The organism is Roseospira marina (assembly GCF_014197855.1).
GTDB classification, from domain to species: domain Bacteria; phylum Pseudomonadota; class Alphaproteobacteria; order Rhodospirillales; family Rhodospirillaceae; genus Rhodospira; species Rhodospira marina.
In genome coordinates this window covers 1-56583 of the sequence record NZ_JACIGJ010000012.1, presented here as the reverse complement: position 1 = coordinate 56583, position 56583 = coordinate 1, and the positions used below count along the sequence as shown (strand labels likewise).

The following is a 56583-nucleotide window of genomic DNA, read 5'->3' as shown; positions in this document are numbered from 1 at the left end:
TTTCCAGGCCGTTGGTCTCGCCGCGCTGAAGGGCACCGCCATGGGGGGCGGCGCAGGCCTGCTCGTATTGCGCCTGGGCGCGGGCGTGCAGGGCGTCCAGTGTCGGCGGCGCGGCGGTCTTCAGAACCTGGACCGTGACCATGTCCTGCCAGTCGGTGCGCGACTGCCCGGCCGGGACCAGATGGACCACGCGGCGGTCGGGGTGGGCGTCGCGGTAGACCTCGGTCCAGCCGGGCGGCGGTGTGAAGCGCAGGGTCTCGGCGCCGCCGAAGGGCAGGCTGGCGGTGTCCTGGGCCGCCGCGCCGGACGCGGCCAGCAGGGGCAGCGCCACCAGCAAAAGGGCGGCCCAGGGGGCCGCGCGGAGGCTCTGGCGACGCGGTCGGCGCATGACGGGGGGTTCCCTCGCGGAGACAGATGGCGGCGGTTGGGCCCATAGTCAGTGTGCCCCGATCCTGGTAACCAAACGCTTAGCCTTCCGCCCTCTCTCTTCGTTTCTCTCCGTTGGACCCCGCCGCCATGCCCGATTTTGCCCTGGAATCCGACCACGATGGCCTGGTGTGTGGCGTGGACGAAGCCGGACGCGGCCCGCTCGCCGGGCCGCTGGTGGTGGCCGCCGCCATCCTGGACCCGGCGCGCCTGCCGGTCGCGCTGCGCGACGGGCTCGATGACTCCAAGGCTCTGGCGGCGGCGCGACGCGAGGCCCTGTTCGCCGCGCTTCAAGACAGCCCGGCCGCGCGCTTGTCCATCGTGGTTGTCGATGTGGCAGAGATTGAGCGCCTCAACATTCTCGGGGCGACCCTGGCCGGCATGGCCCGCGCCGTGGCGGGCCTGGGCGCTCCCCCGCCGACGCTGGCGCTGGTGGACGGCAACCGGCCGCCGACCCTGGCGCCGGAGCCGCCTTGCGCGGTCCGTTGCGTGGTGAGGGGCGATGCGAAAAGCCTGACCATCGCCGCCGCGTCCATCGCGGCGAAGGTGACGCGCGACCGGTTGATGGTGGCCCTGGACGCCCGCTATCCAGGGTACGGCTGGGCGCGCAACATGGGGTATGGCACGGCGGAGCACCGGGCGGCCCTGCTCACGCAGGGCGTGACGCCGGAACACCGGCGGGGGTATGCGCCCGTGCGGGCCGCTCTGGCGGCACGGGAGACCGACGCCGCCCCTTTGCAAAGCCCCACGTCTGGTATGTGAGGCGGGGGGCGGACTCTATCCCTCGCGGATCCAAGGGCTATAGTACCGCTTTGGAAACGGTTCCTAGTGCCCTGATTCAGAACGTATATTGCTATTGCGACTCGGGGGGCGTACAACGAGACAACGACACGACGAGACCCGCGGGGAGCCCGCGCCGGTCCGCGTTCCGACGTCCGCTCCCCGAAATCTGCCCCGAGACTGGCCCCGAGACCGACCATGACCACGCTGAAGACCGATTGTATCCTCCAGGGCGAGTGCGCCGCGATCCTGGACGGCCTCCCGGACAAGTCCGTGGACGTGGTGTTCGCCGATCCGCCGTACAACCTTCAGCTTGGGGGCGACCTGCTGCGGCCGAACAACAGCCGCGTGGACGGGGTGGACGACGCCTGGGACCGCTTCGCCGATTTCGCGGAGTACGATGCCTTCACGACGGCGTGGCTGCGCGCCTGCCACCGGGTGTTGAAGGACACGGGCACGCTGTGGGTCATCGGCAGCTACCACAACATCTTCCGGGTGGGGGCGCAGCTCCAGGATCTGGGGTTCTGGGTGCTCAACGACGTCATCTGGCGCAAGACCAACCCGATGCCGAACTTCCGGGGCACGCGCTTCACCAACGCACACGAAACGCTGGTGTGGTGCTCCAAGGGGCCGGACGCGCGCTACACCTTCAATTACGAGGCCATGAAGGCCTTGAACGACGGCTTGCAGATGCGCTCCGACTGGAGCCTGCCGCTGTGCACCGGGCCGGAGCGCCTGAAGAACGGCCAGGGCGAAAAGGTCCACCCGACCCAGAAGCCGGAGGCGCTGCTGCATCGCGTGATCCTGGCCAGCTCCAACCCCGGCGATGTGATCCTGGATCCGTTCCTGGGCAGCGGCACTACGGCGGCGGTCGCCAAGCGTCTCGGCCGGCGCTGGATCGGCATCGAGCGCGACCCGGACTACATCGCGGCGGCGCGAGAGCGGATCGCGGCGGTGGTGCCCGTGGATGACCCGACGCTGGTCACCACGCCGCGCAAGCGGTCGGAGCCGCGTATTCCGTTCGGCTCGGTGGTGGAGCGTGGGCTGCTGCCCCCCGGCACGGTGCTGTCGGACTCGGCCGGGCGTTGGTCCGCCCGCGTGCGGGCGGACGGTACGCTCATCAGCGCGGATCACCGGGGGTCGATCCATCAGGTGGGGGCGGCGGTGCAGGGCGCGCCGGCCTGCAACGGCTGGACCTTCTGGCATATGCGGGCCGGCGAGGACTCCGGGCGTCTGGTCCCCATCGACCTGCTGCGCCAGCGCCTGCGAGCGGAACTGGCGGCGGAGGGCACCGGCACCACCGGGCAGAGCGGCGGCGCGTTGCAATAGGGCCGACGGCCCGATCGGGCCCGCCTGCGCCCGCGCGCCAGCGGATGGTCCGCCGGAACACAGGCCTCGCAGCGTGCGCTCAGATAGGAAAACAGGCGCTCCGTCCGAGCGTCCGTGCCGCGCATGCCCGCCCTCTCTCTTCAAAACCGGAGGGAAGAGCGAATAGTCTCAAACCGAGATTGACGGCACCCGAGAAAAGAACTACCCGTTCGCCCATGGCGAGGCAGAAGGAATGGTTGATCGCGCCTAAAACACAGATTTGCATTAAATTTACATGGGGGCGTTCTGTGAGCGACAGTGAAAACGTCACAGGCCTAAAGGGGGCGTGGAAGACGAAATTTGAAATACTAGAAAAAGCAGGTGCGGACGATGGTTTAGATGCTTACTTTAAGAGAAAGAGCAAGCTCAGGTTCCGGGAGCAATTTAAAATATCGTTTAATATATGGGCTCTTGTATTTGGCCCATTTTATTATTTTTACAAGAAAATGTGTCTTAAGGGCGCATTTTTAACGGGAGTTGTCTTTTCTATAGATGCGGTTCTCGTACTTATTGAGAGAATAAGCGAAATAAATTTCCCGGCAACAACGCACGCAATTCCTGCGGCTGTTCTATTTTATTCAATGGCAAACTATGATTATTATAGATTTTGCGTAAAACAGGAGCGTTTCTGGAATGGGCTTCCGAAAATATTTTCGACGAAAGTGGGCGCTATCGGCTTTCCCTGCGTAGCCTTCTCTGCCTTAATGTTGGTATCAGTACTGTCATTTGGCTATGACGTCCCGAAATGCGACGCCTCTGAGACAGTGAGTCTTCTCACAGATATTCTCGACATTCAAGAAAGTGATCAGGGCGGAGCAGACCACGAAGGCACGTCATCTTACGCTTTTCGTGATATAACAACCATAAGCACGGATGATCAGACCGGATTTCACACGTGCGGAGCGCATTTTTATAATACAGATGCCGGCGGCAGCAATAAAGATGAGCTTTTCGCTTCCTATACTGTTCGAATAACAGGTGACGGCACCAGGTTTTACATTAATGTATTTGATATACGCTAACGCATACGGGCCGCAATCGAGCCGGGTGTCCCCCGGTTCCACCCCGGAACCGTGAGCGTCCGGTTGAGGTGCGTCGCCGGCACCCGTAGCCCACGGCCCTACGCCAATCCGTAGAAAGCCCGGGCCTGCCCAAGGGCCGGTTGCGATGGGCCTTGTGGTCGATACCGCTCTTCAGGCCTCGCTCCGCCGGCGTTTCCTCCGTCTCCGCGGAACGTTAGGCGCTGTCCACCCAGACCTCCGAGGCGGTGTTGGTGTCGTCGAGCACCGCTCCCATCCCTGGCTGTCGTGCGCGGCCGCGTCCGCGATGTCGCCGCGCCGGCTCAGTTGGGCCCGTAGCGGATGTAATCCGTCCAGGTGCGCTCCAGATGCTCCAGTGTGCCGAACGCGGTGCGCAGGCTGTCATCGGTGACGTTGTGCCGCTTCAGGTTCTGCACCAGCACCTGCTGGAGTTCCCCCACCACGCGCGAAATGGCAAAGCCCTTATCCGTCAGGCTGAGCCGGGTCGCGCGGCGGTCGTGCGGGCTACGCTCTTGCGTGAGGTAGCCCAGCTCCGTCAACTTTTTGATGTTGTACGAGACGTTCGAGCCATGGTAGTACCCTCTGTCTCGCAGATCCCGGATGACGACATCTTCCTGACCGATGTTGAACAAAAGGAGAGCCTGAACGGCGTTGATTTCCTCGTTGCCGACGCGACGCAGCTCCGTTCGCAGCACATCCAGGAAATGGCGGTGCAGCCGCTCAACGAGCTGCACAATCGCCGAATAGGACTCGTACACGCCGTCCCCCGTTCTTTGGTGGCCGAAGCCATCAGCGCTCTATGGATCCCGTCTAAGCGAGATACGAACCGAATTTTCGCCAGTTTTGCCGCGATCTTCAAGGAAAACCTCAGGCCGTTGTGTAGGTCCGCTACAGCAGCCCCTGGGCCTTGAACGAGACGTGCCCGCCGCGCCCCACGATGACATGATCGTGCAGGGTGACCCCCACCGCGTGCGCCGCGTTGCGGACTTGCAGGGTCATCTGAATGTCCGCCTTGCTGGGGGAGGGATCTCCGGACGGGTGGTTGTGCACCAGAATCAGGCTGCTGGCGTGCAACTCCAGGGCGCGTCGCACAACCTCGCGCGGGTAGACCGGGGTGTGGTTGACGGTCCCTTTTTGTTGCAGCTCATCGGCGATCAGGCGATTGCGCGTGTCCAGAAACAGGATGCGGAACTGCTCCACCGCGCGGTAGGCCATGGCGGCGCGGCAGTAGTCCAGCAGCCGGTCCCAGGAGGACAGAACGGGTGTGTCCCGCACCGGATCGCGCAGCAGGCGGACCGCCGCCGCCTCGACTGTCTTCAGGGCGGCGAGGCCGGTGTCGCCCAGGCCCTTGATGTCGCGCAGGCGCGCCGGCTCGGCCGCGATGACCTCGGCAAAGCTTCCGAAACGCTGGAGCAGGGCCTTTGCGAGTGGTTTTACATCACCGCGCGGCTGCGCGAGGCAGAGCACCAACTCCAGGAGTTCGTAGTCGGGCAGGCCTTCGGGGTTGGCCAGGAACCGCTCCCGCAGGCGCGCGCGATGGCCGGCGTAGTGCGGCACACCGACCCCGGGCGTGCCTTCGGACCCGGCCGGGTGCGGCGCGGCGACATCCGCGTCGCCCAGCGGTAACGCCGGATCGGCGGGAGCCGGATCAGCGGTGGAGGAGCGGCGGCGGGAACGCGACATGGGCAAGTTTCGGGGGGCGGATTCGTGGCGGGAATCAGAGGGAGCCGCCGCCACTGTCGCACATCCGGGTTCGCCCGTACAGCGGGTGCCGCTACCCGCCCGCGCCCGACGCGGGCGGGGCATCCTCCACCTTGTGGCGCATCAGCAGCGGCACCTGGGCCAGGCTGAACACCAGCGTCAGGGGCAGGATCCCGAACACCTTGAAGGTTACCCAGGTGTCGCTGGAAAAGCCGCGCCAGACCACCTCGTTGAGGGCGGCCAGAACCAGAAAGAACCCGATCCACCGCACCGTCAGCAGGGTCCAGCCCCGATCCGTCAGGTGAAACGCTCCGTCGAAGACCAGCTTGAGGAAGTGCCGCCCCGTCATCAGACCGGCGGTCAGCAGACCGGCGAACAGCAGGTTGACGATGGTCGGCTTGATCTTGATGAACAGGTCGTCTTCCAGCAGCACGGTCAGGCCGCCGAAGACGAAGACGAACACCGCGCCGACCAGCGGCATGATGGGGACCCGCCCCATCAGCACGCGCGAGGCCACCAACGAGATCGCCGTGGCGACGATGAAGGCCGCCGTGCCGGGGATGAGCCCGAACCATGCGTTGCTCAAGAAGAACACCAGGAGCGGCCCGGCCTCCAGCACCAGTTTGAGCCACTGCCCGTCACCCGCGCCGGTTTCGGGGGGCGGGGATGACGGGGACGGCGGCGGCGAGGCGGGGGCAGCGGACATGGCGGGGCGTGTCTCCTGTTCGTGGGGCGGGGATCCGTCGGCTGGATGCGGGAAACCCTTTGCACCGGGATGGCCGTCCATGTATGGCGGAACAGCGCGCGCGTCCACCCCGGGTGGGATGTGGCGTCCGCGCCGGCCCCCCCCCTCGCACCTCCGGAGAGGAGATCGACCGATGAGCGAGACGCTCCCCGACGACGCCGCCGGCTCCGGAGCTGGGGAGACCACCGTCCGCGTCCGCATCACCGGGCGGGTCCAGGGGGTCTGGTTCCGGGGGTGGACCGTCGAGACAGCCCAGGATCTCGGCCTCGACGGCTGGGTCCGCAACCGCGCCGACGGGTCGGTGGAGGCCGTGTTCCAGGGGGCGGAAGAGACCGTCGCGCGCATGATCGCCGCCTGCCATGATGGCCCCCCGGCCGCGCGGGTGACCCAGGTGACCCGCGCCGCGGAGCCACCGCTGACCGAACCCGGCTTCCGGCAGATCGCCACCCTCTGACCCGGTGGGCCGCCGCACTTTCACAAGGATCGAGGCGTGCCATGGATGTTGTCGCCGTTGACTGGAGCGCCATAGATTGGGGCGCTTGGGCCATGGTCGCCGGAATTAATCTGGTGGCCATCCTGAGCCCGGGGCCGGATTTCGCCATCACCCTGCGCAACACCCTGGCGCGCGGCGTGCGCGCCGGTGTGCTGACCGCTTTGGGCATCGCCGCCGGCCTGTCGGTGCATGTGGCCTACACCCTGGCCGGACTGTCGGTGGTCATCGCGCAGTCGGTGGTTCTGTTCTCGATCATCAAGATTCTGGGCGCGGCCTACCTGATCTGGATCGGCATCCAGGCCCTGCGCGCCCGGCCACACGAGGCGAACGCGGCCGACGCGCCCGAGACCGCGATGCGGGCGCATGCCGCGCTTCTGTCGGGCTTCCTGACCAACATTCTCAACCCCAAGGTCGCGTTCTATTTCCTGGCACTGTTTACCCAGGTGATCGATCCCGACACCGCGACGGCGGAAAAGGGCCTTTACGGGGTCACCATGATGCTGGAGGCCGCGCTGCTGTTCTCCACCGTGGCCCTGCTCTTCGGCCAGCCGATGCTGCGCCGCGCCTATCGGCGGGCCGCGCACTGGATCGATCGCGTCGTGGGGGTCGTGTTCATCGGGCTTGGCGTGCGGCTCGCCTTCGCCAAAGCGCTCGGCTGAGACCCTTCGGCGGACGATCCCGCGTGACGGAGTCCGATCGGGGGCGGCCGGTTGCATCCACCCGGGGCCGGACCCATACTCTCGGCACGGATCCGCGCCGCCCGATGCCGCGCGGACCGCTCCCGTCTTTTCAATCAGGACCACGACCGTCCCATGCAGGTGACCATCAACGGCGAACCCCGCCCGCTCGACACGCCCATGTCCATCGACGGCCTGCTGGCCACGCTCGGGCTTGACGCCCGTAAGGTGGCGGTGGAGCGCAACCGCGAGATCGTGCCGCGCGGCCAGTATGCGCAGACCGCGCTCGGCGACGGCGACGCGCTGGAGATCGTGCACTTCATCGGCGGCGGTGCGCCCGACACGGCGGCGCCAGTGGTGGAGGACGCGGACGCGGACGCGGGCTTCACCGTGGCGGGCCGCACCTTCACCTCGCGGCTGTTGGTCGGCACCGGCAAGTACAAGGACTTCGAGGAAACCGCCCGCGCCATCGAGGCCTCGGGCGCCGAGATCGTCACCGTGGCCGTGCGCCGCGTGAACGTCTCCGACCCAACCCAGCCCATGCTGATGGATTACGTGGATCCCAAGGTCTACACCTATCTGCCCAACACGGCCGGCTGCTTCACGGCCGATGACGCCGTGCGCACGCTGCGGCTGGCGCGGGAGGCCGGCGGCTGGGATCTGGTCAAGCTGGAGGTCCTGGGCGATCAGAAGACGCTCTATCCCGACATGCCGGAGACCTTCAAGGCGGCCGAGGCCCTCATCAAGGACGGCTTCAAGGTCATGGTCTACTGCAGCGACGACCCCATCGCCGCCAAGCGGCTGGAGGATCTGGGCTGCGTCGCCATCATGCCGCTCGGCTCCATGATCGGGTCCGGCCTGGGCATCATCAACCCGGTCAACATCCGCCTCATCAAGGAGACCGTGTCCGTGCCCGTGCTGGTCGATGCCGGCGTGGGCTGCGCCTCGGACGTGGCGGTGGCGATGGAGTTGGGCGTGGACGGCGTGCTGCTGAACACCGCCATTGCCGGCGCCAAGGACCCGATCCGCATGGCGCGCGCGATGCGGTTGGCGGTGGAGGCCGGGCGCCTGTCCTATCTGGCCGGCCGCATGCCCAAGAAGCTCTACGCCGATCCCAGCTCGCCGCTGGCGGGGCTGATCTAACCCGGCAAACCGCGCCGTCCGGTGGGCATATTCTGCCCGCCGGTGCGGCCTGGCGGCGCGGGCCAAGCCGGGCGGCGGCCTGTGTCTCCACGATCTTTTTCCTGGCACGGCATATGCTTCGACGCGGGTGGACCTCTGTGTCCGCGTCCCGTCACCGTGCCATGGAGCCCGGCCATGAGTGTGTTCGCCGCCCTTTTCACGTCCTCGCAGGCCATGCAGACCCAGTCCCATGTGCTGACGCGGATCAGCGACAACGTCGCGAACATGAACACGACGGGCTACAAGACGTTCGATGCCCACTTGCGGGAGTCCGTCAATCACATCACGCCCCGGGGGACCTACGTCGGCGTGAACTCGGTGGACGTCCGGCACGCGGACGCGCAGGGCATCATCCAATCGACGGGCCGGCCCCTGGATGTCGCGATCAACGGCGACGGCTATTTCGTTACCAACCCGGCGTTCGACGGCTCGGGCACGCAGCATTTCACGCGCGACGGCGCCACCCAGACCGCGCTGGGCCCCGACGGCAACGCCTATCTCGTCAATTCATCCGGCCAATTCTATCAGGGCTGGGAGGCGGCGCCCGATGGAACCGTCGACACCACGGGGCCGCTGGTGCCGGTCCAGGTTGAAGCCGCTGGGGGGCTGGCGGGCGAGCCGACGACCGAGGTCACCTTCTCGGCCAATATCAACGCCGACGCCACCAAGTCGCATACCTTCCAGACCGCCGTATGGTCCCCCCCGGACGCGACCGGGGCCAACGACTCCTATGCGCTTCTCATGACGTGGACGCCCGGGGATCCGGGCTCCAACGCCTGGTCCGTCTCCTACACGGTGCGAGCCCCGGACGGGTCGGACACCCTGCTGGACACCACCACCGAGGTGACGTTCGACGGCGGGGGGCAGTATGTCGGGCCGGCCGACCCGACCGTGGTGACGGTGCCGTTCGCCGACGGCTCAAGCTCCGCCGTCACTGTGGACCTGAGCGAGACCACGCAGTTCGGGGCCTCCGGCTTCCAAGAGAATTACCAGGAGACGAACGGCTTTCCCGCCGGGCGGGTTTCGCAGGTCGCGTTCGACAACTTCGGCCGTTTGCAGGCCCAGTACAGCAACGGCCAGTCCCGCGTTCTGTACCAGCTTGCCGTCGCGGATTTCCCGGCCCCGCAGAACCTGGAGGACGCCGGGCACACGATGTTCACCTACCGCGAGGAAGCCGGCGCGCCCGACATCTACGGCGTCGACACCCTGTCCACCCGGACGGCGATGGTCGCGGGCTCGGTGGAGGGCTCGACGGTCGATCTGACCCGGGAGTTTTCCAACATGATTACGACCCAGAAGGCCTACTCCACCTCGGCCACGGTCTACCGGACCAGCGACGAGATGGTCCGCACAGCGACCGCGCTGAAACAGTAACGGTGACGGCGGTGCTTGCGCACCGCCGGGCGACGGCTTAGGTGTTGCGGGCATCCCCCGGATCACTTTGATCGCCCCGACACCGTGCAGGACCGACATGAGCACGCCGCCCCGGACCGGCGCCAACCACGCCGCCGACGCCGCCAACGAGACCTTCAAGCGCGCCACCACATCCTGCCTGCGGGCGCTGTCGGCCACTAAGGACGTCACCGTCACCTACGCGCCCGGCACGGCCCAGGCCAGCGGGACGCAGGCGCGTTTGCCGCAGCCGCCGCGCCGCATGGACGCGGAGCAGGTGACCCGCCTGCGCGCCACGGCCGATGGCCTGGCCATGCGGTTGCGCCATCACAACAGCCGGGTGCACGGCGCGCTGATGCCGACCGCGACCGAGGCGGCGGAGATCTACAACACCCTGGAACAGGCCCGCGTCGAGTGCCTGGGTGCCCGCGCCCTGCCCGGCGTGGCGCAAAATGTGTCGCGGGCGTTGGAGGACCGGCTGGTCTCGGACGGCTTCGATCGCGTCAGCCATCCGGATCAGCTTCCGCCGGGGGAGGCTGCGCGCCTGCTCGCGTTCGACCGGTTCGGCGACATTCCGCTGGGGTCCGTGGGCCAGCGCCTGCTGGAGATGTCGCGGCGCCGGTTGGAGTCCGACGGCCATTTCCTCGACGAGATGGAGGGGCGGCTGGCGTCCCAGGGCGAGTATGCCCGCACGGTGCGGCGCTGGCTCGATGACCTCGGGCTGGAAACCTACACCGAGAGCGAGCCCGACCCCGACGAAGAGGCGACCGAGAGCGCCGACGAGAACGCCGGCGGCGGCGACGAGACCGAGACCGGCGACGACACCAAGCCCGAGAGCGTTTCGGCCGCCGGGCCGGACGGTGGATCCGACATGGAGACGGGCGAGTCCGAGGCCGAGTCCGGGGAGGGTGAGACCGACGATGCCACCGCCGAGGCCATGCGCCTGGGCCAGGGGTCGGAGGAACCCGGCGGCGATCCCGGCAGTCGGCGCGACAACGCCGATGCCGGCGATCCGCGTCAGGCGCTGTACCGAGCCTATACGACCGAGTTCGACCAGGTCGTGGAGGCGCCGGACCTGGCGGATCCCGAGGAGCTGAACCGCCTGCGCAGCCAGCTCGACGGCCAACTTGTGAACCTGCAGGGCATGGTCGCGCGGCTCGCCAACCGCTTGCAGCGGCGCCTGATGGCCCAGCAGCAGCGGGCGTGGGAGTTCGACCTGGACGAGGGCATCCTGGACGCGGCGCGGCTGGCCCGCATCGTCGCCAACCCGATGAACTCCCCGTCCTACAAGCAGGAGAAGGAAACCAAGTTCCGCGACACCGTGGTCACCCTGCTGATCGACAACTCCGGCTCGATGCGCGGACGGCCGATCTCGGTGGCGGCGCTGTGCGCGGACATCCTCGCCCGCACGCTGGAACGCTGCGCGGTGAAGGTGGAGATCCTGGGCTTCACCACCAGCGCCTGGAAGGGCGGCAAGTCGCGCGAACGCTGGCTCGCCGACGGCAAGCGCCCGCACCCCGGGCGCCTGAACGACCTGCGCCACATCGTCTACAAGAACGCCGATGCGCCGTGGCGGCGGGCGCGCCTGAACCTGGGCCTGATGCTGCGCGAGGGCATCCTCAAGGAGAACATCGACGGCGAGGCCCTGCTGTGGGCACACCACCGCCTGATGGGGCGGTCGGAGGCGCGCCGCGTCCTGATGGTGATCTCGGACGGCGCGCCGGTGGACGACTCCACGCTGTCGGTGAATTCCGGCAATTATCTGGAGCAGCACCTGCGCGACGTGATCGAGATGATCGAGACCCGGTCGGCGATCGAACTGGTGGCGATCGGCATCGGCCACGACGTCACGCGCTACTACCGCCGGGCCGTGACGATCATGGACGCCGAGGATCTGGGCGGCGTGATGATGCGCCAGCTTCTCGACCTGTTCCAGGACGAGACGGAGGCCGGCCGCCGCAGCGCCGGCCCCGGCATGGCGCCGCCGCCGTCCCGCCCGGCACCGCCGCCGAGCGGGCTGACCGGCGTGATCTGAGGCGGAGGCCGTCGTGGGGGGTGTCGTGGGGGCGATGACGTTTCGCATCCGGCCCGCGATCCCCGCCGATGCGTCCCATTTGCCCGGAATCGAACGGCGATCCGGTGTGCTGTTTCGGCAGTGGCCCGGACTGGAGTGGATTGCCGATGATACCGTCCAATCGGAAGAGCGGCACCGGTCCCTGATCGCCGACGGCGTTGCGTTCGTCGCCGCCGATGATGACGGTGGCTTGGTGGGGTTCCTGAACGGCGCGGAGGCGGCCGATGCCCTGCACCTTTGGCAGATTGCGGTGGATCCCGACCATCAACGGCGCGGCCTCGGGCGGGCGCTGATCGGCGCGGCGGAGCAGGCGGCCGCCGCCCGTCGGATTCGCGCCCTGACCCTGACCACCTTTCGCGACGTGCCCTGGAACGAGCCCTACTACCGGACGCTCGGGTTCGTCACCCTGGACCGGGCGAGCCTGTGTCCCTGGCTGACGGCTGTTCTGGAGGCCGAGGGCCGGGCCGGACTCCCCGCGGCGCTGCGCTGCGCCATGCGGAAACGGATCGGGGACCCAGGCACGGTGTGACGCCGCGCCGGAGGTCACCCCGTCAGGGCGAGAAAGTCCGGCTCCGACAGCGTCGTCACACCCAGGTCGCGGGCCTTGGCGGCCTTGGAGCCCGCGTCCGCGCCCACCACCACGAAATCGGTCTTGGCGGAGACGCTGCCGGTGACCTTGGCGCCCATGGCCTGGGCGCGGGCCTTGGCCTCGGCGCGCGACAGGGTTTCGAGCGTGCCGGTGAACACGATGGTCTTGCCCGACAGCGGCGTCTCGCCGCCCGTCGCCACGCGCTCGAACGGCCGGATATCCAGCAGCCCCGCCAAATCGTCCAGCACCTGCCGGTTATGGTCCTCGTGGAAGAAGGCCAGCAGGTCCCGGGCGACGCTGGATCCCACGTCGTTGATGTTGACCAGCGTGGCATAGGCGTCCGACTCGGGGTCCTGGGCCGCGTCCATCGCCGCGCGCAGGGCGTCGATCGTGCCGTAATGCGCCGCCAACAGCCGCGCCGTCGCCTGCCCGACCTGCCGGATGCCCAGCGCGTAGATGAACCGCTCCAGGCTGATGGTGCGGCGGTCGCGAATGGCGCGGAACAGGTTGTCCGCCGACTTGGCGCCCCAGCCGTCCCGGTTCTTCACCTTGGTCAGGGACTCGCGGTCGCGCTCTTCCAGGCGGAAGATGTCCGCCGGGCTGCGGATCGAGCCGTCGGCGAAGAACGCCTCCACCGCCTTCGCCCCCAGCCCTTCGATATCGAAGGCGTTGCGGGAGACGAAGTGCTTCAGCCGCTCGACCGCCTGGGCTTCGCAGATCAGGCCGCCGGTGCAGCGGCGGATGGCCTCGCCCTCCGGCCGCTCCGCCTCGGAGCCGCAGACCGGGCAGTGCGTCGGGTAGACGAACGGCGCGCTGTCCTCCGGGCGGGCCTCCGGCACCACCGCCACCACCTGCGGGATGACGTCCCCGGCGCGCTGGATGACGACGGTATCCCCTGCGCGGATATCCTTGCGGCCGATTTCGTCCTCGTTGTGCAGGGTGGCGCGGGAGACCACGACGCCCCCGACCGTCACCGGCTCCAGCCGCGCCACCGGGGTCAGGGCGCCGGTGCGGCCGACCTGGATGTCGATCGCGGTCAGAACCGTGCGGGCCTGCTCGGCCGGGAACTTGTGCGCGGTGGCCCAGCGCGGCGCCCGGCTGACGAAGCCCAGGCGCTTCTGCCAGTCCACCCGGTCCACCTTGTAGACCACGCCGTCGATGTCATAGGGCAACTGGGCGCGCTTGGTCCCCAACGCCTCGTAGTGCGCCAGCGCTTCGGTCTCATCGCGGCACAGGGCGGTGTCCGGGTTGACCGGCAGACCCCAGGCGCGGAGCTGGTCGAGGAACGCGTGGTGGCTGTCGAACGCCGCGCCCTTCACCTCGCCCCAGGAGTAGGCGAATAGCCGCAGCGGGCGTTTGGCCGTGATCGCCGGGTCGAGCTGGCGCAGGGAGCCGGCGGCCGCGTTGCGCGGGTTGGCGAAGGCCTTCTCCCCCGCCTCGGCCTGGCGCGCGTTCAGGGCGAGGAAGGCGTCGCGCGCCATGTAGACCTCGCCCCGGATCTCCATCACCGGCGGGGGGGCGTTGGTCGCCAGACGTTCCGGGACCTCGTCCAGGGTGCGGATGTTGGCCGTGATGTTCTCGCCCTCGGTGCCGTCGCCGCGCGTGGCGGCCTGGACCAGGACCCCGTTCTCGTAGCGCAGGGAAACCGACAGGCCGTCGATCTTCGGTTCCGCCACCAGGGCCAGCGGCTCGTCTGCCTCCAGCCGCAGGAAGCGGCGGATGCCGACGGTGAACTCCGTCATCTCCTCGGCGGAGAACACGTTGGCCAGCGAGAGCATGGGCACGGCGTGCACGACCTTGCCGAAGCCGGCCGCCGGGGCCGCGCCCACGCGCCGCGAGGGGCTGTCGTCGCGGATCAGCTCCGGGAACACGGCCTCGATCGCGGCGTTGCGGCGCACCAGGGCGTCATAGTCCGCGTCGCTGATCTCCGGCGCGTCCTGCTGGTGATAGGCCGTGTCGTGGCGGGCGATCTCGGCGGCCAGGCGCTCCAGTTCGGCGGCGGCCTGCTCGGCGGTCAGCGTCGCGGGGTCAAACGACGGGGGGGCGGACGGGGTGTCTGTCATGGGTCGGTGTTGGGTCCGGCGGTCAGATCAAGGGTCATTTGGGACGCCGCGCCGGCCCGCAACAGGGTCTCGGCGGCGGCGCGGGCCTCGGCGGTGATGGAGGCGCCGGAGAGCATGCGAGCGATCTCCTCGCGCCGTTCGCCCTCGGCCAGCGGTACCACGCGGGTGACGGTGGCGTCGGCTTCGCTGCCCTTTTCCACGCGCCAATGATGGTGGCCGGTCGCGGCCACCTGCGGGGAGTGCGTGACGACCAGCACTTGGACGTCGCGGGCCAGCCGGGCGAGGCGCTCGCCCACGGCGGCGGCGGTGGCGCCGCCGATGCCGGTGTCGACCTCGTCGAACACCAGCGTGGGAATGGTGGAGGCGCGCGCCAGCACCACCTTCAGCGCCAGCATGAAGCGCGCCAGCTCACCGCCGGAGGCGATCTTGTGGATCGGCCCGGGGGTGGCGCCGGGGTTGGTCGCGACCTCGAAGGCGACGCGGTCCAGGCCGTCCGGCCCCCACTCGCGTTCCTCCAGTGGTTCCACGCGAGTGACGAAGCGGGCCTTGTCCAGTTTCAGGGGCGGCAGTTCGACCGCCACAGCGGCATCAAGCGCGCGGGCGGCCGCCGTCCGGCCCTCCGACAGCGTCCGGGCGGCGCTCTGGTAGCCCTCGCGCGCCGCCTGTTCGGCGCGGGCCAGCCGGGCGATATCGCCGCCGCCATCGGCCAGCGCGTCCAGCTTCGCGCGCACGTCGACGAGTAGGCCGGGCAGGGCGTCCACCTCCACGCCGTGCTTGCGGGCCAGCCCCCGCAGGGCGAACAGCCGTTCCTCGACCTGATCGAGATGCTTGGGGTCCAGGTCGAGGTCGGCGGCCGCATGCTCAAGGGCGTTGCGGGCCTCGGCGAGTTCGATCGCTGCGCGCTCCAGCCCCTCGAGAATGGGGCCGATCGCCGGGCCGCCCAGATCCTCCAGGCGGTCCAGCGCCCGTTGCGCCGCCTGCACCGCCCGCTCGACGTCGCCCGGCTCGCTGAGCGCCGCCAGCGCCGCGTTCAGCCCATCCGCCAGCTTCTCACCGTGCATCAGGCGGGTGCGCTTTTCGGCCAGGGCCGCCTCCTCGCCCGGTTTCGGGCTCAGGGCGTCCAGCTCGGCCAGGATGGTCCGCAGTTCGTCCTCATGGGCTTGCGCCTGATCGAGGTCCCGGCGGGCCGCGGCGTGGGCGCGCGCGGCCGTGCGCCACGTGTCCCAGGCGGCATGACAGGCGTCGCGCGCCGGCTCCAGGGCCCCATGCGCATCAAGCACGCCGCGGTGGGTGCCCGGGTCGAGCAGGCCGTGGGTGTCGAACTGGCCGTGGACCTCCACCAGCGTGTCCCCCAGCCGCCGCAACAGGCCGACGCTGGCCGGTTGGTCGTTGACCCAGGCCCGGCTTCGCCCATCGGCCCCGACCGAGCGGCGCAGCACGAGCCCCTCGCCGTCCGCCTCCGCGTCGGTCTCCATACCCTGGTCGGCCAAAACGCCGTACGCCGGGTGGTTCGGGGGAACCTCGAACCGGGCGGTGACGGACAGCCGGGCGGCGCCGGCGCGGACCAGACCGCTGTCGGCGCGCGCGCCCAGGGCGAGGCCCAGGCTGTCCAGCAGGATGGATTTGCCAGCGCCGGTTTCGCCGGTCAGCACGCCCAGCCCGACCCCGAAGGCGAGGTCCAGGCGCGCGATCAGCACCACGTCACGGATGGACAGGGAAACCAGCATGCGGGTGGGTCCGTAGGGTGGCGGAGCGCAGATGCGCCCACATCAGATCCAGTCGAACAGGTCCTCGTACCAACTCGTGTCTTCGACGGGGTCGCGAATCGTCTCCCCGGTGATGAGCTGGTAAGCGTCCACGTACCAGTCGCTGCCCGGGTAGTTGTACCCCAGAACGGCCGCGACCTTCTTCGCCTCCGAATCGAGGCCGAGGATCATGTTGATTTCGACGATTCGGTAGAGGGCTTCCGGCACATGGGTTGTCTGGTCGAAGTCCGCCACCACGCGCTTGAATCGGTTCAAGGCGGCCAGATAGTGCTTTTCGCGCAGATAGAACCGGCCGACGCTCATTTCCTTGCCGGCCATATGATCGCGTGCCAGATCCATCTTGAACCGGGCGTCGCGGGCGTACTTGGTGTTGGGGAAGCGGTTGGCGATCTCGCGCAGGGCGTCGGTGGCTTGCCGTGTGATCTCCTGGTCCCGGCGGACGTCGGCGATCTGTTCGTAGTAGCTGATGGCCTTCAGGTAGTAGGCGTAGGCAATATCGCGATTGCCCGGGTGGAGCTGAATGAAGCGATCGAGGGCCACGATCGCGTCGTCATATTTGTTGTCCTCATAGTGGCTGTAGGCCGCCATGAGCTGGGCCTTGGTGGCCCAGATGGAATACGGATGCTGGCGCTCGACCTCGTTGAACGCGTCGGCGGCGTCCTCGTACTCCTGGGCTTCCAGCAGGCTGACCGCCTCGTTGTAGAGCTGTTCGACCGGGCGCTCGACGTACTCCTGTTCCTTGGAGTCCGTGCCGCACGCGGCAAGCGCTCCCGCGACACCAACCATCAGCGCGAGCACGCGCAGGCGACGCCCGACGGATCGGACGGAGCGCGCAGGCGAAACAAATGACGAAACGAAAAGGCGGCGCATCGGGCGGGTGAAAATCCTGGTCAGCGTGTCGGTTTCGGCGACGCGGCGCCCACGGAGTCGGGGCGGACCCGGTCACAGGTGCCACTGGCGGCACTATAAGCACGCCGTGGCGGCCTGTCACCGGCTGGCGTGGGGAGCCCGGACTGCGGCGTCACGAGCCCGACCAAACCGACCCTGCTGGATGCGTCTCGAGGACCTCGTGGCGGCGCCGGAGTGCACCCGATGATGGGGCAAGGGAGGGGGTTGCTATTAAAACAACCGTACCCCCCGTTTGGTGGAGGCGCGGGGTGCGGCGGCCGCGATTTTCCGCGCTGCGGCACGGTTGGTTCCCCCGATGGGTGGGGGTGCCTTTCGGGGGATAGCCCGGCCGCCGGCCCGTAACGTATGTTCACCCTCGTTAATCGGGGACGTCCGAAAAACGGGGGGCTCTCCCCAGGGCAGGTTCGGAAGGCGCCGATCACGACGATGGACCAACGGCGCGGCCATGAGTGGCGTGGACCGCGTGCGAAGGGGTCGGGTGGTCTGCGGACGATCGGTCTGGTCTCGGACACCGCGCGTGCGAATCACGTTGCACGACGCGGATACCAAACCAATTTGCTCAACGATGGGAGATGGCACATGAAAGGGAGCATTCTGGCTCTGGCTGCGGGCGCGTTCGCGTTGAGCGCGGCGTCCGCGAATGCGGCGATTGTGGACCTGGACTTCGGCAGTTCGATGTTCGGCGTTGGCTATGGGCAGACGTCGAAGACCTACGCCCTGGGTGACGGCGTTGAGCTGACGGTGTCGGCCGGCAACACGTCCACCGGTTTGTTCGCTCCGGAGTCGTATCTGGGCCAAAACGGGTTCGGCTTCACCAACACGACGGGATGGGTCGACGATCCCCACGTCGATGGCTTCGGCCCGAACGAGTTCATCGACTTCACGTTCAACAAGATCGTGGACTTCGTCTCCGTTGGGTTCTCGCTGTTCAACAATTGGCCCGAGTGGGACGACGATGCCGCCCTCTATGTGGACGGCACGGAAGTCGGCGGCAGCCCGACCGATGACAATCCGTTCTTCTTCGCCAGCGAGACGAGCGGGACGACCCTGCGCGTCGCCGCGCTGGGCTGGAACGACGACTTCAAGATCAAGAGCCTGTCCTACGACATTCCGGCCGAAGTGCCGCTTCCCGCAGCCGCGTGGTTCATGCTGACCGCGCTCGGCGGTCTGGCTGGCGGCCGGTGGCTGCGCAAGGGCGACGCCCGCGCCGCGGCGTAAGGCGCCTCTCTCCTTCATTCCGCCTGAGCCTCTCGCTTGGGTCCGACAACGCCTCCGGTGGGTCTCCGCCGGGGGCGTTTCGGTGTGTAAGGACCGCGCGCGACGAAGGTGGCGCGAAGCGGGTGGCGGGCCCTTGCGGCGCGGCCGACGGTCGGTGCGGCGAGCTGCGTCCGCGTGGAGACGCCCGCGGCGCCCCCAAACCGGTGGACGCGATGAAAACTAGGGCAAATCCCGAGCGATCTGAAACAGATCGCGACGACGATGTGCTTCAATATCAATAATCTAGAGCATTTTTAGTGACCCAGATGTCACGCAAAATACTCTAACGCGGGCGGCCTATCCTGGGCACGACCCCGTCTCTATAACGGACGGTCAGGGTGCCTTTCGGTGGGTGTTCCCACCCGTGACAATCAGTTACTGTGCAAACAGATAAAAAACAACATAACGCCAGGGGATTATGTCCTTGGGATCGTTTCTGACGCGATCCGTTCGGGCGACGGAGCCACGGCGCGGTTGGCGTATGGCGGCCCCGGACCAGCCTGCGGAGTGTTTCATTTCAGTGCGGAAGAACCCGCTGTAGACGGATCCTGTGCCGCGTTGCTCTACGAAAGGAGTCAAATATGAAAGCGGGTCTTCTGTCCCTGGCTGCGGGCGCGTTCGCGCTGACGGCGGCTTCGGCAAACGCCGCGGTCCTGGACTTTGGAAGCTGGACCTTCGACAACACCTTTTGGGGAACGCCCGGCGCGAGTTCGCATGACTTCGCGCTCGCCGACGGCCTTACCTTGACCGCGACTGCCGGAAACTATTCGACCGGGCGTGTGACGTACGACTGGGAGGGGCGCCCAACGTACCATGACCCGCTGACCTCCAAACTCGGACGCTCCACTGACGGCTTCTCCAGTTGGACCGCCGGTTGGTGGCAATATGACCCCCAAGAGATCGACGGCACAGGCCCGAACGAATACATAGAGTTGTCGTTCAACAAGGTCGTGGACCTCAACTGGATCGACTTCTCGTACGTCGGGAGTAACGATGACGTCTCGATGTCCCTGAACGGGAGCGATGTCCCCAACAGCCCGACCGACACCGATCCGTTCTACTTTTTGAGCGGCACCAGCGGCTCCGTCCTTCGCCTGGACGCGTTCGGCAACAACAACGATTTCACGATCAAGAGCCTGTCCTACGACATTCCGGCCGAAGTGCCGCTTCCCGCGGCCGCATGGTTCATGCTGACCGCGCTCGGCGGTCTGGCCGGCGGTCGCTGGCTCCGCAAGGGCACCGCCCGCGCCGCGGCGTAAGGCGACCCTCTTCAGTCTGCCTGGGCCTCTCGCTTGGGTCCGACAACGCCTCCGGTGGGTCTCCGCCGGGGGTGTTTCGGTATGAGGACGACCGCGCGTTCATGGATCCGCTCGGCCGGCGTTTCCATCGCGGCGGCGTGCGTTTCGTGCGGGGTCCCCTGAAACGCGGCCAGGGTGGGACCGCGCCGGGTCCGGCGTTCCACCATGAACCGGGCCAGGTCGTAGATCCACATCCGGAAGCCGATGCCGGTGTACCACCGCATGGCGCGGCGTAGCCCGGGGTCGGGGTGGAACAGCACCCGTGCCAGGGCACGCGGGCGGCCTTGCAGCACGGCCTCCTTCAGCTTGACCCACAGCAGCACCCGCCACGGCGCCATGTGCCGGGTGTCCAGCACTTGGTGCTTGCCGTCCCAGCGCGTGCGATCGGTCTGGATCACCCGGCGGTCGGCGGCGTCGCGGGCGAAGGGTGTCCAGCGGTGCGGCGTGACATAGAGCATCTGGATCTGGTCCGGATCCAGCGCCAGCAGGCGCCGCAGGCCGCGCCAGTGGTCGCGATCCCGCTCCTCCGCACATCCGACCACCGAGGTCGCCATCGACAGAATGCCATGCTGGCGCAGCAGGCGGATCGCCGCCCGGTCGGTGCCGGACGATCCGCCCGTGCCGATTCGGGCTCGTGTATCCGGGCCGGTGTGCCCCACCGCCAGCAGAAACCGCGTCCATCCGGCCTGCTTGTACAGCGGCAGTAGATCGGCATCGCGCACGATATCGTCCGCGCGGGTGGACCCGACCAGGATCAGGTCCACGTTCTCGGCGATGAGGGCCTCCAGAAAGGTGCGCCAGACCGCGCGCGAGGCAGACGGGGTCTCGTCGGCGAACGTGATGACCCGCACCCCATGCTCCCGGTGCAGCCACGCCAGCTCCTGCGCGAATCGCACCGGATCCCGGTGGCGCCACTGGGTCCAGAACCCGTGCTGGCCGCAATGGGGACCGTCCTGCGGGCAGCCGCGCGAGAACTGCACCGCGACGGCACGCAGGCCGCCCCAGGAGCGGTAGCGCGCGGGGTCGATCAGCTCCCACCCGACCCGGTACGACTCCAGGTCCCGGATGAGGGGCGCCGGCCGAGTCGCGAACGGGCCTTCGGGGCCTCGGAAGGCGAGGCCGCGAATCGCCGCCAGCGCCGTGCGGTCCGGCGCGCGTTCCAGCGCTGCCATCAGCCGCACGATGGTCTCTTCGCCCTCGCCCCGCACGATCGCGGTGACATAGGGCTCGTCCGTCAGGATCTCGCGCCAATGATACGTCGGATAGACTCCGCCGTAGACGACCGGCACCCCCGGGCAGACGTCCGCGACGCCGCGCGCCACGGCGGCGATCACCGGATGCGCCGAGGCCGAGCCCGAATGGCCGAACAGAACGGCGTCGGGCGCGGCGCGTGCGATGGTTCGGATCAGGGCCGGCAGGGGGGTGTTGTCACGGTCCGCGTCGATCAGGCGGACGTCGTGGCCGGCATCGATCAGCGGACCGCCCACGGCCAGAAGACCGAGAGGCGGCAGGTGGTCCTTGGCACTCCGGCTGCCGATGGCCGGATGCGGCACGTTGGCCAGGACGATGCGCATCGGGTCCCCTCCCTGGCGCGCCGCCGGGGTATGCTGGCGCGGCGCGGCGCGGTGGCCTCGCGGTGCCGCCGGTGGGACCAGGAAAGCGTGACAACGGTTCCTTTTCGGGTCGGGACCATGAAAAAAATGAGGCAGGGACACATTGCGGCAGGTCGACAACCGTCGGACCGGCGGGGTCAGCCGACGACGGATTTCAGGCGTTCGATCATGTCGCCCAGGGTCACCCCGTCGGCGCGGGCCGTGAACGTGGGCGCCATGCGATGGATCAGCACGGGCCGCGCCAGCGCCAGCACATCGTCGATCGAGGGCGCCAACCGCCCATCAAGCAGCGCGCGCGCCCGGCAGGCCAGGGCCAGCGCCTGACTGGCGCGCGGCCCCGGTCCCCAGGCCACATGCGCGCGGATTTCAGGCAGCTCGGTGGTTTCCGGCCGCCCATTGCGGACCAGGGTCAGGATGGCATCGACCACGCTCTCCCCCATCGGCACGCGCCGGACGAGCTTTTGCGCCGTGCGGAGGTCGTCGTGCGACAGCACCGCTTCCGGCTCCACGGTGGTGTCCATGGTGGTCGTGGCGAGCATGGCCCGCTCCGCCTCGCGGTCTGGATAGCCGATGTCCACCTGCATCAGGAAGCGGTCGAGTTGGGCCTCGGGCAGGGGATAGGTGCCCTCCTGCTCGATTGGGTTTTGCGTCGCCAGCACATGAAACGGCGCCGGCAGGTCGTGATAGTGCCCGGCGACCGAGACCTTATGCTCCTGCATCGACTGCAGCAGGGCGGATTGCGTGCGCGGACTGGCACGGTTGATTTCGTCGGCCATCAGAAGCTGGCAGAACACCGGCCCGGGAATGAAGCGGAAGTTGCGCCGCCCGGTCTCGTCCTGCTCCAGGACCTCGGAACCCAGGATATCCGCCGGCATCAGGTCGGGCGTGAACTGCACTCTTTTGGCGTCAAGTCCAAGAACCACACCCAGGGTCTGCACAAGCCGGGTCTTCGCCAGCCCCGGCACACCGATCAGAAGGCAGTGCCCGCCCGACAGAAGCGTGATAAGGGTCCCGTCGACCACATCCGGCTGGCCGAAGATGACGCGGCCTATGGCGCCGCGGGCCGCCTTGATTTGGGTGCCCAGTCTTTCTACGTCTTCGAGCAGGGCACGGTCCGCCGCGGCGTCCGAGAGGGCGCCTGCGGGCTGAGTGGCTTCGGGGATGGTGGACACGGCACTTTCCTCCTTTCCGCGATAACGACCCACCAGGACAACGAGGACCGTTCATGGCACTGGACGCCAGAGACACCGGATGGGACGCCGGTGCCGACGTCGACACCCCCATCCTGCCGCGGCTCGCGGCCTTGGAGACGCCCGGCGCGGGGGGGCGCCCACGCCACTTCTGCGGCGACCTCGATCTCTTCATAGATCGGGAGGGCGTCTGGCATTACCAGGGCTCGCCGATCGGGCGGAAGGAAATGGTGTGTCTGTTCGCCTCCGTTTTGCATCGGGCCGAGGACGGCACCTATTGGATGGTCACCCCCGCCGAGGTCGGGCGGGTCGAGGTGGAGGATGTGCCCTTCGTGGCCGTCGAGATGTTCGCGCAGCCCTGCGGATGCGGTCCCAGTCAATGCGTGAGTTTCCGCACCAATTGTGACGACGTCGTGACCGTGGATGATGAGCATCCGCTGCGCATCGAGCACGATCCGGAGACGGGGGAACCGATCCCCTATGTGACGGTGCGCGACGGACTGGATGCGCGTCTGACCCGATCGGTCTACTATGACTTGGTGGCGCGCGGCGTCGAGGACACCAGTACGGGGGAACGACGATTCGGCGTATGGAGCAGGGAACGCTTCTTCAGTCTGGGAACCCTGGACGAGGACTAGACCGGGCCGATCTGATCCGGCGGCTGGCCGCCGGCGGCGGCCTTGGCCACGGGTCCGACATGGCGATCGCGCAGTTGCTGGGCGGGGAGGCATCGCGCCTGTTCCTCGCGGATCGGCCGGCCGCGCCGCACCGGCCGGCGGCGGTTCTGGTGCCGATTCTGGACCACCCCGAAGGGGGATCGGACGGTCCCGGCGTGCTGTTCACGCGCCGCGCCCGCCATCTTGCTAACCATCCCGGCCAGATTTCGTTTCCCGGTGGGCGCGTCGATCCCGGCGACAGCGGTCCCGAATCGGCCGCCCTGCGCGAGGCGGAGGAGGAGATCGCCCTGCCCCCGGACCGGGTTGAGCTGGTCGGGCGCCTGGACGACTACATCACCGTCACCGGCTTTCGCGTCACGCCGTTCGTCGGGGTCGTCACCCCGCCGGTCGCGCTGACCCCCGACCCGACCGAGGTCGACTCGATTTTCGAGGTCCCGCTGGCCTTCCTGATGGATCCCGCCAATCATCGGCATGGTGTGCGGGAGAAGGACGGCAAGCACCGGCCGTATTTCGCCATTCCCTACGGGGAGTACTTCATCTGGGGGGCGACGGCCGGCATTCTGATGAACCTGTACGCCATCCTGTCCGGTGGGGACGGGGCGCCGGTCGCGCCGGCCGACGCCGCGCCCTGAGTCCGATCCGCCGATTCCGCTGAGGTCGATCTGTCATGCGCGTCTTCCTGACCATCATCCTGCCCCTGATGGCGCCCAGCCTGTTGTACATGGGGTGGATCCTGCTGCGTTCCCAAGCCGGACAAAGCGCGGGACAGGGTGACGGTGGAGGGCTTGCGCGGGTGCTGGCCCGGGACGTTCCCTGGGCGACGCTGGTCATCGCGGGCGCGGTGCTGACGGGGGTGGTGACCACGGCCCTGTACGTGACGCAGGAGACGGGGGCTCCGGGTGAGGTTTACGTGCCGCCTCGGTTCGAGGATGGCCGCATCATTCCGGGGGAAGTGCGGCACCGTACCGATCCCGCAGCCCCGGAGTAACGCTGTGCGCCCTGGGCGTGGGGCGCCTGCGGAGGCCGGGCCAAGACGACGCGCCCGAGGGCCCGAAGGGACGCCCCCCGAGAGGACGCCCCCCAAGAGGACGCCCCCCGAGAGGACGCCCCCCAAGAGGACGCCCCAGGAGGGCGTGGACCGAACGCCGGGAACCGGACGGAGATGACACGCGACTGGAGCCATTTGAGCCAGCGGGGCCCGGTCGGGCAGCTCTCGGCGGACCCCTGGCTGACCGACCCGGCCCTGACCCGGCTGGTCGCGGCCCTGCGCGCGGACGGGACCGAGGTGCGTCTGGTCGGCGGCTGTGTGCGCGACGGCCTGCTGCGGCGCCCGGTGAAGGATGTCGATCTCGCCACGCCGGACCCGCCGGAGACCGTTCTGGCGCTGCTGGAGCGCGCCGACCTGCGGACCGTGCCCTGGGCGCGCGGCGTGGCGCACGGCACGGTGTTGGCGGTCGTGGACGAGACGCCGTTCGAGGTGACCACCCTCCGCCGCGATGTCGCCTGCGACGGCCGACACGCCGAGGTCGCGTTCACCACGGACTGGCTGGCGGACGCGGCCCGGCGTGACTTCACCATCAACGCCCTGTCCGCGACGCCGGAGGGGGCGGTCTACGACTATTTCGACGGCATGGTGGATCTGGCCGCCGGGCGGGTCCGGTTCGTGGGGCGGGCGCTGGACCGCATCCGCGAGGACGCCCTGCGCATGCTGCGTTTCGTCCGGTTCCAGGCCTACTACGGGCAGGTGGGCCCGGACACGGACGCCATGGCGGCCTGCCACATCCTGGCGCATACCGTGCGGGACCTGTCGGCCGAGCGCGTCCGCACCGAGCTCTTGAAGATCCTGGCCGCGCCCGATCCGGCCGCCGCGCTCCTGCTGATGCGGGGCGTCGGGCTGCTGGATCATGTGCTGCCGGAGGCGTTCCGGTTCGGCACCCTGCGCATGCTGGCGTTCCTGGAGACCCGGGGCGTGGTCGCGCCGGGCGTCGCGCCGGACCCGCTGCGTCGGCTGGGGGCGGTGGTGGACCCCGCCGCGACGTCGGCCGAGGATCTGGCCGCGCGCCTCCGGCTGTCACGGGCCGAGAGCCGTCGTCTGACCGGCATTCTGCGCACATCCGCCGCGGAGCACCCGCGTTCGGATCTTAATGACGCGGACCGGCGCCGTCGGCTGGACCGGCTCGGCCCGGCCCTGTTCCGGGACCTCTGTTTGTTGGATTGGGCCGCCGAGCGCGATGCCCGGGGTCACACCGATTCGGACCGCTCGCGGGACTGGAGGACGCTGTTGGAGGCGGCGGGCGCGTGCGAGGCACCGCCGTTTCCCCTCAGCGGGCATGACCTCGTGGCGGCGGGGGTGCCGCGCGGCCCGGCGGTCGGCGATGCCTTGGCGGCGTTGCGTGACTGGTGGCTGGCGGAGGGCTACGCGCCCGATCGTGCGGCGCTGCTGGCGCATCTGTCGCAGAGTCTCGACCATGGGCCGACGCCGCCCGCCTCCTGACACCGCGTGTCCCGGGTGGAAGGCCGAGACCTACGCCGTTTCGACCCGGAAGCCCAGGCCGAGCGATTCCGCCGTGTTGGAGATGGTGGCGAGGCACGCGGCGGTGCGCTCCGGCGGAATGGCCACCGCGAACCGGATCAGGTATTGGCTCGGGTCGTGGGGCATCTGCTGGGCGTTCAGGGTGGCGATATTGGCCTCGAAGTCGCCGAACACCTCGGCCATCCGCGTCACCAGACCGGGGCGGTCCCCGCCGGAGACGAACACCCGGTGCGTGATGGTCGAGCCGCCCGGCCCGCCGGCCCAGGCGTCGTAGGGGGTCACCGTGACCTCGGCGCCCTCGGCCTCGGGCGTGCCGGCCAGCGCGTCGCGGAGCTGCCCGGCGTCGGTTTCGTCGGGCACCGTGACCACGGCGGAGAACTCCGCGCCCTGGCCAAGCACCGCGAACCGCGCGTCGCCCAGGTTGGCCCCCAGGTCGAACAGCGCGCCGGTCAGGCCCGCCACCAGGCCCGTGCGGTCGGAACAGAACACCTGAACATGCAGGCTGTGCGGCATGACGTACCCTCCTGTCAGATCCGTTGTCTCCCGGGATCGGCTCTCCGTCGTTGCGTGCAGAGCCGATTCATGCGCCAAAACGGGCGCGGTTTGCGCCCCGTTTTGGCCCGATCGGCTCTAGGCGCCGATGCGCCCCATCCAGGCCGTGAGCCGGTCCGCCGCTTCCTCCATATCGTCGGTCGCACCGGCGAAGGAGAAGCGGACGAAGCGGTGCCCCTGCTCGGCGTCGAAATCAAGCCCCGGGGTGGCCGCCACACCGGTCTCGCGCAACATGCGCGCGCAGAAATCGGCGCTGTCGTTGGTCAGACGCGACACGTCGGCGTAGAGGTAGAACGCACCATCCGCCGGGGCCAGCCGGTCGAAGCCGGCCTTGGGCAACGTCTTCAGCAGCAGCGCGCGGTTGGCGGCGTAGCGGGCCACGTTGGCCTCCAACTCCTCGATGCAGTCCATGGCGTACAGGCCGGCATACTGGGACAGCGTCGGCGCCGAGATGAACATGTTCTGCGCCAGACATTCCAACGGCCGGATCATGTCGGGCGGCGCGACCATCCAGCCCAGGCGCCACCCGGTCATGGCGTAGTACTTCGAAAAGCTGTTGATGACGAGCGCGTTGGGCGTCAGCCCGGCGGCGGACAGCGCCGGCTCGCCATAGACGATGCCGTGATAGATCTCGTCGGAAATCAGCCGCACGCCCCGATCGTCGCACCATGCGGTCAGCGCGCGCAGGTCCTCCGGCGGGATCACGGTCCCGGTGGGGTTGGAGGGGCTGGCGAGGATCAGGCCGTCCAGCCGCTCGCCGCTGGCTTCCAGCACGGCCACGGTGGGCTGATAGCGGCTGTCCGGTCCGACCGGCAGGGTCACCGGCTCCACACCCAGCGCCTTCAGAATATGGCGGTAGGCGGGATACCCGGGCGCGGCCACGCCGACCCGGTCTCCGGGGGCGAAGGCGGCGAGAAACGCCAGTTGGAACGCCGCCGACGACCCGGTGGTAACCAGGATGCGGTCGGGCGACACCGTGGTGCCGTGGGCTTCCTGATAATAGCGCGCAATGCGCTCCCGCAGGATCGGCAGGCCCAGGGCGACGGTGTAGCCCAGGCGTTCGGTCGCGATCCGGTCGGCCAGACGGGCCGCCGCCGCGCTCGGCAGGCCGGTGGAGGGCTGGCCAACCTCCAGGTGCAGAACCCGCTCGCCGGTCGCCTCGCGGGCCGCCGCCGCGCTCATCACGTCCATGACGATGAAGGGCGGCACCAGGGCGCGCTCGGCGACTTTAAGGGACATCGGTCGGGTCTCCAATGGAAGGGAAGGACTGGAAAACGGGAGGGGGAGGGACGGTGTGGGTCAGTCGCCCACGCGCAGCGCCAGACCGGCGCCGCGTGGGTCCACGGCTACGGAACACGACTCGGGCGCGCGGGGCAGCCCGTCCGGGCAGTCGATGACGTTGACCAGCGCCCGACCGAGTCCGCCGGCGCGAACGTCGGCCACGGCCTCGCGCGCGCCGACGTCGCCCTTGAGCGCCGGAAGGCCGGCCTGAAGGGCCGCATCCCGGGCGGCGCCGCCGGCCGCCGCCACGGCGCCCAGGATCACCTTGCTGTTCGCGTTGACCCGCGTCATCAGCGCGAGGTCCGGGCTGCGGGCGTCGGGCAGCGGAACCAGGGGGAAGCCCAGGCCGGCGAGCGGTTGGCCGGTGCCGAAGGGCCGGTTCAGAGTCAGCGCGCAGGTGACGGCGCCGCCGTAGCTGTCGGCGACGGCGAACGCGGTGGCGCCGCGTCCGCGCTGGCTTTCGGACAGGTCGGGCAGCGGGGCGAGCGCGCCGCCGGGGCCGTCCGGGCGGTCGTCGGGGTCGTCCATGGCGGCCCAGGCATCGGCAAGGCCGGCCGCGCTGTCGGGCACGGGCGCAAAGGCATCGATGTGGGAACCGTAGTCGCGCCGCAGAACCGGTCGCCAGACCGGTCGCCAGTCGCGCACGGCCTCGGCGGTCAGGGTGTGGCCCTGCTGTCCGGCGGCGGCGGTCATTTCGCGCGCGATGGCACCGGCATGGAACTCGCCGGGGCCGACGCGCACCTGTCCGAGCGCCCGTGCAAGGTCCAGGTTCTGCAGGCGCTGACCCTCTCCAAGGGAGGCCCCGCCCCCGCGCAGCATGCCGGGCGGCGCGCCGCCGACCGCCTGGACTTCGCTCGCCAGGGCACGGGAGGCCGGGAAACCGGCACGGGCCAGGGTCTCGGCCGGAATGACGAGGCTTTCCCAGCGCAGCACGCCGGCGCGCGCGTGCAGCGCGTACAGGCCGCGCGGCATGGCGGGCACGGCTACGGCGCCTTCGGGACCGGGCGGTCCGGCGGGCGCATTGGGCAGGAAGTCGAGGGCTTCCACACGCAGGTCGTTCTCGGCGTCGCGGTCCACGACCAGACAGACGCCGCCGCCGCCCAGACCGGCCGAGGACGGCAGCGTGACGGTCAGGGCGAGGCTCAGGGCCACGGCGGCGTCAGCGGCGGTGCCCCCGGCCGAGAGCACGTCGCGGGCGACCAAGGCGGCCCGGGGTTCGTCGGTGACGATAGCGCCGCTGAACCCCTCCACGTAGCCCACAACGCCGGGCTGGCGCTGCGGGCCGCAGGCGGCCAGGGCCAGCACGCCGGCGAGCGCGAGACCGCGCACCACCCGACGGGGTAAGCCGGTGGCGCCCTGCTGGCGCAGGCCGGTGGCGCGTTGACGCTCTTGGGGGGAGTGACTACCGTCAGGGGACCGTGCGTGGCGGGCGTCCGGTCGGCGCGTGTCGTCGGTGGAGGCCGCGACGGTGCGGACGGCGGAAGGAGAAGCGGTGGTGGCGCGCATCCGGGTCCTGACTATGCCTAAGCTGTCGATGGCTGCGCGAACGGTGCTCGTGCGGCCGAGGGTTCTACGGTCCATGGTCGTCGCGGTGGCGGTGACGCTGGTGCTCGCGCTAGCCCCGGTTGGGGCGGCCCGGGCGCAGAGCCTCATCCGCGACGCGGAAATCGAAACTATCATCCGCGCCTACGCCGCGCCACTGTTGCGCGGGGCGGGCATTGCGCCGGAGTCGGTCACCATCCGGTTGCTCAACGATTCCCGGCTGAACGCCTTTGTGGCGACCGGCAACCGCATGTACCTGTTCACCGGGCTGATTCTGCGGACCGAGAAACCCGAGGAACTGATCGGGGTGATCGCGCACGAAATCGGGCACATTGCGGGCGGCCATCACGTGCGCCTCGGCGACAGCCTGGAGAACCTGAGTACGACCTCTCTGGTGGCGACCCTGCTGGGCACGGCGGCGGGCGCGCTGGTCGGTCGGCCGGATCTCGGGCTGGCGCTGGGGTCCGTCGCGCAGGGAGCTGCGATCCGAAACTTCATGGCGTACAGCCGTACACAGGAGTCCTCGGCCGACGCCTTTGCGCTCAAGGCGCTGGATCGGGAAAACCTGCCGGCGACCGGGCTTCTGGCCTTCATGCATGAGCTGGAAACCCAGGACGCCTTGACGCCGGAGATGCAGGACCCCTATCTGCGCACCCACCCGCTGACCCGCGACCGTATCCTGTCGGTCGAGAACCACGTGAACGCAACGGCCCAGTCCAGCCGCCGCATCCCGCCGGGGTGGGCGGACCTGCACGCCCGCATGCTGGCCAAGCTGAACGCATTCCTGCGTCCGCCCGGCGAGGCGCTGCGGATGTACCAGGGGCGCGATGACATCCCCGGCCGCTACGCGCAGGCCATCGCGCATTACCGTGCAGTGGAGTTGGAGCCGGCGCTGGCCCTCATCGACGGGCTCATTGCCGATGAGCCGAACAATCCCTACTTCCAGGAATTAAAGGGCCAGATGCTGTTCGAGAACAGCCGGGTGACGGAGTCCCTGGCGGCGTACGAACGGGCGGTGGCCCTGCTGCCGGACGCGCCGCTGCTGCGGGTGTCCCTGGCGCATGCCCAGATTGAGAGCGGTGATCCGACCCTGCTGGAGCCGGCCCAGGACAACCTGCGCAACGCCCTGACGCGGGACGCCGACAACGGTCTGGCGTGGCGGTTGCTGGCCCAGGCTTACGGGCAGGCGGGCGATACCGCGATGGCGGATTACGCCATGGCGGAGACCGCGTTGCGGACGGGCGACTATCCGCGCGCGCTGTTCCATGTCGGCCGCGCCGAAACGCAGTTGAAGCGCGGTTCGCCGACGTGGCTGCGGCTCCAGGATATCCGGGTGGAGGCGGAGCGGCGGCGCGACGCGGCGGACTGAGGCCACGCGGCGATGCGCGCGGCGCATCGCGGTTGCACGTGTTGCGCCATAAGGCGCGGCCGGGCGTGTCGCGCCACGTGGCACGCGGGCCAGCCTTGCTGGACGGCGGTGGGTTGGCGTTACCCTCGGCCGGTCCGTTCACGTGGGTCCGCGTCCCTGTCCCACGCGGTTCCGCGTCCCTGTCCTTTGTGCCGGGCCCTTCGGGGGTTGGCGTCCATCCCATCGGCCACGCAGATACCGCCATGATCGCCATTCGCCTCTCGTTCTTCGCCGTTGCCCTGGTGTTCGCCCTGTTGGGCCTGTTTCAGGCCTGGCAGGCGGTGACCGTGCTGGGGATGCTCGACGGGGCGCTGGGCGGGGTGATCGCCGCCCTGGCCGGGCTCGGCTGCTTCGTGGCCGCCATCGGCACCGTCAAGGTCACCCTCGACCTCAAGCGGCCGTGATGGGCGGCGTCTGATGCGTATCCGGCGGGCGCCCCTCGGACGCCCGGTGTGGGCGCTTGGTGCGTCCGGCCGGCGCGTGAGTCAGGTGATCTGGCGCAGCAGATCGACCAGGGTTGCCTGATCCTCGGGCGCGAGCGGGGCCAGGGTCCGCTGCGTGATGTCCCGGGCCAGGGGCAGCGCCTGCGCCACGGCTTCGCGGCCGGCGGGGGTCAGGGCAATCAGGTGCAGCCGCCGGTCATCGGGCGCCGGCCCCTTTTCGATCAGGCCGCGCGCCTTCAGCCGGGTGACGACGCCCTTGATGGTGGCGACGTCCATGGCGGTCAGTCGGCCGAGGGCGTTCTGGGAGCAGGGGCCGACTTCGTCCAGTTTGGCGAGGGCGGCAAACTGCATCGCGGTCAGGTCCGGCTGGATGTGGGACGCGAACAGGCTGAGGTGGCGTTGCTGGGCCTTGCGCAGGAGAAATCCGACCTGTTCGTCCAACACATATTCGACCTCGGTCCTCTGTTCGGGTGCGGTGTCTTCATTATTGAGGGCAGGGGGCGTGCTGGAGGGGACTGTCATCAGGTTTGAATCCTTGCTCTGCGGTGGGCGCCACGCGATGCTGAGCAGTACCAGAGGCCCAACGCTCCGTATTCCTATAGGCGGCTCGGAGATCAGGGTTAAGCCTAACGCTATGCAGGCGTCGCGGGCAAGGGACCCGTCATAGGTGGGACGGCTGCGCACTGAAAAGCGGTTGCAAGCGTTGTGAAGGTCTGAAACACTTCCTCAAGATTGTGCGCATGCAAATGACGGCGTAACGCCCCGCCACGGTCACACGCGCCGATCCGACGGGCCCGTGGCAACCGGAACAGGGAGACCCTGATGGTCGCCGTGACTCAGCCGGACACGTCCGGGACCCTCGTTATCCGCAACGTCGGGCTGATGCTGTCGGGCGACCTGACGCAGCCCATTCTCGATGCCGACACCGTGGTGTGCGTCGATGGCCGCATCACCCAGGTGGGCACGGCCGCCGACTGCGACACCGAGGGCGCCGACCGGATCGTGGACGCCAACGGCACCACGCTGGCGCCCGGCCTGATCGACAGCCATGTGCACCCGGTGCTGGGCGACTGGACCCCGCGCCAGAGCCAGTTCAACTGGATCGACAGCTTCCTGCACGGCGGCGTGACCACGATGATCTCGGCTGGTGAGGTGCACACGCCCGGCCGCCCCAAGGACATCCCGGGCTTGAAGGCCATGGCCATCTTCGCGCAGCGCAGCTTTCTGAACGCGCGGCCGGGTGGGGTGAAGGTCCACGCGGGCGCGCCGGTCATCGAACAGGGCATGACCGAGAACGATTTCCGCGAGCTGGCCGCGGCCGGCGTCACCCTGTTGGGCGAGGTCGGTCTGGGCAGCGTCAAGGCCGGCGACGAGGCCAAGCGCATGGTCGGATGGGCGCGCAAATACGGCCTCCAGTCCACCATTCACACCGGCGGCCCGTCGATTCCCGGCTCCGGCCTGATCGACGCCGACGTGGTGCTGGAGGCCGACGCCGACATCATCGGGCACATCAACGGCGGCCATACCGCGTTGCCCCGCACGCAGGTGCGCTGCCTGTGCGAGAGCTGTTCGCGCGGCATTGAGATCGTACACAACGGCAACGAGGCCATGGGCCTTTTCGCCATGCGTACGGCCTTTGAACTGGGCACGCCCGAGCGGGTGATTTTGGGCACCGACAGCCCGGCCGGCTCCGGTGTGCAGCCCCTGGGTATCCTGCGCCTGATCAGCCTGCTGTCGAGTCTGGGGGACGTGCCGGCGGAAGTGGCGTTCTGCTTCGCCACCGGCAACACGGCGCGGATGCGCAACCTGGACTGCGGCCTGATCGAGCCGGGGCGCGCGGCTGATTTCGTGCTCATGGACCGCGCCCAGCATACCGCCGGCGCGACCCTGTTGGAGAGCGTGCAGCTTGGCGATCTGCCGGGCATCAGCATGACGATCATCGACGGCGTCGTGCGCTCCGGCCGCTCCCGCAACACCCCGCCGGCCGAGCGTCTGGCGGCGGTGGTGCCCGCGTGAAAAGACCGGTGACGCCAGAGGGGGCCCGCTCCATGCCGCGGTATGTTCGGGTTCACACTCTGGAGGACGCGCTGGCCCATCTGGTGGCCGGTCCGTTCCGCGTGATCGCGGGCGGGACGGACGTGTTTCCGGCGCTGGTCGACGGGGCGCCCATGCGCGAGGCAATGCTCGATATCTCCGGCATTACCGCGTTGCGCGGAATCGGCTTCGATGAGGAGGCGTCGGCCTGGCGCCTGGGCGCGCTGACGACCTGGGCGGACGTCCAGCGGGCGCGCATGGTGCCGCCCTGGTTCGCCACGCTCCGCCGGGCCGCGCGCGAGGTGGGCGGCGTGCAGATCCAGGCCGTCGGCACGGTCGCGGGCAATCTGTGCAACGCCTCCCCGGCGGCGGACGGTGTGGTGCCGCTGCTGGCGCTGGACGCGCGGGTGGAGATCGCCGGCCCCCGGGGCGTCCGGGTGGAGCCGCTGGCGTCGTTCATCACGGGGGTGCGCCGGACCACCCGTACGCCGGACGAACTCGTCACCGGCATTCTGGTGCCCGAGCCGGGCCGTCCCGGCGTGTCGGATTTCCTAAAGCTGGGCGCGCGCCACTCCCTGGTGATCTCGATTGCCATGGTCGCGGTGGTCCTGTGGCAGGACTCCGACGGTGCCGTGGGCGAGGCTGCCGTCGCGGTGGGCGCCTGCTCGCCGGTCGCTGTGCGCCTGACGGATCTGGAGGCGCGCCTTGTCGGCTTGCGGCCCGGTGTGGACGATCTGGCGGCCCAGGTGCGCGAGGCGGACGGCGACGCGCTGTCGCCCATCGACGATGTGCGTGCGACGGCGGCCTACCGCCGCGAGGCCGCGCTGGTCCTGATCCGGCGCGCGTTGACCCGGTGCGCGGAGGTGTGGCCATGATCGAAACCACCCCCGGGGCCTTTCCCGAAACCATCCCCGTCACCTTCACCCTGAACGGCCGGGCCGTCACCGTCTCCGTGGAGCCCCTGCGGCGCCTGACCGAGGTCCTGCGCGAGGACCTGGGCCTGATCGGCACGAAGGTGGGGTGCGACGCGGGCGACTGCGGCGCCTGCACCGTGCTGATCGACGGCGCGCCGGTGTGCGCCTGCATGGTGCCGGCCGGCCGCGTCCAGGGTGCGGAGGTCGAGACCGTGGAGGGGTTGAGCGCGCCGGACGGGACGCTGTCGGCGCTCCAGGACGCCTTTCTGCGCTACGGCGCGGCGCAATGCGGCATCTGCACGCCCGGGATGCTGATGGCCGCGACCGCCCTGTTGCGTCGGACGCCGCACCCGTCCGAGGGGCAGGTGATCCGCGCTTTGGGCGGGGTCCTGTGCCGCTGCACGGGCTATCGCAAGATCATCGCGGCCGTCATGCACGCCAACGATCCGGTGCCGGATGCGCTGGAGCCGCCCGCCGGGGTGGCCGTGGGGACGCGGGTGGACCGGCTCGACGGCCCCCCGAAGGTGCGGGGGACGGACCGGTTCGGTGCCGACGCCTGGCCGGACGACGCCCTGCGCGTCCGCGTGGTGCGCAGCCCGCACGCTCGGGCCCGGTTCACGGTCGGGGACCTCGACGCCTTCGTGGCCGGGCATCCGGGCCTCGTGCGGGTGCTGACCGCCGCCGATGTGCCGGGCCGCAACCGCTTCGGCGTCATCCCGCCGCTGGCCGACCAACCGGTGTTCGCGGAGGAGGAGGCGCGCTATCGCGGCGACGCTGTGGCGGCCGTTGTGGGCGAGGATGCGGTCGTGCGCGCGCTTGATCTGGCCGCGCTGCCGATCGATTGGGAGCCGCTGGCCCCGCTGACGAGCCCCGCGGCGGCACGGGCGGAGGGCTCGCCGCTGCTGCACGCCGGCCGGCCCGGCAACGTGCTGGCGCGGGGTCTGGTCGAGACCGGATCGGTGCTGGCGGCGCTGTTCGAACCGGACCCGGACATCGTGCGGGTGGCGGGGCACGCCACGACGCCCTTCGTCGAGCACGCGCCGATCGAGCCGGAGGCCGGCTACGCCCGCCGGGTCGGCGACGGGATCGAGATCGTCGCCTGCACCCAGGCGCCTTACATGGACCGCGACGACATGGCCGCGATCCTGGGCTTGCCGCTGGAGGCCGTGGTGATCCGCCCCACCGCCGTCGGCGGCGGCTTCGGCACCAAGCTGGACCTGTCGGTGCAGCCGTTCGTCGCCCTGGCGGCGTGGGTCACGGGCCGGCCGGCCCGGATGGTGTACAGCCGGGGCGAGTCCATGCGCGCCACCACGAAGCGTCACCCAGCCCGCCTGAGCGCCCGAGTGGCAGCGCGGCGGAGCACCGGGCGGCTTGTGGGCATGGACTTCGAGGGGACGTTCGACACCGGCGCCTATGCCTCCTGGGGGCCGACCGTGGCGAACCGGGTGCCGGTGCATGCCTCCGGGCCGTATCATATGCCAGCGTACCGGGCGGCCTCGGTCGCGGTGCACACCCACAACCCGCCGTCCGGCGCCTTCCGGGGCTTCGGGGTGCCGCAGACGGCCGTTCTGCAAGAAACGTTGTTCGACGAGTTGGCCGACGCCATCGGCTTCGACCGGCTGGCGTTCCGCATCGTCAATGCGCTGCAGGTCGGCACACCCACGGTCACCGGGCAGGTGTTCACCCAGGGCGTGGGCATCCGCGCCTGCCTGGAGGCGCTGAGCGACGACTGGGTGCGGTCCCGTGCGGAGGCCGCTGGCTTCAACGCCTCCGCCCGCCGCGACGGCCGTCCGGAACGCCGGGGCGTCGGCGTCGCGGGCATGTGGTACGGCTGCGGCAACACGGCGCTGCCCAACCCCTCCACCATCCGGGTGGGGTTGCGGGCGGACGGCACGCTGTGCCTGCATCAGGGCGCGGTCGATATCGGCCAGGGTTCCAACACCGTGATCGCGCAGATCTGCGCCGACGCGCTCGGCTTGCCTTTGGACCGAATCACGCGCGTGGCGGCGGATACCGACATCACCCCGGATGCCGGCAAGACCTCGGCCTCGCGCCAGACGTTCGTGACCGGCAAGGCGGCGCTGCTGGCCGGGCAGGCGCTACGCTCAACGATCCTGCGCCGCCTGAACGCGCCGGCGGACGCGCGGCTGCACCTGGACGGAACGCGGCTGAGCGCGGGGGACCGCGCCCTTGATCTGCGCACGCTGGCGGACGAGGCGGACGCCCGGGGCTACGTTCTGGCGGCGGCGGAGACGTTCGACCCGCCGACCCTGCCGCTCGACGCCAAGGGCCAGGGGGAGCCCTACGCCGCGTTTGGCTGGGGGGCGCATCTGGCCGAGGTGCGGGTGGATCTGGAGCTTGGCCGTGTCATCGTGGACCGCATGACCTGCGCCCATGACGTCGGCCGCGCGGTCAATCCCACCCTGATCGAGGGGCAGGTGGAGGGCGGTGTGGCCCAGGGGCTCGGCCTTGCGCTGATGGAGGCCTACATCCCGGGCCGCAGCGAGACCCTGCACGACTATCTGATCCCCACGGCGGGGGATATGCCGGAGATCCGCACCATCCTGGTCGAGGACCCCGACGCGCACGGCCCGTACGGTGCCAAGGGCATCGGCGAGCAGGTGCTGATCCCGACCGCGCCCGCCATCCTCAACGCGATCCGCGACGCCACCGGCGTGACCGTCCGCGACCTGCCGGTGACCCCGGACCGGCTGCGCGCCGCCCTCGCCCGTGCCCAGGCAGGGACCCGACCATGACTGATCCGACCATCCGCGACGACCCCGGCAAGATCCGGTGCGATGCCTGCCCCGTGATGTGCTTCATCGCGGAGGCCAAGGCCGGCGCCTGCGATCGCTACGCCAACATGGGCGGGACGCTGACCCGCGTCGATCCGCTGGTGGTGCTGGACGGCGCGGTGCAGGAGGGGCGCACCGTCGTGCCCTTCATGGCCTCCGGCGCGGAATGGGACGGCGATCTCGTCCAGTCGGGGGATCGCTTCGTCACGGCGGTGGGGGCGGGCACGACCTATCCCGACTACAAACCGGCGCCCTTCATCGTCTCCAGCGCGGTCGGGGGCGTGGACATGGTCACCGTGGTGACCGAAGGCATCTTCAGCTACTGTGGCGCCAAGGTGAAGATCGATACCGACCGACACCTGGGGGCGGAGCGTGCTCTGGTGCGGCTGGACGGCGAGCCGGTCGGGCATGTGACGACGGGCGAGTACGGCTCCCAGATGCTGGCCATCGGCGGGGTCAATCACCTGACCGGCGGCGGCAAGAAGGAAGGCCGCAACACCTGCCGCGCCATCATGGATCTGTGCAACCGCGAGGCCGTGCCCCTGACCATCGACGGCGGGACGTCGGTTATCGTGCAGGCGGGCCACCCGCCGATCATCGATGGGCAGCCGGAGGCCCGCATGCGCGTCGGCTGCGGCTCCGCCACCATCGGCATGTTCGCCCGCCAGTGGGTGGACCACGTCGACGAGGTGGTGGTGGTGGACGACCACATCACCGGCGTGCTGTCGGAGCATCAGGCCGGCAAGCAGTTGAACGTGCCGCCCACCGGCATCCAGTTGAAGGGCCGGCGCTCCACCCCGGGCCGGTATTTCCAGGTGGCGCATCCCGGCACCGGCTGGGGCGGCACCGACGTGAGCGACCCGCTGACCATCCTGGGCCCCTGGAACCCGCGCGAGGCCTGGCCGGGGCTGACGTTGCTGATGGTCTCCACGACGGGGGATCACTGGGGCTACTTCGTGCTCGACGACAGCCTGACGCCGATGCCGGCCCCGTTGCCCGACCCGCTGCGCCTGACGGTCGAGCGCATCCAGGAGAACTGCGAGCCCGCGCTGTGCTCGGTGCTGTTCATCGGTGGGGCGGGGGGCTCGTTGCGGGCCGGGGTGACGGAAAACCCGGTCAAGCTGACCCGCTCGGTCAAGGACCTGCTCACCTATGTGTCCAGCGGCGGCGCGCCCGTGTTCGTCTGGCCCGGCGGCGGGATCACCTTCATGGTGGACGTCACGCGCATGCCGGCGCGCTCCTTCGGGTCGGTGCCGACGCCGGCCGTGGTGGCGCCGATCGAGTTCACCCTGCGCCTGTCGGACTATGCGACATTGGGCGGGCACGTTGACCACATCGTGCCGCTGGATACCGTGCGGGAGATGGCCCGCCGCAACAACCTGATGGCCCGTCCCGACAATCCCTGGCCGACCAATCGCACAAATTTCAATTGGTAGGGTTGATCGGCGACGACACGGATACGACCGTGTCGTCGCCTCCGCCGCTTCGCGGCGCCGGCGCGGTCGCGCCGGCCGCCCGACAAAAAGGCCCCCCCTTTTCGTCGGGCGGAAGACTTGGCTTCACCCTGGCTTCACTTGGGACCCGGAGGGCCGCGCCGCTGGAGACCGCTTCCCACCGCCTGTTGCCGGATGGCCGGCGCATGCATCTCCACCACGGTCCGATCGACCTGATCGTGACGGCGGAGGGCGCGCCCGAGGCGGTGCGCGCGGCCTATGGGCGGGCGGTGGCGCGGTTCGAGACCGTGCTGACCGAACTGGTCGCCGAACTGCCCGTCTTGCGCTCGCCCGTGCCGACCGAGGGCACGCTGCCCCTCACCGGCGCCATCGCCCGGCGCATGGCGGCGGCGGCTTGGCCCTATCGCCCCGGTTTCGTCACGCCGATGGCGGCGGTGGCCGGCGCGGTGGCGGAGGCCGTGCTTGAGGCGATCATAGCCGCGCCGGGCCTGACCCGCGCCGCCGTCAACAACGGGGGGGATATCGCGTTGTGGCTGGCGCCCGGTGCGGCGCCCTGGCGCATCGGTTTGGTGGTGGACCCGGCCGATCCGGCGAGCCCGGGCGCGGTGGCGATCCCGCCCGATAGCCCCGTGCGCGGCGTGGCCACCAGCGGCCGGCACGGGCGCAGCCTGACGCTGGGGCTGGCCGACTCGGTGACCGTTCTGGCCCCGACCGCCGCCGCCGCCGACGTGGCCGCGACCCTGATCGCCAACGCCGTGGACTGCCCCGGGCACCCGGCCGTGACCCGGGTTCCGGCCTGCACCCTGCACCCGGACAGCGACCTGGGCGACCGGCTGGTGACGGTCGAAGTCGGCCCGCTGTCCCCGGACGACGTGGCGGCCGCCCTTGACGCGGGTGCGACCTTTGCGTCGGAGTGTATCGACCGGGGTCTGGTTCACGGTGCCGTCCTGGTCCTGCACGACCGGGTGCGCGTGGTGGGCGCGCTTGAGGGAGCGCGCGCGCCGTCGTCCATCCCCGACCTACGGGAGGTTCCGCTTCATGTCTGATGCCCTGCCCGGCCTCGACCTGCGCAAGCAGCAGCTCAGCGTCGAGGAGATTTTTCACGAGGGCGGCCCGCCCGCCGCCGTCCCGCTGCGCCGCGCGGCCCTGGTGACCGTGATCGCCAACCCCTTCGCCGGCCGCTTCGAGCCCGACATCGCGCCCTTCATGGAGACTCTGAAGCCGCTCGGTCTGTCCATGGCCCGGCGGCTGGTCGAGGCCCTGGGCGGCGACCCCGCCGTGGTGGAGGGGTACGGCAAAGGGGCCATCGTGGGCGCAGCCGGGGAGATCGAACACGGCGCGCTCTGGCATGTTCCGGGCGGCTACGCCATGCGGGCGGTGCTGGGCGACGCCAAGGCCATCGTGCCCTCGACCAAGAAGGTCGGGGGGGCGGGGACTCGGCTGGACGTGCCGGTGACGCACATCAACGCGTCCTATGTGCGCAGCCACTTCGATGCCATGGAAGTCGGCATCCCCGACGCGCCGCGCGCCGACGAAATGGCCGTGGTGCTGGTCATGACCACCGGGCCGCGCATCCACGCCCGCGTGGGCGGGCTGGCGGCCGACGCCATTCAGGGGGAGGACGGACTGCGATGAAGGCCGACATTCGCAAGCTGATGGTCGTGGTGGACGAGATCCACCGGGAAATGGGGCGCCCCATCGACCCGCCCACGCGCCGCGCGGCGGCCGTGGCGGTGATCCGCAACCCGTTCGCCGGCCGCTACGTCGAGGATCTGACGGAGTTGATGGAGATCGGCGCCGAGTTGGGCGGCCTGTTGGGCGAACGCGCCGTCGCCGCGCTCGGCATCGCGCCGGGGGAGGCGGAAAGCTACGGCAAGGCCGCCCTGGTGGGCGAGAACGGGGAACTGGAGCACGCCGCCGCGATCCTGCACCCGCGCATGGGGGCACCCCTGCGGCAGGCGGTGCAGAAGGGCGCGGCCCTGGTGCCGTCGTCGAAAAAGCGGGGCGGGCCGGGCCAGGTGCTCGACATTCCGCTGGGGCACAAGGACGCGGCCTATGTTCGCAGCCATTTCGACGGCATGGAGGTGCAGATCAACGACGCGCCGCGCGCCGACGAAATCCTGGTGGCCATCGCCGTGACGGACAGCGGGCGGCCCCTGCCGCGCGTCGGCGGCCTGGCCGCCGACCAGATCACCGGAGAGGATGGCTTGCGCTGAGCGCGCGGATGCGGTTCAACAGCACACCGAGCACGGAATAGCTACCGTGACGGGAGAGTGCACTCATTCGCCGCATAACGACTTCGCAGGGACAGCAGGAGACAGGCACCATGACCTTCGAGACGCACGCCACGCTGAACCGGCGCGGCCTGTTCCGCGCCGCGGCCGGCGCTACGTTTGCCGCCGTGGGGTTGGCGGCCCTGTCGGGCGCGCCGGCCCTCGCCGCCGATCCGATCAAGGTGGGCGAGATCAACAGCTACACACGCCTGCCCGCGTTCACCGAACCCTATCGCCTCGGCTGGCAGCTCGCGCTGGAAGAAATCAACGCCGCCGGCGGAGTCGATGGCCGCCCCATCGAGGTCATCTCCAAGGACGACGCCGGCAAGCCGGGCGATGCGGTCACCGCCGCCAACGAGTTGGTCTCGCTGGAGGGCGTGGACCTGCTGATGGGTACCTTCTTCTCGCACATCGGCCTTGCGGTCGCCGACTTCGCCAACCAGCGTGAAATCCTGTTCGTCGCCGCCGAGCCGCTGACCGACGCCATCGTCTGGGCGAAGGGCAACGACTACACGTTCCGTCTGCGGCCGTCGGTCTCCATGCAGGCGGGGATGCTGGCGGAGGAGGCGGCCAAGCTCGACGTCACCCGCTGGGCCACCGTGGCGCCGAACTATGAGTACGGCACCGCGGCCGTGGAGGCGTTCAAGACCGCGCTGTCCGAACTGCGGCCGGATGTGGAGTGGGTGGACGAGCAGTGGCCGCCGCAGGGCAAGATCGACGCCGGCGCGACCGTGCAGGCCATGGCCGCCGCCGACCCGGAGGCGATCTTCAACGTCACCTTCGGCCCCGACCTGATCAAGTTTGTGCGGGAGGGCACCACACGCGGCCTGTTCGAAGGCCGCGAGGTGGTCAGCCTGCTGACCGGCGAGCCCGAGTACATGGATCCGCTGGGCGCCGAAACGCCGGAGGGCTGGGTCGTCACCGGCTACCCGTGGGACTCGGTCGACATGCCGGAGCACGCCGCGTTCCTGGAGGCGTATCAGGCCAAGTATGACGATTATCCGCGCCTCGGCTCGGTGGTCGGCTACGCCGCCATGAAGTCGGTCGCCGCCATCCTGGCGAAGGCCGGCTCCACCGACACCGACGCCCTGATCGAGGCCGCCAAGGGCGTCGAGGTGGAGGTTCCGTTCGGTACCATCACCTACCGGGCCGCCGATCACCAGTCCACCATGGGCGCGTTCGTCGGACGCACCGCCGTGCGCGACGGCAAGGGCGTGATGGTCGACGTCAGCTACCGGGACGGCGCCGACTACTTGCCGTCGGAAGAGGAGGCCGCCGCGCTGCGGCCGTAAGACGCGCCGCGTCGTGTTCCGAGACCCGCCTGCGGTGCGAGCCGTGCACCGCAGGCGGATCCGGCCGAACGGACGCTATCGGTGTCGCACGACCAGGACGGAGCAGTGCGCGTGCCGCACGACGCGGGCCGCGTTCGGGCCGAGCAGGTAGTCGCTCAGCTCCGGCCGGTGGGCGCCGATCACGACCAGATCGATCTTGCGTTCCCCCACCATCTGCAGCACGGCCTCGTAGACATTGCCCTCGCCGACCAGATGACTGGCGGTCATGCCCTCCGGGAGACGCGAGTCCACCTGCTCGCGCAGGCGGTCCATGACCATGGTGGCCATTTTCTTCTCGTAGCCGGTCGGGAAGAACTGGCTGACCATGCTCATGCCGAAGTCCGGCACCACCGTCATCACGTCGAGCGACGCCCCCCACTGACGCGCGAGATCGGCGGCGGTGGGAAACGTTTTGTCCCAGTCGAACGGTGCGTCCAGATCGACCGAAACGAGGATTCTCTTGAACATGATGGCAGGTCTCCGCAGGAAAAGGGCGGCATCGGATGATGCCTCAGCTTAGCGGAGCCGACGCGGGTTGCAACCGGCTGCGAACCAGGGCCCCCCGCGCGGCACGCGGATCCGGTCCGGGGTTTTCGAATGCAAGGAAGGCGATTGAGCCACCCGGGCGATTGGCACTACACTCCCGCCGGTTTTCCGGCTTTTGGCCTTCCTCCTGTCCTGGACGCGACCCATGACGCTTCTGGCCCTTGGTATCCTGGTGTTCTTCCTGACCCATATCATCCCGACCGTTCCGGTGCTGCGCGGTCGGTTGGTGAACGGCATCGGGGTGATGCCCTACAAGGCCGTGTTTTCGCTGCTGTCGGCGGTCGGCGTGGGGCTCATCATCTACGGCTTCAGCCAGGCGCCGCCGCTGCGCGGCTATGACACGCCCGCCTGGGGGGTGTACGTGCCCCTGGTCGCCATGCCGCTGGCGTTCATCCTGCTGGTGGCGGCCTATGTGCCCTGCACCATCAAGCGGGTGACGCGCCACCCGATGACGCTGGGCGTGCTGCTGTGGTCCGGGTCACACCTGCTGGCCAGTTCCGATGCGCCGTCCGGCCTGCTGTTCGGCAGCTTCGCGCTCTATTCCGTGATGAACCTGTTGGGGCAGGTGAGCCGCCCGCAGCCGCCGCGCCCGGCCCCGCAGCCGCGCTGGAAGGATATCCTGGTGATCGTCATCGGCCTGGGCCTGACGGTCGTCATGATCGGCGCGCACCATATCCTGTTCGGCGTCAGTTCCATGCCGTACCTGTTCGGTGCCGAGGCTCCGCTGGTCCCGGGCGGCTGAGCCCCGACACGGGGAGCGGGGTGCCCGCTCCCCCGATGTCTCAGGACCGGCCCGGGATCCAGTCCGTGCCGGCCAACGGCACGCCCGCCATGGCGGCGGCCTCGACGGTCAAGGCGCGCAGGTCCTCCGGCTCCAGGTTGTGGACGTGGCTCTTGCCGCAGGCCCGCGCCAGCGTCTGCGTCTCCAGCGTCAGCACCCGCAGATAGTTCGCCAGCCGGTGCCCGGCGACCTCCGGGTCAAGCCGGCTGTACTGGTCCGGGTCCTGGGTGGTGATGCCGGCGGGATCGTTGCCGGCCTGCCAATCCTCGAACAGCCCCGGCACCGTGCCCATGCGCTGGTAGGCGTCGGCAAGGCTGGGGTGGTTGTCACCCAGCGCGATCAGCGCGGCGGTGCCGATGGCGACCGCGTCCGCGCCCATGGCCAGGGCCTTCGCCACGTCGGCGCCGGTGCGGATGCCGCCGGAGACGATGAGCTGCACCTTGCGGTGCATGTCCAGCTCCTGCAACGCCTCCACCGCCTGCCGCAACGCGGGCAGTGTGGGAATGCCCACGTGCTCGATGAACACGTCCTGGGTGGCGCCCGTGCCGCCCTGCATACCGTCCAAGACGATCACGTCCGCGCCGGCCTTTACGCACAGCATCACGTCATAATAGGTGCGGGTGGCGCCGATCTTGACGTAGATCGGCTTTTCCCAATCGGTGATCTCGCGAATTTCCTGGATCTTGATCGCAAGGTCGTCCGGCCCGGTCCAGTCCGGATGGCGGCAGGCCGAGCGCTGGTCGATGCCCTTGGGCAGGGTGCGCATCTGGGCGACGCGGTCGCTGATCTTCTGGCCGAGCAGCATGCCGCCGCCGCCCGGCTTGGCGCCCTGGCCCACCACGATCTCGATGGCGTCCACGCTGCGCAGGTGCTTCGGGTTCATGCCGTAGCGGCTGGGCAGAAGCTGATAGACCAGCGTCTTGGAGTACGTCCGCTCCTCGTCCGTGATGCCGCCATCGCCCGAGGTCGTGCTGGTGCCGACCGCGTTGGCGCCGCGCCCCAGGGCTTCCTTGGCCGGGCCGGACAGGGCGCCGAAGCTCATGCCGGCGATAGTGATGGGCGTCCGGAGGGTGATCGGCGTCTTGGCGAAGCGTGTGCCCAGGGTCACCGTGGTGTCGCATTTCTCGCGGTAGCCCTCCAGCGGGTACCGGGAGATCGACGCCCCCAGGAACACCAGATCGTCGAAGTGGGGCAGGGGACGCTTGGCGCCGAAGCCGCGGATCCGGTACAGGCCCTCGCGCGCCGCGCGGTGGATTTCATGGATCGTGTGGCGGTCGAAGGTCTGAGATTCGCGCTGACCCCAGAGAGAGTCCAGGCTGGGCGGCGCGGTATCGTCGGGACGGCTCATGGTCAGGGTTCCTCTCCAGCGCCGCGTCAGTACGCGCCGACGTTCTCGATCTTGAAGGTGTACAGCTCCCGGGCGGAGCCATAGCGGCGGAAGCGGGACGGGTCGATGTCGTCGATCCCAGCGGTGGCCAGAAGCTCCGCCACGGCCGCCCGGTCGGCGTCCTCCATCGGCTGCTCGACGCAGTCCGCGCCCAGGCCGTGCACCGATCCGGCCACGTAGATCACGGCCTCGTACAGGGAGTCGCCCAGGCCGTCCCCGGCGTCGCCGCAGACCACCAGACGGCCCGCCTGCGCCATGAACGCGGTCATGTGCCCGACGGAGCCCTTCACGACGATATCCGCGCCCTTCAACGAGATGCCGCAGCGTCCGGCCGCATCGCCGTGAATGACCAGCAGGCCGCCATGCGCCGTGGCCCCGGCCGCCTGGCTGGCGTTGCCATGGACCACGACCCGGCCGCTCATCATGTTCTCGGCGAGGCCGACCCCGGCGTTGCCGTGGACCTCCACCGTCGCCTGCTCGTTCATGCCGGCGCAGTAGTAGCCCACATGCCCGGCGATGCTGACCGTCACCGGCGCGTCGAGCCCGACCGCGATGTTGTGCCGGCCCTTGCTGTTGGTGATCCGCCAGTCCGTGATGCGGGCGACCTCGGCCGGATCGTGCAGCCGGGCGTTCAGGTCCCGCAGAGGGACAATATCCAGATCGATGGTATCCATCACGTCTCTCGTCCTTGCGCGCGTGGCCGGTCCAAAACCGATGCGACCGCATCGGCGCCGCATTGCGGCGGAGCGCCGGGGCCGGGGGCCTCCACGAGGTCGCCGGCCCCGGGCGCGAACCTTAGTTGAGACTCCAGGTGTAGACGGTGGCGGGTTCCGGTTCCCAGACGCGGGCGGTCTCGACCCCCGGCAGGCCGGCCAGGGCGCGGTATTCCGACGCCATCGCCACCCAGTCGTCCGTCTCGGCCAGCACCGCCGGCTTGCACGCGATCGGGTCGCGCAGCACCGCGAAGCCATCCCGCGTGCCGACACAGAAGGTGTAAAAGCCGTCCAGGTCGCGCAGCGCCGCCTGCAAAGCGGCCCCCAGGGTGTCGCCCTCGGACAGGCGCCACGTCAGATAGGCCGCCGCGACCTCGCTGTCGTTGTCGGTGGCGAAGGGGACGCCCACATGCCGCCGCAACCACGCCCGCAACCGGTTGTGGTTGGACAGGGAGCCGTTGTGGACCAGGCACAGGTCCGGCCCGGTGTTGAACGGGTGGCAGCCGGCCGTGGTGACCGCGCTTTCCGTGGCCATACGGGTGTGGCCGATGGCGTGGCTGCCGGCCATGTCGGCGATACCGAAGCGGTCGAGCACGCGGGCGGGGGGCCCGACCTCCTTGAAGATCGCCAGCCGCTCGCCGACGCTGACCACGGCGACGTCGGGATGCGCCTGCGCCAGCCACGCGGCCAGCGGCGCCCAGTCCACGGCGGGCAGGGTCATCACCGCGTGGGTGTCGCGGACGGTCACCCCGACCAGACCGCCGGCCCGGGCCGACAGCCCCTCCCCGACCGCCGCCCAGTCGAACCCGGGGGTGGGATGAACCAGCACGACGTGCCGACCGCCCGCTGGGGCGGGGTCGCCGTACACGGCAATGCCCGCGCTGTCCGGACCACGCTCGGTCATCTCGACCAGCATGGGCGCGAACAGGGCGCCCAGGGCGGCATGGCGCGCCGGGTCTTTCAGGAACAGGCCTACGATGCCACACATGGCGGGTGTCCTCGGTCGCGGGCGGATCCGCCGTCGCAGGACGGGGTCCGGCGTCATGAACAGACAGGAAAATAATTTTCCTGTCGTTCACTATGTCGCGCGCACAGACGGAGTCAAGTCCATCCTGCGGTTGGACCTGCCACACGTCTGGGCCGAAACAGCGGCCGCTTTACACTCCGAGGATACGCGAACCCGTCACCGCTCCGCGCCGTACATCTTCTCCAGCCGGTGGCCATAGACGGACTTCAGAATGTGCCGCCGGACCTTCAGCGTCGGGGTCATCTGGTCATTGTCCACGGTGAACGGCTCTGGCGCGATCATGAACCGGCGCACCTTTTCCACCTGCCCGAGCTTGTTGTTGACCCGCCCGATGGCGTCGGAAAGCGCTTTGCGCAGGTCCGGGTCCTCCGCCAGCTCGGCCAGGGTCCCGTCCTTGTTGGCGCGCGCCTTCCAGCGCGTCAGCCACTCCTCGTCCGGAACGATCAGCCCGACGAGGTGCGGCCGTCGATCGCCGTAGACCATGGCCTGGGCAATCTCCGCCTCCAGGCACAGCAGACCCTCGACCCGCTGCGGCGAGATGTTGTCGCCGCCCGAATTGACGATGATGTCCTTCTTGCGGTCGGTGATCTGGATGTAGCCGTAGGCGTCGATCATCCCGACGTCGCCGGTGTGCAGCCAGCCGTCGCTGTCGATGGCCTCGTGCGTGGCTTTCTCGTTGCCCCAGTAGCCCAGCATCACGTTGCCACCCTTGACCAGGATTTCGCCGTCCTCGCCAAAGCGAACCATTACGTTCTTCACCGGCGGCCCCACCGTGTGTATCCGCACCTTGCCGGGCGGGTTGCAGCTAATGACCGGCGAGGACTCGGTCTGGCCGTAGCCCTGAAGGATCGGCACCCCGAGCGCGTGGAAGAACAGCCCGACCTCGACGTTCAGCGGCCCGCCGCCAGAGACCATGGCCTTCAGCCGGCCGCCGAAGCGCTTGCGCACCTTGTTGCGGACCAGTCGGTCGAGCACGAAGTCCACGACATGGTCGCGCAGGGTCATGCGCTCCGGGTGGTGGTACTTCTTCAGGCCCATGTCCAGGGTGCTCTGGAACAGCGTGCGCTTGCGTGCGCTCTGCGTGTCCAGCCCGCGAATCACGCGGTTGCGCATGGTTTCGTACAGGCGCGGCACCGCCGTCATGATGGTCGGCCGGGCCTCCTGCATGTTCGCGGACAGCCGGTCGAGGCTTTCGGCGAAATACACCTGCGCGCCGATGGCGATCGGGAAGTGCAGGCCCGCCGTGTGCTCGTAGGAGTGCGACAGCGGCAGGAACGACAGGAACACCTCGCGCCCCAGGCCGATGGTCTTCAGCACCTCGTAAGCGCCGCGGCAGTTGTGCCGGATGTTGGCGTGGCTGAGCATCACGCCCTTGGGGGCGCCGCCGGTGCCGCTGGTGTAGATGATCGCCGCGAGGTCGTCGGGTTCGATCGCCGCGATGGTCGGCGGGCGCGGCCGATTGCTGTAGCGCACCATCAGGTCCGACCAGCTCAGCACGTCGATGCCCGTGTGCTGCTGGCGCGGCGTGTTCTCGATGGCGATGGCGAAGGGCGTCACACGGGCCTGACTGGCGGCCTCCATGGCGCGTGGCGCCAGCTTCGGCGTTGAGACCACCATGGCCTTGGCGCCGCTGTCGTCCAGCACATGCAGATGGTCCGCGACCGTATTGGTCACATAGCACGGCACGACGACCGCCCCGGCCATCAGGATGGCCAGATCGGCCACGAACCACTCGGGCCGGTTTTCGGAGACCAGCGCCACCCGGTCGCCCGACTCGATGCCATGGTCGCGCAAGGCGTTGGCCAGGGCGACCGCCTGACGCTCCACCTCGCTCCACGAGATGGGCCGGTAGGTTTTGTCGACCTTGCGCCAGAGCAGGGGTTGGCGGGCAAATCGCTCGGCTTGACTCAGGAACACCCCGATCAGGTCCGAGTCATGGGCCGGATCGGTCGCACGGGATTTGGAAAACAGCACGGACGTCGCTCCCGGGGATCCGGATCCGGTCGGGCGAGTCCGCCGGATCGTCTTGTGTTTGCTTGCGGTTCTGGACCGGCCCCTTTCTTGGTCGTCCGCGCCCGCGAAGGCAAGAGCGAAGTCGCGCGGGCGCGCGCCCCTGCGCGTTGCGAAAACACGACGGTGGACGCGGGCGCGTCACGTCACCATATCGCGAACGTGAAAGGGAGAGTTCCGCATGATCCATCGACCCGCCGTTTCTGACGCCGCCCGCCATCGGTCGTCCCTCCGCGCGCCGGAGGGCGCCGCCCCCGTGACGCGCCCCGCCGAACGTACCGACGCCGCGCCACACGACCTGCCGGCCTGGGACCTGAGCGACCTGTACGCGGGTCCAGACGACCCCGCCCTGACCGCCGACCGGGAGGCTGCGGGCACGGCCGCGACCGCCTTCCGCGACCGTTACATGGGCACCGTGGCCGGCCTGTCCGGTGCGGACCTCGGGGCGGCGATCGCGGAGTACGAGCGGATCAGCGAAACGCTGTACCGCCTGATGTCGTTCGCCCAGCTTCGCCATGCCACGGACCAGACCGACCCGACCGTCGGGCGGTTCTATCAGGGCCTGCACGAGGCGGTGACGGAGATCTCCTCCCGGCTGCTCTTCTTCACGCTGGAGATCAACCAGATCGACGACGACGCCCTGGCCGAGCGTCTGACGGCGCCGGAGGCGGCCAAATTCCAGTCGTGGCTGCGCGACCTGCGCATGTTCCGGAACCATGAGCTTCCGGAGGCGATGGAGCGGCTGCTGCACGAAAAGGACGTGGCCGGACGTTCCGCCTGGGTGCGGCTGTTCGACGAGACCCTGGCCCACATGCGGTTCGACATCGACGGCGAGTCCCGCACCGTGACGGAGGCGTTGGACCAGCTTTCCGACACCGACCGTGCCCGCCGCGAGGCGGCGGCCAAGGCCATCGGTCAGGGGCTGTCGGGGCAGACGCGGCTGTTCGCGCACATCACGAACACGCTGGCCAAGGACAAGCAGATCGACGACCAGTGGCGCCGGTACGACCACCCCATGGCGGCGCGCAATCTGGCCAATCAGGTCGAGGATTCGGTCGTCGACGCCCTGGTGGCCGCGGTGAAGGACTCGTTCGCGGACACGGCGCACCGGTACTACGGGATGAAGGCGCGCTGGTTCGGCCAGGACAAACTGGCGACCTGGGACCGGAACGCCCCGCTGCCGGACGCCGAGGACCGGCGCTTCACCTGGGATCAGGCGCGCGACACCGTGCTGAGCGCCTACGGCGCGTTCAGCCCCCGCATGGCCGATGTGGGCCGGCGGTTCTTCGATAACGCCTGGATCGACGTGCCGCCGCGCGCGGGTAAGACCTCGGGCGCGTTCGCGCATCCGACCGTGCCGTCGGCGCACCCGTACCTGCTGCTGAATTTCATGGGTCGCACCCGCGACGTCATGACGCTGGCGCACGAACTGGGCCACGGCGTCCATCAGGTGCTGGCCGCGCCCAAGGGCGTGCTGCTGGCCGACACGCCGCTGACCCTGGCCGAGACGGCTTCGGTGTTCGGCGAGATGCTGACCTTCCGCTCCATGCTCGACGCGGAGACCGACCCGCGTCGTCGCCGCACCATGCTGGCCGGCAAGGTCGAGGACATGCTGAACACCGTGGTGCGCCAGATCGCGTTCCACGAGTTCGAGCGTAAGGTGCATACGGAGCGCCGCGAGGGCGCGCTGTCCGAAGAGCGCATCAACGCCATCTGGATGGAGGTTCAGGCCGAGAGCCTGGGGCCGGCGTTCGACTTCGACGACGGCTACAAGGTGTTCTGGACCTACATCCCGCATTTCATCCACACGCCCTTCTACGTCTACGCCTATGCCTTCGGTGACTGCCTGGTGAACAGCCTGTACGCGGTCTACCAGTCGGGCACGGTCGAGGGCTTCCAGGACAAATACCTGGACATGCTGGCGGCCGGCGGCACGCTGCGCCACCGCGAGCTGTTGGCGCCGTTCGGGCTGGACGCCAGCGACCCGGCGTTCTGGCGGCGCGGCCTGGACGTGCTGAAGGGCTTCATCGACGAACTGGAGCAGGTGGCCTGACCATGGCCGAACACGGCAAAGGCGAAACCAACAACTTCGGCGGTCGTGTCCGCCGCTACGCCCAGGTCTCCTCGACCATGGGCGGGTTCGCGGCGCGCGCGGCGGGCGAGCGCTATCTCGGCATGAAGTTCGACAAGAGCCGGCAGGCCGAGGATCTGCGCGAGGCCCTGGGCGGCCTGAAGGGGCCGCTGATGAAGGTGGCCCAGATCCTGTCGTCGATCCCCGAGGCGCTGCCCGAGGAGTTCTCGCGCGAACTGGCGCAGCTTCAGGCCGACGCGCCCCACATGGGCGGGCCGTTCGTGCGCCGGCGCATGAAGACCGAACTGGGGGCCGACTGGCAAAGCCGCTACGGATCGTTCGAACCCACGGCGGCGGCGGCGGCCTCGCTGGGGCAGGTGCACCGGGCCACGCTGCACGACGGCACCCCGCTGGCCTGCAAGCTGCAGTACCCGGACATGGCGTCCGTGGTGGAGGCCGACCTGAAGCAGTTGCGCTGGATCATCACGCTGTACCGGCGCTACGACACCGCGATCGACCCCAGCGACATCCATGCCGAAATTACCGAGCGCTTGCGTGAGGAACTCGACTATGGGCGCGAGGCGCGCAACATGGCGTTGTACCGGCACATGCTGCAGGAGGTGCCGACGGTGCACGTCCCGCGGGTGATCCCGGATCTGTCCACGCGCCGCCTGTTGACCATGACCTGGCTGGATGGCCAGCGGATGCTGTCCTTCGTCGATTCGCCGGCGGGGGTCCGCAATGAGATCGCCATGAACATGTTCCGGGCGTGGTATGTGCCATTTTATGAATACGGCGTCATTCACGGCGACCCGCACCTGGGCAACTACACGGTCCGCGACGACACCAGCATCAATCTGCTGGATTTCGGCGCCATTCGCGTCTTCCGCCCGACCTTCGTCGAGGGCGTCATCGACCTGTTCTTCGCATTGCGCGACGATGACATGGAGCGCGCCGTCCATGCCTACGAGAACTGGGGCTTCACCAATCTCGATAAGGAGCTGATCGAGGTTCTGAACGTCTGGGCGCGGTTCATTTATGCTCCCTTGATGGAAGACCGGACCCGCCGCATCCAAGAGACCAACGGCGGCAACCAGGGCCGCTCCGTGGCCGAGGGCGTGCACGAGAAGCTCAAGAAGGTCGGGGGCGTCAAGCCGCCGCGCGAATTCGTCCTGATGGATCGCGCGGCCATCGGCCTCGGCTCGGTGTTCCTGCACCTGAAGGCCGAGATCAACTGGCACCAGATGTTCCGCAATCTGATCGACGACTTCGACGTCAACGCCCTGGCCGCCCGCCAGCGCGCGGCGCTGGAGGCCGCCGACCTGAACCTCGCGGATGAGGACACCCCGGCGGGATCCGCGCCGAAGAGCGCCTAACCGTCGTCCTCGTCGGGGCGGCCCCGGTGGTGGCCCCCAATCAACCCCGCCGAGAGTCTTCGTCTTGGACCTTGACCTCGGGGGCGTGGTCCGTGTTGAATCGCAGGTAGATCAAAGGTTCGCCCCCGGCCAAGGGTAATTCCGAGACACGGACTCGGATATTTGGCCGGCCATCCTCGGAAGCCGTACGAGGCGGGAGGACTCCGGGATCCGCGCACGGCCCGACCGACTCTGTCCGGGCGGGCTGGGCTGCGGTGCCTGTACGAGCACCCTTTCCGTGCCGGGGGGCCGGGGTGTGGCTGTACGCGGTCGGACACGCACCGCGCGGGCCCGACATGCGGTGGTTGCGTCGGTCGTGCCGCCCCAGAGCCCGGCGAAGGCTCACGGACTCGCCTGGACTCGAGCGGATGACGGTGGCGGCGGAACATGGATACGCGAGACGGGCTGTCGTGCCTGTTGATCGAGGACAACATCGCGGACGCGCAGCTTATCCAGTTCTTGCTGGATGAAGCGGACGGGACTCCTCTCGCCTTTACCCACGTCACGACCCTGAACGAAGCCCTGATCGATCTGTCGCGCGACTCGTTCGATGTCATCCTGGTCGATCTCAGTCTGCCCGACTCGCAGGGTCTCGAGACGTTGGAAACCCTGCACAGCGCGCGGGCCGATATCGCCATCGTCGTTCTGACCGGGCTCGACGCCACCGAGACCGCCATCGGGGCGGTGCAGCGCGGCGCCCAGGACTATATGGTCAAGGGGCGCGGCGACGGGCAATTGGTGAAGCGCTCGATCCTGTATGCGGTCGAGCGGCATCGCGCCAACCAGCGGCTTCTGTTGGCCGAGGCCGCGTTCCGGAACATCGACACCGGGATCATGGTCACCGACGCCACCGGCAAGGTCGTGCGCGTGAACCCCGCGTACTGCCGGATCAGCGGGTACCGCCAGAGCGAAGTGATTGCCAGCCAGACCAACGTCCTGCGCTCCGGCGTCCATGAACCGCAATTCTATGACGATCTGTGGCGCCAACTGCGCGAGACGGGCGCATGGGAGGGCGAGATCTGGTCACGGCGCAAGGACGGCAAGGTCGCGCCGGAATGGCTGCGCATCAATGTCGTGACCGACGCTGTCGGCGGCACGGCGGGGTACGTCGCGATTTTCACCGACATCGCGTTTCGGCGTCGCGCCGAGCAGGAGTTGCTGCGTCAGGCCACCACGGACCCGCTGACGGGGCTCGCGAACCGCCAGCTCTTCAACCGCCTTCTGGCCAGCACCATCGAACAGGCCTCCCGCTATCAGCGCGAGGCGGCCCTGCTGTTCCTGGATCTGGACGGCTTCAAAGCGGTGAATGATTCCCGGGGCCACGCGGTCGGCGATACCGTGCTTCGCGAAATCGCTGGACGTCTGCGGGGGGCCGTGCGCGTTTCGGATGAAGTGGCCCGGCTGGGGGGCGACGAGTTCGTCGTCATCCTACCCGAGGTGCGGGGCCGGAATGCCGCGGCTGCCGTGGCGGAAAAGCTGCTGGGCGAAATCAAGCGCCCGTTTGCCTGCGATATCGGTGCGGCGCATCTGACCGCCAGCATTGGAATCGCCATGATTCCCGACCATGGGCTGAGCCAGGACCAACTGGTGCACGCCGCCGACACCGCGATGTACCAAGCGAAGAGGGGCGGGAAGAACGCCATCCGGTTCTTCTCCGGACCGGTCGCCGCGTGCTAAAGTGCGGTCATCAACGGAAGGGCATCAGTCCACGCGCCCCATGTTTTTCCGCAGTGTGGACCATCTGAGCGATCCGGGCCCGGGTGCGACGGCAGGTACGCCAAGAGCGAAACGCGGCGGCATCGTGCGTGAACCCGGTGTGGCGCGGGGCGCGATTATACCACAGTATATTGTGTCCCGGAGAGCCGGTCGCGCGCGAAGGAACCGCCAGGGCTGCCGAATGGCGCATGATATATGGCGTTCGCGGTGGGGGGCAACGGCGCGATGTGTTTCCGTGAGAGCGATATGGGGCCGTGTGTGTCAGCGAGGCAAGGCGGACAGGGGGCAATGGGTCAGGGTAAGCCAATGGACATCCTTCTTGTCGAAGACAACCCAGGCGACGCGCGACTGGCGTCGGAGGCCTTCAAGGAAGGGGGCTCCGAAACGCGCCTCCATGTTGTCCAGGACGGCATCGAGGCGATGGCCTTCATGCGGGCCGAGGGGCATTACGCCTCCATGCCGCGTCCGGACCTCGTCCTGCTCGACCTGAACCTGCCGCGCAAGGACGGCCGTGAGGTCCTTGCGGAAATCAAGCGGGATGATGCCCTGAAGCGCACGCCCGTGATCGTGCTGACGACATCGCAGGCCGAGTCCGACATTCAGCACGGCTATGAGTTGCACGCGAACTGCTATATCGTCAAACCGGTGGATTTCGACCGCTTTATTGAGGTGGTCAAAGGCATCGAGAGTTTCTGGCGCAATATGGTGCGCCTGCCCTCGCACTAGACCAAGTCCCGAGCGATCTGGAGCCGAGTGCGACGACGATTTTCTTAAAGATCAATGTGATAAAGCACTTCTGCTTGATTCCGGTGTCACGCAAAAAAGGCTCTCGAGCCGATCGCGCCACAACGGGGTCATGCCACGCGACGATGAGACTGTGCGACGATGAGACTGTCTCATCGTCGCTGGGTTTTTTTGCGCGTGAACCGGTTCGGAGGGAGCGATGCCCGCGTCGACGTCCGTCGAGTCTCCCGCCACGCAGCCGCTACCAAATCGGCCCCACCGCATCGGCCCCACCACATCGGCAGGGCCGTCCGGTCGTCAGCGCACCAGGACGTGGACTTCCGGGAACTGCGCGGAGGCGCTGGTCGTGGCCGACAGGCCGATGCGGTTCGGATCGACCCCCATGGACTGGAGCGAGCGCACCACACGCTCCGCATACAGGCGGGCTTGCGCGGTGTTCTGGGTGGACTGGCCGACCGCGTTGACGGCTGGACCGACCGCGACGACCTGGAAGCCGGCGTTGGGGTAGCGCGCCAGCGCGTTGTTGACCGCCTCGTACAGCGCCGTTTCGTAATCCACTGAATTGCGGTCGAAGCGCACCATCACCAGCGGCTGGCCGCCGGCGAAGCCACCCGGTCCGGGCAGCCCCGAGGCCGCCATCTGGGCGTTGGCGTTGCCCAGAATGGGGCGGTTCGCGAAGCTGGTGCCATAGAGTTGGCCGTTCTTGATCGCCAGGGCGAGGGCGTTGAGGTTCTGCTTCTCGTTGCCGACGTACTGCTGCTGGCGGGCGATGTCCTGGGACAGCTCGTTCAGAAGGCGTTCGATCAGCACCACGGTCTGCTGGGTCTCGTCCTCGACCACGCGAAGCTGGCGGTGGTCCTCGTCAACGGCCCCCGACAGGGAGTACGCGGCGCCGACCGAATCCAGCAGGTAGTTCGCCATGGCGGAGCTGGTGGTGATCTGCGCCGACAGCTGGTTCATCAGGATGATGTCGTCGTTGATGGTGTTGAGCTGGCCCTGCGCCTGCTCCCACCGATTCATCAGGACCGGGTTGCCCGGCGTGGTGCCGACCTGAAGCCGCGCGTTCATGCCCGCGACGTTCTCATGGTACGCCTGGGAGTCCTGGATCGTCTTGTTGCGGACGGTCTGGAGCTGTTCGTTCTGTGAGCGGATGGCGCCCTGAAGCTCGCCAAGCTCAGCCCGGAAGCCCTGCACCTTTTGCCCAACGTAGGTCCCGGTCGGAGACCCGGGCGAGACGCCCGACGGCTCGAAGTAGGTGTTGCCCAACTGCGGCGGTTGGTTGGCGGCATAGGAGGAGGACGACGGCCCGCTCAGTGAAGGAAAGGGGTTGCCGACGGAATCACATCCGGCCAGGGCCAGCAGCGCCGCTGCCAGGACCACGTGACGTTTCCGAAGGGGCATGAGCGAAAACCTTTTTGTAATCTCTTGGTGTCGTTCTTGCACCGTCGCAGCCGGGAATCCCCGAAGCGACCGTCGGTCCGCAGTTCGAGCGCACCGCGTGTGGTTTCTGTCCCGGATCATGCACGATGGGTCCGGAGCTCGTCACCCGCACCGGAAACGCCCCTCCCGGCTGAAGGTCGTCCTCCAGCCCGAATCCGGCGGACGAGCGGCCCTAAACCGTGTCCTTGGTGCCCCCCGCCACCGGAAGCGTCTGCCGCACCCCCCAACGATACAAGGGGTTATACAAGGTGCCGGGAGTTTACGTAAAGCGCCCAACCGGAACAAGCCGCATTTCGCGGGCGCGGCGTGGGGTTTCGCGTGTGAGCGTGTGGGTGCGGTGCAATGGCCACACTCGGGGCCCGCACTTGGGACCCCGCATTTGGGGTCCATGCCCGGCCCCCGGATGGGGGCTTGGTCAGGGGGGCCGAACGTCGTGATGCCCGGACGGCGCTCCGGACGCGCCCGGGCTGCGTGCTCCCCGTGCCAAGGCGAAAAGGCTCTTGACGGCATCCGGCGGGTTCCGTATAAACCGCCCTCCCTGACGGCGGCACCGACCGCTGCCCCGGGCGCCCGTAGCTCAACTGGATAGAGCATCTGACTACGGATCAGAAGGTTAGGAGTTCGAATCTTCTCGGGCGCGCCATAATTTCAGACACTTACGTCTCGCAACGGCGGCCTCCGGGCCGCCGTTGCGCGTTTGAGGTCCCACCCCTTAGGCTGACTCGACATTCAGCGCATCCAGAGCATGGCGGCTGCGATCTGCAGGAAGCCGAGGAAGTGGATGGCACGCCGGTCGAAGCGCGTGGCGATGCGGCGGAAGTGCTTGAGTTTGTTGAAGCACCGCTCGACCGTGTTTCTCATCTTGTAGGCTTGGGCGTCGTAGGCGATGAGCCGCTTTCGGGTGGGATTGCAGGGGATCACCGCCTCGGCGCC

Annotated in this window: 49 protein-coding genes, 1 tRNA gene and 1 pseudogene (1 of these 51 only partly in view); 31 read left to right on the top strand and 20 right to left on the bottom strand. The window is 68.9% G+C overall.

What is annotated here, in order from left to right:
• Window positions 1–388, bottom strand: partial view of a hypothetical protein gene (locus GGD82_RS14820; protein WP_150063198.1) — the 5' portion only. The gene continues 239 nt to the left of window position 1, outside the view; only the first 388 of its 627 coding nucleotides appear in the window; it begins with the start codon at window positions 386–388; the stop codon falls past the left edge of the window.
• A gap of 128 nt (window positions 389–516) precedes the next feature.
• Here GGD82_RS14820 and rnhB point away from each other — a divergent pair, with 128 nt between their 5' ends.
• The 3 genes from rnhB (at window position 517) to GGD82_RS14805 (ending at window position 3596) form a co-directional block, all read left to right on the top strand.
• Window positions 517–1188: a ribonuclease HII gene (gene rnhB, locus GGD82_RS14815; RefSeq protein WP_150063197.1), complete on the top strand. Its 672-nt coding sequence runs from the start codon at window positions 517–519 to the stop codon at window positions 1186–1188.
• Between the two features lie 216 nt (window positions 1189–1404).
• On the top strand, window positions 1405–2535 hold the full coding sequence (locus GGD82_RS14810; RefSeq protein WP_150063196.1) for a site-specific DNA-methyltransferase: 1131 nt from the start codon (window positions 1405–1407) through the stop codon (window positions 2533–2535).
• A gap of 215 nt (window positions 2536–2750) precedes the next feature.
• Window positions 2751–3596 (top strand): DUF2628 domain-containing protein, encoded by an 846-nt coding sequence (locus tag GGD82_RS14805; RefSeq protein ID WP_184013293.1) that lies wholly within the window; start codon window positions 2751–2753, stop codon window positions 3594–3596.
• 320 nt (window positions 3597–3916) lie between these two features.
• Here GGD82_RS14805 and GGD82_RS14800 read toward each other — a convergent pair whose 3' ends face one another.
• The 3 genes from GGD82_RS14800 to GGD82_RS14790 all read right to left on the bottom strand — a co-directional run bounded on the left by GGD82_RS14800 (window position 3917) and on the right by GGD82_RS14790 (window position 6021).
• Window positions 3917–4372, bottom strand: coding sequence for a helix-turn-helix domain-containing protein (locus tag GGD82_RS14800; RefSeq protein WP_170284366.1), 456 nt, complete (start codon window positions 4370–4372; stop codon window positions 3917–3919).
• Between the two features lie 130 nt (window positions 4373–4502).
• Window positions 4503–5297, bottom strand: a complete 795-nt coding sequence (gene radC, locus GGD82_RS14795; protein WP_150063194.1) for a RadC family protein — start codon at window positions 5295–5297, stop codon at window positions 4503–4505.
• Between the two features lie 91 nt (window positions 5298–5388).
• Window positions 5389–6021, bottom strand: a complete 633-nt coding sequence (locus GGD82_RS14790; protein ID WP_150063193.1) for a septation protein A — start codon at window positions 6019–6021, stop codon at window positions 5389–5391.
• Between the two features lie 172 nt (window positions 6022–6193).
• Here GGD82_RS14790 and GGD82_RS14785 point away from each other — a divergent pair, with 172 nt between their 5' ends.
• From GGD82_RS14785 to GGD82_RS14760, 6 genes are all read left to right on the top strand, one after another.
• Complete coding sequence (locus GGD82_RS14785) at window positions 6194–6514, top strand: acylphosphatase (protein ID WP_150063192.1); 321 nt, start codon at window positions 6194–6196, stop codon at window positions 6512–6514.
• A 41-nt stretch (window positions 6515–6555) separates the two neighbouring features.
• Window positions 6556–7212 (top strand): LysE family transporter, encoded by a 657-nt coding sequence (locus tag GGD82_RS14780; protein WP_211364799.1) that lies wholly within the window; start codon window positions 6556–6558, stop codon window positions 7210–7212.
• 153 nt (window positions 7213–7365) lie between these two features.
• Window positions 7366–8373, top strand: coding sequence for a sulfur carrier protein ThiS (gene thiS, locus GGD82_RS14775; RefSeq protein WP_150063191.1), 1008 nt, complete (start codon window positions 7366–7368; stop codon window positions 8371–8373).
• A 174-nt stretch (window positions 8374–8547) separates the two neighbouring features.
• The gene (locus GGD82_RS14770; protein ID WP_150063190.1) at window positions 8548–9786 is read left to right on the top strand and encodes a flagellar hook protein FlgE; all 1239 of its coding nucleotides are present in this window, start codon (window positions 8548–8550) and stop codon (window positions 9784–9786) included.
• 97 nt (window positions 9787–9883) lie between these two features.
• Window positions 9884–11839, top strand: coding sequence for a cobaltochelatase CobT-related protein (locus GGD82_RS14765; protein ID WP_150063189.1), 1956 nt, complete (start codon window positions 9884–9886; stop codon window positions 11837–11839).
• 13 nt (window positions 11840–11852) lie between these two features.
• Window positions 11853–12407, top strand: a complete 555-nt coding sequence (locus GGD82_RS14760; protein ID WP_311731965.1) for a GNAT family N-acetyltransferase — start codon at window positions 11853–11855, stop codon at window positions 12405–12407.
• Window positions 12408–12421: 14 nt separating this feature from the next.
• Here the strand turns inward: GGD82_RS14760 and ligA are convergent, their stop codons facing one another.
• The 3 genes from ligA to GGD82_RS14745 are packed head-to-tail and all read right to left on the bottom strand — an operon-like array spanning window position 12422 to window position 17094.
• Window positions 12422–14530 (bottom strand): NAD-dependent DNA ligase LigA, encoded by a 2109-nt coding sequence (gene ligA / locus GGD82_RS14755; protein ID WP_150063187.1) that lies wholly within the window; start codon window positions 14528–14530, stop codon window positions 12422–12424.
• On the bottom strand, window positions 14527–16257 hold the full coding sequence (recN, locus tag GGD82_RS14750) for a DNA repair protein RecN (RefSeq protein ID WP_150063186.1): 1731 nt from the start codon (window positions 16255–16257) through the stop codon (window positions 14527–14529). Before recN ends, ligA begins: the two co-directional genes overlap by 4 nt.
• A 42-nt stretch (window positions 16258–16299) precedes the next feature.
• Complete coding sequence (locus GGD82_RS14745; RefSeq protein ID WP_281292750.1) at window positions 16300–17094, bottom strand: outer membrane protein assembly factor BamD; 795 nt, start codon at window positions 17092–17094, stop codon at window positions 16300–16302.
• Between the two features lie 690 nt (window positions 17095–17784).
• Here GGD82_RS14745 and GGD82_RS14740 point away from each other — a divergent pair.
• A complete protein-coding gene (locus GGD82_RS14740) occupies window positions 17785–18423 on the top strand; it encodes a VPLPA-CTERM sorting domain-containing protein (protein ID WP_170284365.1) in 639 nt (212 codons plus the stop codon).
• A gap of 620 nt (window positions 18424–19043) precedes the next feature.
• On the top strand, window positions 19044–19721 hold the full coding sequence (locus GGD82_RS14735) for a VPLPA-CTERM sorting domain-containing protein (protein WP_150063183.1): 678 nt from the start codon (window positions 19044–19046) through the stop codon (window positions 19719–19721).
• An 11-nt stretch (window positions 19722–19732) separates the two neighbouring features.
• Here the strand turns inward: GGD82_RS14735 and GGD82_RS14730 are convergent, their stop codons facing one another.
• Both GGD82_RS14730 and GGD82_RS14725 read right to left on the bottom strand, forming a co-directional pair.
• Window positions 19733–21334 (bottom strand): B12-binding domain-containing radical SAM protein, encoded by a 1602-nt coding sequence (locus GGD82_RS14730; RefSeq protein WP_150063182.1) that lies wholly within the window; start codon window positions 21332–21334, stop codon window positions 19733–19735.
• A gap of 176 nt (window positions 21335–21510) precedes the next feature.
• Window positions 21511–22479, bottom strand: coding sequence for an AAA family ATPase (locus GGD82_RS14725; RefSeq protein WP_260178442.1), 969 nt, complete (start codon window positions 22477–22479; stop codon window positions 21511–21513).
• Window positions 22480–22598: 119 nt separating this feature from the next.
• Between GGD82_RS14725 and GGD82_RS14720 the strand changes: the two genes are divergently transcribed.
• The 4 genes from GGD82_RS14720 to GGD82_RS14705 all read left to right on the top strand — a co-directional run bounded on the left by GGD82_RS14720 (window position 22599) and on the right by GGD82_RS14705 (window position 25734).
• A complete protein-coding gene (locus GGD82_RS14720; protein WP_150063181.1) occupies window positions 22599–23201 on the top strand; it encodes a DUF1285 domain-containing protein in 603 nt (200 codons plus the stop codon).
• On the top strand, window positions 23153–23872 hold the full coding sequence (locus GGD82_RS14715) for a CoA pyrophosphatase (protein WP_150063180.1): 720 nt from the start codon (window positions 23153–23155) through the stop codon (window positions 23870–23872). The genes GGD82_RS14720 and GGD82_RS14715 overlap by 49 nt, the downstream gene beginning before the upstream one ends.
• Window positions 23873–23907: 35 nt before the next feature.
• Window positions 23908–24228: a hypothetical protein gene (locus tag GGD82_RS14710; RefSeq protein ID WP_150063179.1), complete on the top strand. Its 321-nt coding sequence runs from the start codon at window positions 23908–23910 to the stop codon at window positions 24226–24228.
• A gap of 174 nt (window positions 24229–24402) precedes the next feature.
• Window positions 24403–25734, top strand: coding sequence for a CCA tRNA nucleotidyltransferase (locus tag GGD82_RS14705; protein WP_150063178.1), 1332 nt, complete (start codon window positions 24403–24405; stop codon window positions 25732–25734).
• Window positions 25735–25764: 30 nt separating this feature from the next.
• Here GGD82_RS14705 and GGD82_RS14700 read toward each other — a convergent pair whose 3' ends face one another.
• The 3 genes from GGD82_RS14700 to GGD82_RS14690 form a co-directional block, all read right to left on the bottom strand.
• On the bottom strand, window positions 25765–26286 hold the full coding sequence (locus tag GGD82_RS14700) for a glycine cleavage system transcriptional repressor (protein WP_150063177.1): 522 nt from the start codon (window positions 26284–26286) through the stop codon (window positions 25765–25767).
• A gap of 117 nt (window positions 26287–26403) precedes the next feature.
• Window positions 26404–27564, bottom strand: coding sequence for a pyridoxal phosphate-dependent aminotransferase (locus GGD82_RS14695; protein WP_150063176.1), 1161 nt, complete (start codon window positions 27562–27564; stop codon window positions 26404–26406).
• Between the two features lie 60 nt (window positions 27565–27624).
• A complete protein-coding gene (locus tag GGD82_RS14690) occupies window positions 27625–29112 on the bottom strand; it encodes a gamma-glutamyltransferase (RefSeq protein ID WP_170284363.1) in 1488 nt (495 codons plus the stop codon).
• On the opposite strand from GGD82_RS14690, the gene GGD82_RS14685 reads away from it, so the two are divergent.
• Together GGD82_RS14685 and GGD82_RS14680 are read left to right on the top strand one after the other, a co-directional pair.
• Window positions 29102–30517, top strand: a complete 1416-nt coding sequence (locus tag GGD82_RS14685; protein WP_311731964.1) for a M48 family metalloprotease — start codon at window positions 29102–29104, stop codon at window positions 30515–30517. The genes GGD82_RS14690 and GGD82_RS14685 overlap by 11 nt on opposite strands.
• A 242-nt stretch (window positions 30518–30759) precedes the next feature.
• Complete coding sequence (locus GGD82_RS14680; protein ID WP_150063173.1) at window positions 30760–30960, top strand: hypothetical protein; 201 nt, start codon at window positions 30760–30762, stop codon at window positions 30958–30960.
• A gap of 81 nt (window positions 30961–31041) precedes the next feature.
• On the opposite strand, the gene GGD82_RS14675 is transcribed toward GGD82_RS14680, so the two are convergent.
• Window positions 31042–31521 carry a MarR family winged helix-turn-helix transcriptional regulator gene (locus GGD82_RS14675; protein ID WP_150063172.1) on the bottom strand — a complete coding sequence of 160 codons (480 nt, stop codon included), beginning with the start codon at window positions 31519–31521 and terminating at the stop codon, window positions 31042–31044.
• Between the two features lie 300 nt (window positions 31522–31821).
• Between GGD82_RS14675 and GGD82_RS14670 the strand changes: the two genes are divergently transcribed.
• From GGD82_RS14670 to GGD82_RS14635, 8 genes are all read left to right on the top strand, one after another.
• Window positions 31822–33015, top strand: coding sequence for an amidohydrolase family protein (locus GGD82_RS14670; protein WP_150063171.1), 1194 nt, complete (start codon window positions 31822–31824; stop codon window positions 33013–33015).
• A 32-nt stretch (window positions 33016–33047) separates the two neighbouring features.
• Entirely contained in the window at window positions 33048–33908 is an 861-nt protein-coding gene (locus tag GGD82_RS14665; RefSeq protein WP_150063170.1) for an FAD binding domain-containing protein, read from the top strand.
• Window positions 33905–36703: a molybdopterin-dependent oxidoreductase gene (locus tag GGD82_RS14660; RefSeq protein ID WP_150063169.1), complete on the top strand. Its 2799-nt coding sequence runs from the start codon at window positions 33905–33907 to the stop codon at window positions 36701–36703. Before GGD82_RS14665 ends, GGD82_RS14660 begins: the two co-directional genes overlap by 4 nt.
• Complete coding sequence (locus GGD82_RS14655) at window positions 36700–38178, top strand: 6-hydroxynicotinate reductase (RefSeq protein ID WP_150063168.1); 1479 nt, start codon at window positions 36700–36702, stop codon at window positions 38176–38178. Before GGD82_RS14660 ends, GGD82_RS14655 begins: the two co-directional genes overlap by 4 nt.
• A 128-nt stretch (window positions 38179–38306) precedes the next feature.
• The gene (locus GGD82_RS14650; protein ID WP_375782132.1) at window positions 38307–39242 is read left to right on the top strand and encodes a UPF0280 family protein; all 936 of its coding nucleotides are present in this window, start codon (window positions 38307–38309) and stop codon (window positions 39240–39242) included.
• Window positions 39235–39831 carry an amino acid synthesis family protein gene (locus GGD82_RS14645; protein WP_211364852.1) on the top strand — a complete coding sequence of 199 codons (597 nt, stop codon included), beginning with the start codon at window positions 39235–39237 and terminating at the stop codon, window positions 39829–39831. Before GGD82_RS14650 ends, GGD82_RS14645 begins: the two co-directional genes overlap by 8 nt.
• Window positions 39828–40412 carry an amino acid synthesis family protein gene (locus GGD82_RS14640; RefSeq protein ID WP_150064145.1) on the top strand — a complete coding sequence of 195 codons (585 nt, stop codon included), beginning with the start codon at window positions 39828–39830 and terminating at the stop codon, window positions 40410–40412. Before GGD82_RS14645 ends, GGD82_RS14640 begins: the two co-directional genes overlap by 4 nt.
• Window positions 40413–40522: 110 nt before the next feature.
• Window positions 40523–41761, top strand: coding sequence for an ABC transporter substrate-binding protein (locus tag GGD82_RS14635; protein ID WP_150064144.1), 1239 nt, complete (start codon window positions 40523–40525; stop codon window positions 41759–41761).
• 75 nt (window positions 41762–41836) lie between these two features.
• Here GGD82_RS14635 and GGD82_RS14630 read toward each other — a convergent pair whose 3' ends face one another.
• The gene (locus tag GGD82_RS14630) at window positions 41837–42268 is read right to left on the bottom strand and encodes a universal stress protein (RefSeq protein WP_150064143.1); all 432 of its coding nucleotides are present in this window, start codon (window positions 42266–42268) and stop codon (window positions 41837–41839) included.
• A gap of 223 nt (window positions 42269–42491) precedes the next feature.
• On the opposite strand from GGD82_RS14630, the gene GGD82_RS14625 reads away from it, so the two are divergent.
• A complete protein-coding gene (locus GGD82_RS14625) occupies window positions 42492–43088 on the top strand; it encodes an NnrU family protein (protein WP_150064142.1) in 597 nt (198 codons plus the stop codon).
• A 40-nt stretch (window positions 43089–43128) separates the two neighbouring features.
• Here GGD82_RS14625 and GGD82_RS14620 read toward each other — a convergent pair whose 3' ends face one another.
• The 4 genes from GGD82_RS14620 to GGD82_RS14605 all read right to left on the bottom strand — a co-directional run bounded on the left by GGD82_RS14620 (window position 43129) and on the right by GGD82_RS14605 (window position 48228).
• A complete protein-coding gene (locus GGD82_RS14620) occupies window positions 43129–44475 on the bottom strand; it encodes an FMN-binding glutamate synthase family protein (protein WP_150064141.1) in 1347 nt (448 codons plus the stop codon).
• A gap of 26 nt (window positions 44476–44501) precedes the next feature.
• Window positions 44502–45188: a GltB/FmdC/FwdC-like GXGXG domain-containing protein gene (locus GGD82_RS14615; protein WP_150064140.1), complete on the bottom strand. Its 687-nt coding sequence runs from the start codon at window positions 45186–45188 to the stop codon at window positions 44502–44504.
• 121 nt (window positions 45189–45309) lie between these two features.
• On the bottom strand, window positions 45310–46215 hold the full coding sequence (locus GGD82_RS14610) for a class II glutamine amidotransferase (protein ID WP_150064139.1): 906 nt from the start codon (window positions 46213–46215) through the stop codon (window positions 45310–45312).
• A 195-nt stretch (window positions 46216–46410) separates the two neighbouring features.
• A complete protein-coding gene (locus GGD82_RS14605; RefSeq protein WP_150064138.1) occupies window positions 46411–48228 on the bottom strand; it encodes an AMP-dependent synthetase/ligase in 1818 nt (605 codons plus the stop codon).
• Between the two features lie 217 nt (window positions 48229–48445).
• On the opposite strand from GGD82_RS14605, the gene GGD82_RS14600 reads away from it, so the two are divergent.
• From GGD82_RS14600 to GGD82_RS14585, 4 genes are all read left to right on the top strand, one after another.
• Window positions 48446–50317 (top strand): M3 family oligoendopeptidase, encoded by a 1872-nt coding sequence (locus tag GGD82_RS14600; protein WP_150064137.1) that lies wholly within the window; start codon window positions 48446–48448, stop codon window positions 50315–50317.
• Between the two features lie 2 nt (window positions 50318–50319).
• Window positions 50320–51711, top strand: a complete 1392-nt coding sequence (locus tag GGD82_RS14595) for an ABC1 kinase family protein (RefSeq protein ID WP_150064136.1) — start codon at window positions 50320–50322, stop codon at window positions 51709–51711.
• A gap of 426 nt (window positions 51712–52137) precedes the next feature.
• On the top strand, window positions 52138–53427 hold the full coding sequence (locus tag GGD82_RS14590) for a diguanylate cyclase domain-containing protein (RefSeq protein ID WP_150064135.1): 1290 nt from the start codon (window positions 52138–52140) through the stop codon (window positions 53425–53427).
• 345 nt (window positions 53428–53772) lie between these two features.
• Entirely contained in the window at window positions 53773–54192 is a 420-nt protein-coding gene (locus GGD82_RS14585) for a response regulator (protein WP_150064134.1), read from the top strand.
• A gap of 315 nt (window positions 54193–54507) precedes the next feature.
• Here GGD82_RS14585 and GGD82_RS14580 read toward each other — a convergent pair whose 3' ends face one another.
• Entirely contained in the window at window positions 54508–55590 is a 1083-nt protein-coding gene (locus tag GGD82_RS14580; protein ID WP_311731962.1) for a hypothetical protein, read from the bottom strand.
• A 626-nt stretch (window positions 55591–56216) separates the two neighbouring features.
• On the opposite strand from GGD82_RS14580, the gene GGD82_RS14575 reads away from it, so the two are divergent.
• Window positions 56217–56293 (top strand) — tRNA-Arg (locus GGD82_RS14575).
• An 86-nt stretch (window positions 56294–56379) separates the two neighbouring features.
• Here GGD82_RS14575 and GGD82_RS14570 read toward each other — a convergent pair.
• Window positions 56380–56583 (bottom strand): annotated as a pseudogene (locus GGD82_RS14570) (IS5/IS1182 family transposase); the annotation flags it as partial.

What these genes read in the sequence shown, in the direction of transcription:
- rnhB (WP_150063197.1), top strand. Translation starts at nt 517, where the DNA reads ATGCCCGATTTTGCCCTGGAATCCGACCACGATGGCCTGGTGTGTGGC.
- GGD82_RS14810 (WP_150063196.1), top strand. Translation starts at nt 1,405, where the DNA reads ATGACCACGCTGAAGACCGATTGTATCCTCCAGGGCGAGTGCGCCGCG.
- GGD82_RS14805 (WP_184013293.1), top strand. Translation starts at nt 2,751, where the DNA reads ATGGCGAGGCAGAAGGAATGGTTGATCGCGCCTAAAACACAGATTTGC.
- radC (WP_150063194.1), bottom strand. Translation starts at nt 5,297, where the DNA reads ATGTCGCGTTCCCGCCGCCGCTCCTCCACCGCTGATCCGGCTCCCGCC.
- GGD82_RS14790 (WP_150063193.1), bottom strand. Translation starts at nt 6,021, where the DNA reads ATGTCCGCTGCCCCCGCCTCGCCGCCGCCGTCCCCGTCATCCCCGCCC.
- GGD82_RS14785 (WP_150063192.1), top strand. Translation starts at nt 6,194, where the DNA reads ATGAGCGAGACGCTCCCCGACGACGCCGCCGGCTCCGGAGCTGGGGAG.
- GGD82_RS14780 (WP_211364799.1), top strand. Translation starts at nt 6,556, where the DNA reads ATGGATGTTGTCGCCGTTGACTGGAGCGCCATAGATTGGGGCGCTTGG.
- thiS (WP_150063191.1), top strand. Translation starts at nt 7,366, where the DNA reads ATGCAGGTGACCATCAACGGCGAACCCCGCCCGCTCGACACGCCCATG.
- GGD82_RS14770 (WP_150063190.1), top strand. Translation starts at nt 8,548, where the DNA reads ATGAGTGTGTTCGCCGCCCTTTTCACGTCCTCGCAGGCCATGCAGACC.
- GGD82_RS14765 (WP_150063189.1), top strand. Translation starts at nt 9,884, where the DNA reads ATGAGCACGCCGCCCCGGACCGGCGCCAACCACGCCGCCGACGCCGCC.
- ligA (WP_150063187.1), bottom strand. Translation starts at nt 14,530, where the DNA reads ATGACAGACACCCCGTCCGCCCCCCCGTCGTTTGACCCCGCGACGCTG.
- recN (WP_150063186.1), bottom strand. Translation starts at nt 16,257, where the DNA reads ATGCTGGTTTCCCTGTCCATCCGTGACGTGGTGCTGATCGCGCGCCTG.
- GGD82_RS14740 (WP_170284365.1), top strand. Translation starts at nt 17,785, where the DNA reads ATGAAAGGGAGCATTCTGGCTCTGGCTGCGGGCGCGTTCGCGTTGAGC.
- GGD82_RS14735 (WP_150063183.1), top strand. Translation starts at nt 19,044, where the DNA reads ATGAAAGCGGGTCTTCTGTCCCTGGCTGCGGGCGCGTTCGCGCTGACG.
- GGD82_RS14730 (WP_150063182.1), bottom strand. Translation starts at nt 21,334, where the DNA reads ATGCGCATCGTCCTGGCCAACGTGCCGCATCCGGCCATCGGCAGCCGG.
- GGD82_RS14720 (WP_150063181.1), top strand. Translation starts at nt 22,599, where the DNA reads ATGGCACTGGACGCCAGAGACACCGGATGGGACGCCGGTGCCGACGTC.
- GGD82_RS14715 (WP_150063180.1), top strand. Translation starts at nt 23,153, where the DNA reads ATGGAGCAGGGAACGCTTCTTCAGTCTGGGAACCCTGGACGAGGACTA.
- GGD82_RS14710 (WP_150063179.1), top strand. Translation starts at nt 23,908, where the DNA reads ATGCGCGTCTTCCTGACCATCATCCTGCCCCTGATGGCGCCCAGCCTG.
- GGD82_RS14705 (WP_150063178.1), top strand. Translation starts at nt 24,403, where the DNA reads ATGACACGCGACTGGAGCCATTTGAGCCAGCGGGGCCCGGTCGGGCAG.
- GGD82_RS14700 (WP_150063177.1), bottom strand. Translation starts at nt 26,286, where the DNA reads ATGCCGCACAGCCTGCATGTTCAGGTGTTCTGTTCCGACCGCACGGGC.
- GGD82_RS14695 (WP_150063176.1), bottom strand. Translation starts at nt 27,564, where the DNA reads ATGTCCCTTAAAGTCGCCGAGCGCGCCCTGGTGCCGCCCTTCATCGTC.
- GGD82_RS14690 (WP_170284363.1), bottom strand. Translation starts at nt 29,112, where the DNA reads ATGCGCGCCACCACCGCTTCTCCTTCCGCCGTCCGCACCGTCGCGGCC.
- GGD82_RS14680 (WP_150063173.1), top strand. Translation starts at nt 30,760, where the DNA reads ATGATCGCCATTCGCCTCTCGTTCTTCGCCGTTGCCCTGGTGTTCGCC.
- GGD82_RS14675 (WP_150063172.1), bottom strand. Translation starts at nt 31,521, where the DNA reads ATGACAGTCCCCTCCAGCACGCCCCCTGCCCTCAATAATGAAGACACC.
- GGD82_RS14670 (WP_150063171.1), top strand. Translation starts at nt 31,822, where the DNA reads ATGGTCGCCGTGACTCAGCCGGACACGTCCGGGACCCTCGTTATCCGC.
- GGD82_RS14665 (WP_150063170.1), top strand. Translation starts at nt 33,048, where the DNA reads ATGCCGCGGTATGTTCGGGTTCACACTCTGGAGGACGCGCTGGCCCAT.
- GGD82_RS14660 (WP_150063169.1), top strand. Translation starts at nt 33,905, where the DNA reads ATGATCGAAACCACCCCCGGGGCCTTTCCCGAAACCATCCCCGTCACC.
- GGD82_RS14655 (WP_150063168.1), top strand. Translation starts at nt 36,700, where the DNA reads ATGACTGATCCGACCATCCGCGACGACCCCGGCAAGATCCGGTGCGAT.
- GGD82_RS14645 (WP_211364852.1), top strand. Translation starts at nt 39,235, where the DNA reads ATGTCTGATGCCCTGCCCGGCCTCGACCTGCGCAAGCAGCAGCTCAGC.
- GGD82_RS14640 (WP_150064145.1), top strand. Translation starts at nt 39,828, where the DNA reads ATGAAGGCCGACATTCGCAAGCTGATGGTCGTGGTGGACGAGATCCAC.
- GGD82_RS14635 (WP_150064144.1), top strand. Translation starts at nt 40,523, where the DNA reads ATGACCTTCGAGACGCACGCCACGCTGAACCGGCGCGGCCTGTTCCGC.
- GGD82_RS14630 (WP_150064143.1), bottom strand. Translation starts at nt 42,268, where the DNA reads ATGTTCAAGAGAATCCTCGTTTCGGTCGATCTGGACGCACCGTTCGAC.
- GGD82_RS14625 (WP_150064142.1), top strand. Translation starts at nt 42,492, where the DNA reads ATGACGCTTCTGGCCCTTGGTATCCTGGTGTTCTTCCTGACCCATATC.
- GGD82_RS14620 (WP_150064141.1), bottom strand. Translation starts at nt 44,475, where the DNA reads ATGAGCCGTCCCGACGATACCGCGCCGCCCAGCCTGGACTCTCTCTGG.
- GGD82_RS14615 (WP_150064140.1), bottom strand. Translation starts at nt 45,188, where the DNA reads ATGGATACCATCGATCTGGATATTGTCCCTCTGCGGGACCTGAACGCC.
- GGD82_RS14610 (WP_150064139.1), bottom strand. Translation starts at nt 46,215, where the DNA reads ATGTGTGGCATCGTAGGCCTGTTCCTGAAAGACCCGGCGCGCCATGCC.
- GGD82_RS14600 (WP_150064137.1), top strand. Translation starts at nt 48,446, where the DNA reads ATGATCCATCGACCCGCCGTTTCTGACGCCGCCCGCCATCGGTCGTCC.
- GGD82_RS14595 (WP_150064136.1), top strand. Translation starts at nt 50,320, where the DNA reads ATGGCCGAACACGGCAAAGGCGAAACCAACAACTTCGGCGGTCGTGTC.
- GGD82_RS14590 (WP_150064135.1), top strand. Translation starts at nt 52,138, where the DNA reads ATGGATACGCGAGACGGGCTGTCGTGCCTGTTGATCGAGGACAACATC.
- GGD82_RS14585 (WP_150064134.1), top strand. Translation starts at nt 53,773, where the DNA reads ATGGACATCCTTCTTGTCGAAGACAACCCAGGCGACGCGCGACTGGCG.